This is a genomic window from Methylobacterium sp. E-066, assembly GCF_022829635.1.
Taxonomy (GTDB): domain Bacteria; phylum Pseudomonadota; class Alphaproteobacteria; order Rhizobiales; family Beijerinckiaceae; genus Methylobacterium.
In genome coordinates this window covers 229,500-285,506 of record NZ_JAKSYO010000172.1, presented here as the reverse complement: position 1 = coordinate 285,506, position 56,007 = coordinate 229,500, and the positions used below count along the sequence as shown (strand labels likewise).

The window sequence follows — 56,007 nt, the reverse complement described above, 5'->3', positions numbered from 1 at the left end:
ACCTGGCCCTCCGGCACCGTCAGGTCGATGCCGCGCAGGATCGGAGTGTCGCCGAAGCGCTTTTCGATGGCCTGGAGGGCGATCATGCCCGGGCCTCCAGATAGCCGCCATAGCGTCCGAGCCGCCGCTCCAGCCGGCTCTGGAGCCAGGACAGGGCGGAGCACAGCACGAGGTAGATGAGCGCCGCCTCGACATAGAGGATCAGCGGCTCGTAGGTGACTGCGACGATGCGCTGGGCCGCCTGGAACATCTCCGGCACCGTGATGGCGGCGGCGAGCGAGGTATCCTTCACCAGGGCGATGAAGGTGTTGGACAGGGACGGCACCGCCACCCGCGCCGCCTGCGGCAGGATCGTGCGGCGCATCGCCTGGGCCGGGGTCATGCCGGTGGCGTAGGCGGCCTCCCACTGCCCCTTCGGGATCGACGCGATCGCGGCGCGCACGATCTCGGACGCGTAGGCGCCGATATTGAGGGTGAAGCCGATCACCGCGGCCGGAAACGCATCGATCAGGATGCCGACGCTCGGCAGGCCGTAGAAGATCACGAACAGCTGGACGAGGAGCGGTGTGCCGCGAAAAATCCAGACATAGGTCCAGGCCAGGGCCGCCAGCGGCCGCGGCCCGAACAGCCGCGTGAGGGCGATCACCAGGGCGAGGCTCAGCCCGAGCACGAAGGCGATCAGCGTCAGCGGTATCGTGAACCGGAGACAGGCTTCGAGCAGCGGCCCGAGCGACTGGAGCATGAGGTCGAGCCAGTGCGGCACGGGACGGTGTTTCCTGCAGGATCGGGCGAGGGTCTATACGGGTTTGCGGCGCGGGCCGCGCGGGATTTTGCCGGCTCTATCGGGGGCGGGCCGATTCCCGCACCGCGTTGCGGACCATCCACGCCTCGGAATGACACCCTGTCCAGGCATGACACGCGCGCGCCCCGCTGCGACCAGCAGAAGCAAGGGCATCCGGATGTGAGGCGGGTCCCCTCTCCCGTGCGGGAGAGGGACAGGGTGAGGGATGCGACCTCTCCGGAAGACCCCGGTCCCTCACCCCGACCCTCTCCCGCACGGGAGAGGGGGCATGTCGCGATCTGCGTGGACCGATATGGGCACGTCGTCACCCCCAGAAGGGGAGGGCGCGTATCTACTGCGAAACGTCCGCCCCGAAATACGTCTGCGCGATCGCCGCGTAGCTGCCGTCCGCCTTGATCTCCGCGAGCGCCTTGTCGATGGCCGCCTTCAGGGCGGGGTTGTTCTTGCGCAGGAGGATGCCGGAGGCGTCCGCGTCGTCCTTCTGGGCGACGATCTTCACCGGCGCGTTCGGCTGCTTCTTGTGGAAGTCGAGGAACGACACGTTGTCGTTGAGGGTGGCATCGGCGCGGCCGGTGACGACCAACTGGATCGACTGGTCGAACCCGTCGGTGCCGACCAGCTCGGCCCCGGCCTCGGTGGCGAGCCGCGCGAAGTTGCTGCTCAGGCTCTGGGCGGACTTCTTGCCCTTCAGGTCGGCGAAAGACTTGATCGCGGTGTTGTCGGCCCGGGTGATCACCACGGCGCGGGAGCGGATATACGGCTCGGAGAAGTCGAACTTCGCCTGGCGCTCCTTGGTGATGCTGACTTGGTTGATCACCACGTCGTAGCGCTTGGCGTCGAGCCCGGCGATCAGGCCGTCCCACTTGCCCTCGACGAACTGCGGCGTGACACCGAGCTTCTCGGCGACCTTGCGGCCGATCTCCACGTCGAAGCCAACCAGCGCCCCGGAGGCGTCGTGGAAGCTGAACGGCGCGTAGGTCCCCTCGGTGCCGATCCGCAGGGTCTTGGCGGCGCGGATCGCGTCGAGGTCGTCGGCCCGCGCCGGCGCGCCGAGGAGAAGCGCGGCTGCGGCGAAAACGGCCGCGACGGAGGCGGAAACAATACGCATCACGATGAACTCCAGATCGATCGTCTCGAACCTCACCCGGACCGCCTGTTCGGAAGGCCGGGACGACTGGGTCGGGACGGGAAAACGGGGCGGCTCGTCGCCGAGTCGTCACCGACGGCGCCAAACCACGTGTCCTATACCAAGCGTGGCCGTTGGCGCCTACGCCGCCCCGGCGCAGGTCCATCGCCGGAAAGCAAGGTCTTCCAAGATGCTGCGGAATTCTCGCGGATTGGTTCTTCCGGTCCGTGAACCGGCCCGGCATTCGGCGCGGGGCGAACCGGCCCGGCAGCGTGAGTCGCTGATGGGCCAAGACCTTGATCCAAGACTGTTTCCGGCTCCCCGGCTCCACTTCGCGCCTTTGGGATGACAGGGGGGACGGTCGAGCGTCGATCGGGCCTTCAAGCTGTTGGTAAGGAAGAATATTTTCTTCGGGCCGAGATCGGGCTTCTGGCCGGATGTCATCGCAGCGTCGCGAGACCCACATTCGCCGCGGCGAGCGCGACGACGACCACGGCGGCGACGCCGAGGATCGTGGTCTGGATCCAGCGCCGCTGGCGCGCGGCCTCGCCCCCGGCGAGCTGGACCGCCATCTCGATCTTGCCGGGCGAGGCCATCAGCAGAAACGCCGCGGCGACGTTGTGGACCGCCATGAACCACAGGACATCGACGCCCAGCGCGCGGGCGATCGCCGCCTGGGTGGCGGCGAACATGGCGTTGGCGCCGCTGTTGGACCCGGTCACGAAGCCACCCGCCGCCGCCACGAACGGGGCGGCGGCCAGATAGGCCGTCCCGGCCCCGGCCAGCGTCCGGGCCAGGAAGGCGGCCATCCCCGAGACCGCCATCAGCACGCCGAGCCCGATGAACAGGCCGGTGACCGGCGCCACCTGCACCCACGCGGTCCAGGCTTTCCGCAACGGAGGCGCGGGCGGCACGCCGCGCGCGAACCAGGCCGTCGCCACGAACAGCCAGAGTGCCGGAGAGGCGAGATAGCGCCATGCCCCGGACAAGCCGGCAAGCGTCGTGGTGAGCCCGCCGGCGATCAACACGCCCCCGAGCAGCACGCCGTAGGCCTGGACGGCCCGAAGCCCGCTCGCCCCGAGGCTCACGCGCCCCCGCTGCGGTGCCCAGAGGAGGTGAAGCGCGATCACAACCAGCGCCCCGAGCGCTCCGGCCGGCGGTGTCCCGATCACCGCGTTGACCGCCGTCACCGCAAGCGTCAGCACCAGCCCGGAGAGGATGCCCTGCCACACGGCTCGGCCGCGGCCGTCCGGGGCGCTGGCGAGCCAGGCCGCCACGACGCCCGTGACCGCGAAGGGGATGACGCTGAGGCAGGCGGACCGGACGCCGAGCGCCTGGAACGGGATGTCGGCCAGGGTGGCGGCGATCAGCGTCCCCGGCGCCATCGAGCCCCACGGGACCGCGCAGAGGCCGAGCAGCCCGATCACCGCCACCGTGCGGGCCGGCAGGCCGAAGCACGCGAGCAGGGGAATCCCGATGGTGACGCCGATGCCGAAGCCCGTCACCGATTCGGCGAAGGGCGTAATGCCGTGGACCACGAGCAGCACCGCCCCGACCCCGTGCCCCGCTCGTCCGCGGAGCCAATCCGCCAGCGCGGCCTGCGCCCCGGCATGGCGCAGGGTCTCGGACAGGAGCAGGCCGCCGGCGACGATGAGCAGGACTTCCGCCAGGATGGGCAGCCAGTGGATCAGGATGTCCGGTATGGCGGCCGGGGGAATCGGAAAGCCCAGCCCGATCGCCAGGCCGGCGGCGGCGGTGCCGAGCAGGGCGGCGCTCAGGGATCGCAGGCCCAGCGCCAGGGCCAGCAGGACGGTGACGACCGGCAGGGCGCTGAGGAGGGCGGGCAGGAGCAGGGGCATAAACGAGTCGTGGAATTGCAGATCAGCAATTATTTTTGCATATCTGCATGAGTCAAGGGGAGGGCGGGCGTGACCGGCGAGACGCAGGCGCAGGACATCCTGTTCGGCAACGCGGTGCGCACCCGCCGCACCCAGCTCGGCGTCACCCTGGATCAGCTCGCCGAGACCAGCGGCGTCTCCGCCGCCGCCCTGTCGCGGGTCGAGCGCGGCCTGCTCAGCCCGACCCTGCGCAATGCCCTGGCCATCGCCCGCGGCCTGGGCTGCGAGCTCGCGGACCTCGTCGAGCGCCAGCCCGTGGAGATCACGCGCACGGGCGAGAACCTGCGGTTCTTCGACGAGGCGACCGGCATCGAGCGCCTCGCCCTGGCGCGCCCGTCATCCGAGGTCGAGCTGCTGCACTACACGGTGCCGCCCGGCGCCACGTCGAGCCGGTTCGCCGCGCACAAGGCCGGAAGCCGCGAGATCTTTCACATCCTGTCGGGACGCCTGGAGATCCATACGACCCGGGAAGTCATCACCCTGGAGGGCGGCGACACGGCGACGATCCGGGTCGATGTCGAGCACTGGTTCGTGAATGTCGGCCCCGTGGTGAGCAAGCTCATCCTGCTGATCCTGTCGGCGTAAGGCTTGCGCCATCCGTACCGGCGCCGCGCAAACACATCGCGGCTTTTGTCGAGCCCGCGCCGGGACGGGCGTTGATCTCGGATGATCCTTCGGCACAGTGCCGGCGTTTCGCCGATCCGGGGCGGCCGCGTGGCCCCGGAGCGGCCCGGATCGGTCTTTTCCTGTGAGCCGGCGCGCGCGGCCCGCCCCGGTGGAGGATCGCGCATGAGTTCGCCTGCCCAGCCCTACCGGGGCGTCTTCCCGGTCGCCCCCACGGTGTTCGATGCCGCGGGCAACCTCGACCTCGACGGGCAGCGCCGGGCGATCGACTTCATGATCGACGCCGGCAGCCACGGCCTCTGCATCCTGGCCAACTTTTCCGAGCAGTTCGTCCTCACCGACGCCGAGCGCGAGACCGTGATGCACGCGGTGCTCGACCACGTCGCCGGCCGGGTGCCGGTGATCGTGACGACCACGCATTTCGCCACGCAGGTCTGCGCCGAGCGCTCGCGCCGGGCGCAAGAAGCCGGGGCCGCCATGGTGATGGTCATGCCGCCCTATCACGGCGCCACGATCCGGGTGCCGGAGCTCGGCATCTACGACTTCTTCCGCGGCGTCTCGGACGCGATCGCGATCCCGATCATGATCCAGGACGCGCCGGTGGCGGGCACGCCGCTCTCGGCCGCGTTCCTGGCCCGCATGGCCCGGGAGATCGAAAACGTCTCCTACTTCAAGATCGAGACCCCCGGGGCGGCGGGCAAGCTGCGCGAGCTGATCGCGCAGGGCGGCGACGCGGTGGTCGGCCCCTGGGATGGCGAGGAGGCGATCACCCTGATGGCCGATCTCGATGCCGGCGCCACCGGGGCGATGACCGGCGGCGCCTATCCGGACGGCATCCGCCAGATCACCGACGCCTACGCGGCCGGCCGCCGGAGCGAGGCGCTCGACGCCTACGCGCGCTGGCTGCCGCTGATCAACCACGAGAACCGGCAATGCGGGCTGCTCGCCTGCAAGGCGCTGATGGCCGAGGGCGGCATCATCGCCCACGAGACCGCCCGCCTGCCGCTCCAGCCGCTCCATCCCGACACGCGCGCGGCGCTGATCGAGCTGGCGCGGCGGAACGATGCGCTGGTGCTGCGCTGGGGGCGGTGAGGTTTATTTGCTGGGGGCGGGCGGCGGTCTGACAGACGCGCGGTCCTCCCTCGCTGTGAGGCTCACATCGGCGTCAGTGAGACGCGAGGGACTCCCTCTCCCGTGCGGGAGAGGGTTGGGGTGAGGGGACTGGTTCTTCCGGAAAGCGCGCATCCCTCACCCTGTCCCTCTCCCGCACGGGAGAGGGGACCCGCGCTTCATCCGACGATGTGGGGAGCCGGCAGCCCTGCGAGCGAGGCAGAGGGGATCCCCACTCTTACGCCGGAGCTGAAACGCCGCCCTCCGGATCAGTTCGACCGCCCGGCCGAACCCCGCCCCAACACCCCCGACAACCGCCGCACCGCCTCCCGCGCCAGGTCCGGGCTGATGGCGAAGCAGATGCGGACCAGGCCTTCGCCCGCGGGGCCGAAGGCGGTGCCCGGGGCGACGCCGACCTTGGCGTCGCGCAGCAGGCGGTAGGCGAGTTCGAGGCTCGGCTCGTCGCCGGCGATCCGGGGCATGAGGTAGAAGGCGCCGTCCGGCGCCGCCACGGTCACGCCGGGCAGGCGCGCGAGCCCCTCGACCAGGATCGCCCTCGCCTCGGCGCAGCGGTCGACCATGGTGCGGATGAAGCCGTCGCCCTCGTCGAGGGCCGCCACGCAGGCGTGCTGGATGAAGGTCGGGATCGAGGTGGTGCTGTACTGGCCGAGCTTGGCGAAGGTCGGCGCCAGGCCCCGGGGAAAGATCACCCAGCCGGCACGCCAGCCGGTCATCGCCCAGTTCTTCGAGAAGGTGTTGGTCACGATCAGCCGGTCGTCCTCCGTGCAGATCTGCAGGAAGGACGGCGCGATCTGGTTGCCGTAGGTGAAGTGCGCGTAGACCTCGTCCGACAAGATCCACAGGCCGCGCGCGCGGGCGAGGTCGCGCAAGGCCGTCATCTCGGGCAGCGGCATGGTCCAACCCGTCGGGTTCGAGGGCGAGTTGACCATGATCACCCGGGTGCGCGGCGTCAGTGCCGCTTCGATGTCGGCGAGCGGCAGCGTGAAGCGCCCATCCGGCTGGATCCGGTAGGGCACGGTCACCGGCACGCCGCCGGTGATGCGGACCGCCTCGGCCAGGTTCGGCCAGGCCGGGGAGGGGATGATGATCTCGTCGCCCGGCTCCAGCAGGGCCTGGGCCGCCTGCATGATCGCGTTCATGCCGCCGGCCGTGACGGCGAAGCGGTCGGCCGGGACGTCCACGCCCCAGTGCCGGGCATGGTAGGCACTGAGCGCTGCCCGCAGGGCCGGCAGGCCGAGCGAGGTGGTGTAGCGGGTATGCCCGGCCTGCATCGCCCGGTGCGCCGCCTCGACGATGAAGGGCGGCGTCGGCAGGTCGCCCTCGCCGATCCAGAGCTTGACCACGTCCGGGTCGTCCCGGCCGCGATCCGCCACCAGCCCGATCTGGCTCGTCCCGATGCCGCGGATGCGTTCCGAGAGCGCGGCAGCGAGGTCGACGGGCGCGTCGAGGAAGGCGGCGGCAACGGGTTCGGCCATGGGGCGACGGGTCTCGTGGTGTCCGGGGAGCGGCGTGTCGCGCGGCGCGGTGGCCCGAGGGCGGGCACCGTGCTTGCAAGCGCCCGATCGTTCGGGGAATCGCCCCGAACCTGCCGTGTCCGGCCGCGCGCGTCCAGGCCTGCACGCCCGCCGCGACTGTCCTGTGATTATCGACTTTTCAGAAATTTCTGAAATTGCTATAAGCCGAGTCGCAGATCCCGAGCCGGGAGACCCATCGTGCTCGACACCCTCGATCCCCTGATCCTCGCCCGCATCCAGTTCGGCTTCACGGTGGCGTTCCACATCGTGTTCCCGGCCTTCTCGATCGGGCTCGCGAGCTTCCTCGCCGTGCTGGAGGGCCTGTTTCTCGCCACCGGCCGGCAGGTCTTCATGGACCTGTTCAAGTACTGGTTGAAGATCTTCGCCATCGCGTTCGCCATGGGCGTCGTCTCCGGCCTGGTGATGTCCTACCAGTTCGGCACCAACTGGTCGGTCTTCTCCGACAAGACCGGGCCGGTGCTCGGCCCGATGATGGCCTACGAGGTGCTGTCGGCCTTCTTCCTGGAGGCGGGCTTCCTCGGGGTGATGCTGTTCGGCATGAGCAAGGTCGGGCCGCGGCTGCACTTCGCCGCGACCCTGATGGTGGCGTTCGGGACCTTCTTCTCGGCGTTCTGGATCCTGTCGGTGAATTCCTGGATGCAGACGCCGGCGGGCTACGGCACCAACGCCGAGGGCCAGTTCGTGCCGCTGGACTGGTGGGCGATCGTGTTCAACCCGTCCTTCCCGTTCCGCCTCGTCCACATGGTGCTGGCGGCCTACCTGACGACCGCCCTGGTGGTCGGCGCGGTCGGCGCCTGGCACCTGCTGCGCGACCGGGCCAACCCGGCGGCCCGGACGATGTTCTCGATGGCGATGTGGATGGCCGCCCTGGTGGCGCCGGTCCAGATCTTTGCCGGCGACGCGCACGGGCTCAACACCCTCGAGCACCAGCCCGCCAAGGTCATGGCCATGGAGGGCCACTTCCAGAGCCATCCGGACGGCGCGCCGCTGGTGCTGTTCGGCCTGCCCGACCAGGAGGCCGGCACGATCCGCTACGCGGTGGAGATCCCGAAGCTGTCCTCGCTGGTGCTCAAGCACAGCCTGGACGCGCCGCTCGCCGGCCTCGACAGCCTGCCCCGGAAGGACTGGCCGCCGGTGCCGATCGTGTTCTGGTCGTTCCGCATCATGGTCGGGCTCGGCATGCTGATGCTGCTCCTCGGCGCGATCAGCCTGCTCGCCCGCTGGCGCGGGGCGCTCTACCGGTGGCGCCCGCTGCACCGCTTCGCGGTCGCCATGGGCCCGGCCGGCTTCGTGGCGGTGCTCGCCGGCTGGATCACCACCGAGGTCGGGCGCCAGCCCTACACGGTCTACGGCCTGCTGCGGACCGCGCAATCCGCCTCGCCGCTCCACGGCCCGGCGGTGGCCGCCTCGCTCACCGCGTTCGTGGTGATCTATTTTTCCGTCTTCGCCATGGGGGTTCTGTACATCCTGCGCCTGATGGCCCAGCCGCCCCATGAAGGCGAGAGCGGGATCGAGCCCGGCGCGCCGATCCGCACCGCCGGCATCACCCCCGCCCCGTCGGTCGATCCCGACCGCCACCTCCAGCCGGCCGAGTGAGGCAGCAGCCATGGTCTACAGCGTCGATCTCACCGTGATCTGGGCGTTCGTGATCGCCTTCGCGGTCTTCGCCTACATCGTCATGGACGGCTTCGATCTCGGCATCGGCATCCTGTTCCCGGCCCTGCGGCCGGGGCCGGAGCGCGACACCGCGATGAACTCGGTCGCCCCGGTCTGGGACGGCAACGAGACCTGGCTGGTTCTGGGCGGCGGTGGGCTGTTCGCGGCCTTCCCGCTGGCCTACGCGGTGATCCTGCCGGCGCTCTACGCGCCGATCATCGCCATGCTGCTCGGGCTGATTTTTCGCGGCGTCGCCTTCGAGTTCCGCTGGCGCGATCCCGGCCACCGGGCGGCCTGGGATGTGGCCTTCACGGGCGGCTCCGTGGTGGCGGCCCTGGCCCAGGGGATCGCGCTGGGCGCACTGCTCCAGGGCATCGCGGTCGAGGGCCGGGCCTATGCCGGCGGTTGGTGGGACTGGCTGACGCCGTTCAGCCTGCTGGTCGGCGTCAGCCTCGTGGTCGCCTACGCGCTGCTCGGGGCGACCTGGCTGGTGATGCGCACGGAAGGGCTGCTCCAGCTCCAGGCCCGCCGGTTCGCCCAGCGCCTGACCATCGCCACCGTGGCGGCGATCGCGCTGGTCAGCGCCGCGACGCCGTTCCTGCAGGGGCGCTACTTCGAGCGCTGGCTGGCGATGCCGAACGTCCTGGTCTCGGCGCAGGTGCCGCTGCTGGTCGCGCTCGCCGCCGTCGCCCTGTGGCGGACCCTGCGGGGCGGGGGCGAGCGGGCGCCGTTCCTGATCGCGCTCGGCCTGTTCGCCCTGTCGTTCCTGGGGCTCGGGATCAGCATCTTCCCCGACGTGGTGCCGGGGCGGATCACGATCTGGCAGGCCGCCGCCCCCGAGGCGAGCCAGATGTTCATGCTGGTCGGCGCCTCGGTCCTGATCCCGATCATCCTGATCTACACCGCGTATTCCTACTGGGTGTTCCGCGGCAAGGTCGACGCGCACGGGTATCACTGATGGCCCCCGCAACCCCGCTCCCGCTCTGGAAACGCCTCGCCTGGTTCGTGGGCCTCTGGGCCGGGAGCATCCTCGGCCTCGGCGCCGTGGCGACGCTCCTCCGGTTCTGGCTCAAGAGCTGATAAGCCGGCAACACCCCCCCGCATTCCCGAGGGGCCTAAAACCGTTCGACGGATCGCCGCCGTGCACCTGCCTCCCCTGATCCAGACCTTCGTGCTGCATTTCGGCGAGATGGGCTCGCGCTGGGGCATCAACCGGACCGTGGGGCAGATCTACGCCCTGCTGTTCGTGGCCGAGCGGCCGCTCAACGCCGACGAGATCGTGGAGCGTCTGGGTGTCTCGCGCTCCAACGTCAGCATGGGGCTCAAGGAGCTGCAGGCCTGGAACCTCGTGCGGCTCCTGCACGTGCCCGGGGACCGGCGGGACTACTTCGCCACCCCGGAGGACATCTGGCAGATCGTCCGCACCCTGGTCGAGGAGCGCAAGAAGCGCGAGATCGACCCGACCCTGACCCTGCTGCGCGAGTTGCTGATGCAGGACGCCGAGTCCGAGGCGGAGCGCCACGCGCAAGGCCGGCTCCGGGAGATGCACGACCTGTTCGAGCTCTTTGCGGGTTGGTACGCCGACGTGCGCCGCCTCGACACCGAGCGCCTGGTCCAGCTCCTCACCCTCGGCGCCAAGGTCCAGAAGGTGCTGGCGATGAAGGACCGCCTGACCGGCCTGCCGGGCCGGCTCGCGGGGCGTCCGGACAAGGAAGCGTGAGGGGCGGTCTTCCGGTGCTGCGGACGTGACGAACAGGTCGCAGCGCCCAACCCCGTCACCCCGGGGCGCCGCAGGCTCCCTCTCCTGTGCGGGCTATCGGATTCTCACATTTCCGGATGTGGCGCGGGTCCCCTCTCCCGCACGGGCTATCGGATTCACAGATCGAGTTCGGCCCTTTTTGCGCGACGGCCCGTGCTTTGGCTCCAGCCTCGGTGCGGGTATCCCCTCGCCCCGCTTGCGGGGAGAGGGCTTCGGCGACCTCGTCGTCGCCGAAGCGAGGCGGCAGCCGAGGGTGAGGGGGCGGTTCCGGACGCGCGCCTCGTTCTGAACCGCCCCCTCACCGCCGCTCCGGCTTCGCCTGCGCTTCCCGCACGGACGACGAGGTCCGTGCGGGCCTCTCCCCGCAAGCGGGGCGAGGGGACCCGCGCTTCGTCCGCAGATGTGTAAGCAACGTAGCCCGTGCGTTGGATATCCGCCGGTCGGTCGCGACCGCACCGTCATTGCGAGCGTAGCGAAGCAACCCAGGGCGGCACGCGATCCCATAATCGAGCGTGACCGGGATCGCTTCGCTGCACGCGCGATGACAACCTCGCCCCGGACACAGAAACCGCGTCCGGGGCAAAGCGGTGTCGCCTACTTCCCGCCGCCGCCACCCTGGGGCGCGACACGCGAGGGCTGGTTGGCGTTGCCGGCGGCGGCGGAATCGTTGGCGATCGAATCCGCCGGCTGTCCCGTCGGCGAGTAGGTGATGGCGCCCTCGGCACCGGTCGCGTTCGACTGCGATGTCACCACCCCGGGGGCGCCGGGCGGCACGACCACCACGGTGCCGGTCGGGGATTCGATCACCTGGGCGGAGGCCGGTCCGACCAAGCAGGTCGCGATGGCGGCGGCGAAAATCATCTTGGTCATGAAGGTCCCTGTCTCTGTCGAGAGGGAAGCTTCGGTCGTGCACAATTGATCCGTCACGAGCCCGCGACTGCGTCATCGTGGGCGGTGGTCAGTTCACCCGGGTCCAGGTCTGGCGCTTGCAGAACACGCTCATCACGCAGCCCGAGACTTCGAGGGCGTTCGGGCCGGTCAGCCGCAGGGAGCCGGAATAGGTCTTTCCGTCGTTCGGGTTGTAGAGCGAGCCGCTGTAGCCCGATCCATCCGCCTGCCTTGCGTCGAGGATCTGGACGCCGACGACGCTGCGGCCCCGCAAGGCCGGGTCCGGGTTCTTGGCGTCGAGGGCCTTTCCGGGGGCGCTGACGATGGTGCCGCAATAGCCGCCGCCGCAGGGGGCGACCTTCACCCGGGAACTGCCGGTCTCGGTGAGCCAGAGGCCGGCCGGATCGGCGGCCAGGGCCGGGCCGCAGACCGGCATCGAAGCGAGCAAAGCCAAGACCGCGCGACGCATCCTCGTTCCTCCCGAACCGGCCGTTTGAGGCACTCTTACCGCGAAGCTTCGGGCAGCGCACCGCCCAGATAGGTCTCGGCGACCTCGCAGAACGGTTGGCCGGAGCCCGTGGAGAGCACCGCGTCGACCTCGAACAGCGGGTCGTCGGGGCCGGGTGCCGCGGCCTGCGGGAAGGGGCGGACTTCAAGGGTCTGACGGGTCGGCTCCAGCGGGCGCACGACCCGGCCGAAGGGCGTGCGGGTGCCGTCCAGGGTCGCGTTCATCTCGGGCGTCAGGCGCGCCGGGACGTACCAGTTGTCGGCCTCCGACAGAACCCGGTCGCCGCAGGCCAAACGGACCCGGCGGTAGCGCACCGGCTCGTCGGGGCCGATCGCCAGGCGGGCGCGCTGCGCGGCGGTGAGCGGCTTGTCGGCCACGTCCATGCGCCGGGCGACGAGATGCGGGTCGCCGGCGAGCTTGTGGTCGGCGCACCAGCTCTCCAGCGCCAGGGTCGCGCTGTGCGCCGCCAGCACGCGGCTCTGCAGGGACGCGATCAGGGCGGCCTGCGGTTGGGCGGCGGCGGGCCTCATCGGGATCCCCGCCAGCACCGCCGCGAGGCCGAGATGGAGCGCCCAGTCGCGCCGGACCAGGAAGGCCACGCAGCGTCGGACCGCCCGCGGATCAAGCGCGCTGAAGGTGAGCTTTGGCATCGGAACGTCCCGGAACGGCTAATTCGGCACACCGCATCGTCTCGGCCCGAATCCCCCCGGGATGGAGGCGTCCTGTTGTTGTGCGGACGGGCCGGCTCAGCCGAGCCGTCCCCGGCCTCGCGGCAGCCGGTTTATCCAAACCGCGCCGTGGGGTCGAGCCTGCTAGCGCCGCGCCGGGGGCAGGTCGGTGCAGAGGCCGAGCGCGGCCTCGGCGGCGAGTCCGATGGTCTCGCCGAGCGTCGGGTGCGGGTGGATTGTGCGGCCGATATCCGTCGCGTCGGCGCCCATCTCGATGGCGAGCACGATCTCGCCGAGCATGTCGCCCGCGCTCGGGCCGACGATGGCGCCGCCGACGATCCGCTTGGTCTCCGCGTCGAACAGCAACTTGGTCAGGCCGTAATCGGCGCCGTTGGCGATGGCCCGGCCCGAGGCCGCCCAGGGGAAGCGCGCCACCTCGACCGCCCGCCCGGCGGCCTTGGCGGCGGTCTCGGTCAGGCCGGCCCAGGCGATTTCCGGATCGGTATAGGCCACCGAGGGAATCACCGTCGCGTCGAACCCCGCCTTGTGGCCGACAGCCACCTCGGCGGCGACGTGGCCCTGATGCACCGCCTTGTGGGCGAGCATCGGCTGCCCGACGAGATCGCCCACCGCCAGGATGTGGGGCACGCTGGTGCGCATCTGCGCGTCCACCGGCACGAAGCCCCGCTCCACGGCAACGCCCGCCGCGTCGAGGCCCAGAGCGTCGCCGTTCGGCCGCCGGCCGGCCGCCTGGAGCACGAGGTCGTAGATCTGCGGCTCCGCCTCGCCTGCCAGGGTCACGGCGATGCCGTCCGGGGTGGCGGCGGCCGAGACGACCTCGGCGCCGGTGCGGATGCGGTCGAACCGGTGGGCGTTGCGCTTGGTCCAGACCGCCACCAAGTCCCGGTCGACCCCTTCCAGGAGGTTCGGCAGGCGCTCGACCACGTCGACCCGGGCGCCGAGCGCGCTGTAGACCGTCGCCATCTCCAGGCCGATGATGCCGCCGCCGATCACCAGCAGGCGGCGGGGCACGAAGGGCAGCTCCAGCGCCCCCGTGGAATTCACGATCCGCGGGTCGTCGGGCAGCATCGGCAGGCTGACCGGCGATGAGCCCGCCGCCACGATGGCGCTCTTGAACCCGATCGCGCGGCTGCCGCCCGTCTGCAGCGCCACCGAGACCGCGTTCGGCCCGGTGAAGCGCGCGGTACCGCGCACGGTCTCGACCTTGCGCTGGCGCGCCATGTGGCTGAGCCCGTCGGTCAGGCGCCGCACGGTGCCGGCCTTGAACGCCCGCAGCTTGTCGAGATCGACGGTCGGTGCGCCGAAGCTGATCCCGTGGGCGGACAGCCGCCCGGCTTCTTCGGTGACGGCGGCGACGTGGAGCAGTGCCTTCGACGGGATGCAGCCGACATTCAGGCAGACGCCGCCGAGCCTGGCCTCGCGCTCCACCAGGATCACGCGCTGCCCGAGATCGGCGGCCCGGAACGCCGCTGCGTAGCCGCCGGGCCCGCCGCCGATCACCAGCACGTCGCAGGAGTCTTCTGCCGGCGCGTCGGTGGGCGCCGCCACGGGCGCGACCGTTTCCGCTTCGACGGCCACCCGGGCGATCAGCGTTCCGGCCGAGACGGTGTCGCCGAGGCCGACCAGCATCTCGACCAAGCGGCCGGCGACCGGGGCGGGGATGTCGAGGGTCGCCTTGTCGGACTCGACGATGAGCAGGGTCTGGTCGCGGGCGATTGTCTCCCCCGGCGCCACCGGGATCTCGATCACCGGCACGCCGGAAAAGTCGCCGATATCGGGGACGCGGATCTCGCGGGTCTCGGGCATGGCAGCGGCGATCACAGTCTAGGGGGATGGGCGGAAGGCATCGGGGCTGCCAGGGTTTTCCCCTCCCCCTTGCGGGGAGGGGTCAGGGGTGGGGGTGGTGCAGGAGGCACCGTTGCGCCTCTTCCGGCACCACCCCCACCTCCAACTCCTCCCCGCAAGGGGGAGGAGAGAGCGGCGCACCCATCATCGCCGTCACAGCAGCGCCCGGCGCAAATCCGACAGCACCGACGCGATGTGGCCGAGGAAGCGGGCGGCGGCGACGCCGTCCACCACCCGGTGGTCCCAGGACAGGCTGAGCGGCAGGATCAGCCGCGGCTGGAAGGCGTTTCCGTCCCAGACCGCCTCCGTGCGCGAGCGCGCCGCGCCCAGGATCGCGACCTCGGGGGCGTTGATGATCGGGGTGAAGCCGTCGCCGCCGATGCCGCCCAGCGACGACACCGAGAAGCACCCGCCCTGCATGTCCGCGCCCGAGAGGCTGCCGGCCCGGGCCTTGTCGGCGAGCGCCGCCATCTCGGTGGCGATCGCGATCAGGCCCTTGCGGTCGCAGTCGCGTACCACCGGCACCATCAGGCCCTTCGGGGTGTCCACCGCGAAGCCGACATGGACGTAGTCCTTGAGGACGAGGTCGGAGCCCTCCAGGGAGGTGTTGAAGCGCGGATAGGCCCGCAGGGCGAGGGCGGCGGCCTTGATCAGGAAGGCCACCATGGTGACCCGCGCCGGCGGCGTACGCGTTTCCTTATTGAGCCCGACCCGGAACGCCTCGATCTCCGTGACGTCGGCCCGGTCGAAATTGGTCACGTGCGGGATGGTCAGCCAGTTGCGGCTGAGATTGGCTCCGGAGATCGTCTGGATCCGCGACAGGGGCTCCCGCCGCACCGGGCCGAATTTTTCGAAATCCACCTGCGGCCAGGGCGGCAGGCCGGCGCCGATGCCCGAGGGCGCGGCCGGCGCGTGGGCCGGGGCCTGGAGCGCCGCTTTGACGAAGGCGTGCAAATCCTCCCGCAGGATCCGCCCCTTGGGGCCGGTGGCGGGCACCCGGTCGAGGGTGATCCCGAGCTCGCGGGCGAGCTGGCGCACGGACGGGCTGGCGTGGACGTCGCGCTGCGTGATGGGCCGCTGATCGTCGTTGGACGGCTGGGCCGGGGCGCGACGGTCCCCCTCTCCCGTGCGGGAGAGGGCTGGGGTGAGGGATGCGCCGTGTCCGGAGAGGGCTGGTCCCTCACCCTGTCCCTCTCCCGCACGGGAGAGGGGACCCGCGCCCTGTCCGACACCGGCAGCCGGCTCCGGTTGCGGCGCTTCCAGCGCCGGTGCCGCCTCGCCGCCCTCGGCCGGCTCGACCACAAGAATCGGCGTGCCCTCCGAGACCTTCGAGCCCACCGCGACCAGCAATTCCCGCACGGTGCCGGCCACCGGGGAGGGGACCTCCATGGTCGCCTTGTCGGATTCGATGCTGAGGATCAGGTCGTCCACGGCGAGACGGTCGCCCGGCTTCACCAGGAGTTCGATCACCGGCACGTCCCGGTAATCGCCGATATCCGGAAGGGCGATCTGCAGCGCGGCGCTCATCGGGCGGGTTTCCGTGGCTTGTCTGGGGCGGACTGTTTTTGGGGGGCGGAGGTCCGGAGTCGGGCCTTCCGAGGCGTCGTGACTTCCGGTGGATCCCCCACCCACCCCCTCATCCTGAGGTGCTGCGCAGCAGCCTCGAAGGAGGCCTCCAGGGATCGCGCGGCCGGCTGGAGGGCTCCTTCGAGGGCTCCGCTTCGCTCCGCCACCTCAGGATGAGGGCGCGGGTTGGAGTTGCTCGGGTCGGGGGGGCAGCCCCTCAGATCGTCCAGGGCGCCGGCGTGTCCGCGTCGATGCCATAGCGCCGGATCGCCTCGGCGACCGTGGCGCGGGGCACCGTGCCGGCTTCGGCGAGCGCGTGCAGGGCGGCCACCACCACGTGCTGCCGATCCACCTCGAAGAAGCGGCGGAGCGCGTTGCGGGTGTCGCTGCGGCCGAACCCGTCGGTGCCCAGCGTCACGAACCGGGCCCCAACATAGGAGGCGATCAGCTGCGGGTAGGCCCGGACGTAGTCGGTCGCCGCCACGATCGGCGTCGCGCCCGGCAGCAGGGCGGCCACGTGGCTCACCGGCGCCTCGGCCTCCGGGTGCAGCATCGCTTGGCGCTCGGTCTCGCGCGCATCCCGCGCCAACTCGCTGAAGCTGGTGACGCTGAACAGCTCGGCCGCGATCCCCCAATCCTGCGCCAGCAGGCCGGCGGCCGCGATCACCTCGGGCAGGATCGCCCCGGAGCCCAGCAGCCGCACCGCGGCAGGCCCCGAATCCGGCCCCGACAGGCGGTACATCCCCTTCAGGATGCCGGCCTCAGCCCCCTCCGGCATGGAGGGCTGGGCGTAGTTCTCGTTCATGGCGGTGAGGTAGTAGAAGGCGTCCTCGCCCTCTTCCATCATCGCCCGGGCGCCGCGATCGACGATCACCGCCACCTCGTAGGCGAAGGCCGGATCGTAGGCCCGGCAGTTCGGGATCCCGGCGGCCGCGAGGTGGCTCGAGCCGTCTTGGTGCTGCAGGCCCTCGCCGCCCAGCGTGGTGCGGCCCGCCGTGGCACCGATTAGAAAACCGCGCGCGCGCTGGTCGGCCGCCGCCCAGATCAGGTCGCCGACCCGCTGGAAGCCGAACATCGAGTAGTAGATGTAGAACGGCAGCATCGACAGGCCGTGGACGCTGTAGGCGGTGGCCGCCGCGGTCCAGGACGAGATCGCCCCGGCCTCGGTGATGCCTTCCTCCAGGAGCTGACCGTCGCGCGCCTCGCGGTAGTAGAGCATCGAGCCGGCATCCTCCGGCTCGTAGAGCTGCCCCTCGGGGGCGTAGATCCCGACCTGCCGGAACAGGTTGGCCATGCCGAAGGTGCGCGCTTCGTCGGCGACGATCGGGACGACGCGCGGCCCGAGATCCTTGTGCTTCAGCAGGTTGCCGAAGAGCCGGACCACCGCGGTGGTGGTCGACATCTCCTTGCCGGCCGCCTCCAGGGCGAAACCCGCATAGGTCGAGAGCGGCGGCACCGTCACGGTCGGCGCGGTGCGGCGGCGGGCCGGCAGGACGCCCCCCAGCATCTCGCGGCGCTCGCGCAGGTAGCGCATCTCCGCGCCGTCCTCGGCCGGTTTGTAGAAGGCCAGGCCCTCCACCTGCGCGTCGGAGAGCGGCAGGGCGAAGCGGTCCCGGAAGGCGCGCAACGCATCCACGTCGAGCTTCTTGGCCTGGTGGGCGGTCATGCGCGATTCGCCCGCGCCGCCCATGCCGTAGCCCTTCTTGGTCTTGGCCAGGATCACCGTCGGCCGCCCCTTGGTGGCCTTGGCGGCGGCGAAGGCCGCGTAGAGCTTGCGGAAATCGTGGCCGCCGCGCTTCAGCTTGTCCACGTCGGCATCCGACATGTGGGCGACGAGTTCGCGGACCTCCTCGTCCTCCCCGAAGAAATGCGCGAGGTTGTAGGCGCCGTCCTTGGCGCCGAGCGTCTGGTACTTGCCGTCCACGGTGTCGGCGAAGCGGCGCAGCAGGGCGTGGTTGGTGTCACGAGCAAAAATCCCGTCCCACTCGGAGCCCCACAGCACCTTGATGACGTTCCAGCCCGCCCCGCGGAACAGGCTCTCCAGCTCCTGGATGATCTGGCCGTTGCCGCGCACCGGGCCGTCCAGCCGCTGCAGGTTGCAGTTGATCACGAAGGTGAGGTTGTCGAGCTTCTCCCGCGCAGCCAGCGCGAGGCCGCCGATCGATTCCGGCTCGTCCATCTCGCCGTCGCCGAACACGCCCCAGACGTGCCGGGCGGAGGTGTCGGCCAGGCCGCGATGGCCGAGATAGCGCATGAACCGCGCCTGGTAGACCGCGTGGATCGGGCCGATGCCCATCGAGCCGGTGGGGACCTGCCAGAAATCCGGCATCAGCCAGGGATGCGGATAGGAGCATAGGCCGTCGCCGGCGATCTCCTGGCGGTAATGCTTCAGCTGCTCCTCGGAGAGCCGCCCCTCCAGGAAGGCGCGGGCGTAGACGCCCGGCGCCGAGTGCGGCTGGAAGTAGACGAGGTCGCCATCCGGGCCGCCCTTGAAGAAGTGGTTGAACCCGACCTCGAACAGCTCCGCCGCCGAGGCGTAGCTCGCCACGTGCCCGCCGAGCTCGCCGTAGGCCATGTTGGCGCGCACCACCATGGCGAGCGCGTTCCAGCGCATGATCGAGGTCAGGCGCTCCTCGATGTCGAGATCGCCCGGGTAGCGCGGCTGCTTCTCCAGGGGAACCGTGTTCCGATACGGCGAGTAGGGCAGGGCCTCGTCGAGGATGCCGATCTCCTTCGAGCGCCGCTCCAGCCGGTCGAGGATGAACCGCGCCCGGGCCGCGCCCTCCGTGCGGAACAGCGATTCGAGGGCGGCCAGCCAATCCTGCGTCTCGGCCGGATCGTGATCGACCTCGGCGGACCGCGCGATCGTCGTCCTCGGCGGTATGGCGTTCATCGGCGCGGCTCCCAGCTTTTGATCGGAGCATACGGATTGCCGCGCGGGGCGACATGCCGAATTTTTGTTATCGAGGGCGGATGATTGGCATGTTTTGCCGGATATGCGGTTGAGGATGGTCGATCGTACCGCCGTTGGTGCCGAGGCATCGACCGGCCTCCGATGCGACGTCCGGTTAAATCCTCCCTTGCCGTCATTGCGAGCGCAGCGAAGCAACCCAGGGAACCGCTACGGCCTGCGAACGCTCGCCGCACTGGGTTGCTTCGCTGCGCTCGCAATGACGGTGGGTGCATGCCGAAACGGGCGCCCACATCGATGGCCGCCGCCAAAACTTTCCTGCCGTCCCGCGATCGGCGGCATGCTATGCCCACGGCAAACCGGAGAACAAAAAAATGGTCTCCCGACCGGCTCATCTCGACGCCGCCAGCCTGCGCATCCTCGAACGCCTGCAACAGGACAGCGAGATCAGCATCGCCGACCTCGCCGAGCAGGTCGGGCTCTCGACCTCCCCGTGCTGGCGCCGGGTCAACGACCTGAAGGAGGCCGGGATCATCCGGGGCTGCGTCGCGGTGGTGGATCCGATGAGCCTCGGGCTCGCCGTGAACGTCTTCGTCCACGTCTCCCTGGAGAAGCAGACCCAGGCCGCCCTCCAGGCCTTCGACGAGGCGGTTCGCAGCCGCCCCGAGGTGATGGAATGCTACCTGATGAGCGGCGAGGCCGACTACATGCTGCGGGTGGTGGTGGAGGATCTCGGCCAGTACCAGCGTCTGGTGCTCGACCACCTCACCCGCATTCCGGGGGTGGCCAACATCCGCTCGAGCTTCGCGCTCGGCCAAGTGAAGTACACGACCGCCCTGCCGCTCGGGCACCTGACCCGGTGAGCCGGTCGGTCGCTGGATCAGGAGTTTCAGAGTTTCCCAGCGGCGCCGGCCGGGACCGGCCGCGTCACGCTGAAGGAAGAATGGTGGAGCCTAACGGGATCGAACCGATGACCTCTTCCATGCCATGGAAGCGCTCTCCCAGCTGAGCTAAGGCCCCACTTGTCCGCCGCGGTTTGGGTCCCGCGGGGTCTCGCCGACCGGCTGGCGTCCGGCGAGGCCGGTTCTATAGGCGGCTCTCGCGGCGGACTCAACCCCTTTTTTGCGGGTTCTTCGCGGAAATGCCCACCCCTCTCGGACTCGTCGCGGGCTCTTCGCGGGGTGGGCGCAAACGGGGCTCAGCTTTCTTCGTCGGATTCGATATCGCCGTCGATCAGGTCGGAGACGTCGTCGCCGGAATCCTCCTCCTCGAGGAAGGTTTCATCCGCGGCCGAATCCCCGTCCTCGGCGGTGTCGTCCTCGGGCGTCGGATCCGCCTCGTCCTCCGGGGCCTCGACCTCGTCCAGCGAGACGAGGTCCGGAGCCTTCTCGTCCGTGTCATCCTCGTCCTCGGCCTCGGCAGGCCCCCGCGCCAGGGCCGGCGCCGCGACGCGGCTCGTCGCCGCCTGGTAGACCGCACCGCATTTCGGGCAGGCGGCGGGATCGCGGGCGAGGTCGTAGAACTTCGCACCGCAACTCATGCATTGGCGCTTCAGGCCAAGTTCGGGTCGGGCCACGGGCGGGCACCTCGTCGTCTCTGCTGTTGTCGGAAGACGGGCGCGTTAGTCGGGGCCTCGACCCCTGTCAATCGAGGCGCAGACCCCCGTTTCACGAGGGCGGCCGACCGGGTGCGATGGATGACGCGGGCCGGTACGCGTGTTAACCGCGCCGCCAGTTCACGGTCCGATTGCAGCGCCGCGGCGCCCCCGCGCGACGCGCCGGATCCCGGCCCACCCCAATTTCCCGAACGGACGCCCCGTGTCGCACGATTCGCCTCCCCAGCCTCTCACCGCCGCACCGGGCACGCCGCTCACCGGGCGCCTGCGTCCGCCGGGCGACAAGTCGATCTCCCACCGGGCCATGATCCTGGGGCTGCTGAGCCTGGGCGAGACCCGGGTCGAAGGCCTGCTCGAGGGCGACGACGTGCTGCGCACCGCCGCCGCCGCGAAGGCACTCGGCGCCGGAATCGAGCGCCTCGGCGAGGGGCGCTGGGTGGTGCGCGGCGTCGGCATCGGCGGCCTCACCGACCCGACCGAGGTTCTGGATTTCGGCAATGCCGGCACCGGCTCGCGGCTGATGATGGGCGTCGTCGGCGGCCAGCCCGTCACCGCGACCTTCGACGGTGACGCCTCCCTGCGCTCGCGCCCCATGCGCCGGATCCTCGACCCGCTCACCCGCATGGGCGCGCAGGTCCTGTCCGAAGCCGAGGGCGGGCGCGTGCCGCTGACCCTGCGCGGCCTGAACGAGGCGATTCCGATCACCTACGAGACGCCCGCCGCCTCGGCGCAGATCAAGTCCGCGGTGCTGCTCGCCGGCCTCAACGCCCCCGGCACCACCACGGTGATCGAGGCGGCCGCCACCCGCGACCACACCGAGCGGATGCTGCGCCTGTTCGGCGCGGAGGTTCGCGTCGAGCCGCACGGGCCGGGCGGCCACGGCCGCAAGGTGTCGCTTACCGGACAGCCGACCCTACGTGGCACCGACGTGGTCGTGCCGGCCGATCCGTCCTCGGCGGCGTTCCCCCTGGTGGCGGCGCTGATCGTGCCCGGCTCCGACGTGGTGATTGAGGGGGTGATGATGAACCCGCTGCGGACCGGGCTGATCACCACCCTGCTGGAGATGGGCGCGCAGATCGAGCGCGTGGCCGAGCGGGAGGAGGGCGGCGAGACCGTCGCCGACCTGCGCGTGCGCGCGAGCCGCCTCACAGGCGTCGACGTCCCGGCCGAGCGGGCGCCCGCGATGATCGACGAGTACCCGGTGCTGGCGGTGGCGGCGAGCTTCGCCGAAGGCCGCACCCGGATGAACGGCCTGCACGAATTGCGGGTGAAGGAATCGGACCGCCTCGCGGCCGTGGCGGCGGGGCTCGCCGCCAACGGCGTTCGCCACAGCGTGGAGGGCGACGACCTCGTGGTCGAGGGCGACGGCACGGCCGCGCCCGGCGGCGGCACGGTGGCGACCCATCTCGATCACCGGATCGCCATGGCGTTCCTGGTGATGGGGCTCGCCACGAAGGCCCCCGTCACGGTGGACGATGGCGCGATGATTGCCACGAGCTTCCCGAGCTTCCTGCCATCCATGCAGGCCCTCGGCGGCCGGATCGGGACCTAGCATCATGCCGCTCGTCATCGCGATCGACGGCCCGGCCGCTTCGGGCAAGGGGACCCTGGCCAAGCGGCTCGCCGTCCATTACGGCCTGCCGCATCTCGACACGGGGCTCCTCTACCGCGCGGTGGCGCTGGCGCTGATCGATGCCGGCCTGTCCCTCGACGATCCCGAGGCCGCGTCCCGGGCCGCGCACGCCCTCGACGCCGGCAGGCTGGACGATCCGCGCCTGCGCGCGCGCGCCATGGGCGAGGCCGCCTCGCGGATTTCGGCGGTGCCGGAGGTCCGCGCCGCCCTGCTGGCCTGGCAGCGGCGCTTCGCGGCCGATCCCAAGGGCGCCGTCCTGGACGGACGCGATATCGGCACGGTGGTCTGCCCGGACGCCAGCGTGAAGCTCTACATCACCGCCTCGTCCGAGGAGCGCGCCCGCCGCCGCCACCTGGAGCTCGCCGGCCGCGGCGAGGCCGCGACCTTCGCGGCGATCCTGGCCGACATCGAGGCCCGCGACGCCCGCGACGCCTCCCGGGCCGCCGCACCGTTGCGCATGGCCGACGACGCGGTCCGGCTCGACACCACGACCCTCGACCCGGACGCCGCCTTCGCCGAGGCAAAGGGCGTGGTCGAGCGCGCCCGCGGCGACGGGGCATAGCGCCACCCACAACCCCGTGTTGACCCCCCGGCCCCGCTCACCTATTGCGAACGCGCCGTCCCCGCGCGGCCGCCGCAGGGCGGTCCCGGACGCGAGCGCGTAGCTCAGCTGGTAGAGCAACGGACTTTTAATCTGTAGGTCCTGGGTTCGAGTCCCAGCGCGCTCACCATTATTTTCAACCACTTGCTAGGATGCCCGGCGTTGAGACTATCTCACCGGGTAACATCCTGGGTAACAGATCGCCGCAGTGTGAATATCGCCGGGTGGTTATTCGAAGCGCTGGTCCAAACACCGCGAATCAAACAAGGTGGCCGCCAGCCGTTTTACGCACGTCGGGAGCTTCGATTATGAGTAAAGTCGTCGAGCCATTTAACATCCAGATGAATGCCATCGACGATAAAGGATATAAATCGATTAAAAATATAACCTGGAACAATATTCCCGGTTTTGCGATACTGACCGGTAAGAACGGGTCTGGAAAAACCCAATTACTTGAAATTTTGTCGTATTATTTCAGCAAAAGCTTTCTGCCCGGAGTCGGATTGCCAGTTCGGGTGCAGACATCCGGCGGGTCATACAGTGCTGGTGATGTAGCTTACATTCCAAGCGTAGGAAGATTTAGCGATGGGCCGGCAATTTCGCTAACTTCAATGGCACAGCAGAGGCAAAATCTTGTAAATCTTGCAATGATGAGTGTGAATGGTCAGCAGTTCTATGAGCCTAATCAAGCTGCTGCTAGCAGCAAAGCTTTAGAACTGTTCAAGGGCCGAAACCCTCAAAGCATGACGCCCGAGCAAGTTGACGAGCTACTAAGTGATAATTTTGATTGGATCCTAAACAATTTGGATGCCACTTCTGTTATTGGATTTGTTTTTTATAACTATAGACTTCGTTCGCTTGAAGCTATGGAGCGCGAAACACCTGGGTTGGATCGCGCAGGTAATTCGTTAGGGCCAGCGCCGTGGGATGTCGTCAACGAAGCTCTTAAGACCGCCGGATTTCCATACGAAGTGATTTCACCAAAAGATGTTTCAATAACTCGCGATTATAAGTTTAAATTGAAAGATCGATTTGACGGCAATACGATTGAAGTGACGGATTTGTCGTCAGGCGAAAAGGTGATAATTCAGCTAGTTCTTTGGCTTTACGGCTCTAATAAAGACGGAATCTTTCCGAAGCTTTTATTGCTTGATGAGCCAGACGCTCATCTGCATCCATCCATGATATTGCAGTTTATGGATGTTATAGATGAGGTACTTGTCAAAAAACATGGCATTCGGGTCATAATGAGTTCTCATTCGCCATCTACGGTCGCATTGGCCCCAGATGGTTCTGTCTTTCAACTAGAACGGGGCAATAATGAAATTACAGAAGTATCTTCGAGGTCAGATATTATCTCAATTTTGACTGCCGGCCTCGTCACAGTCTCGAAATCATCTAAGTTTGTTTTTGTCGAAGACGAAGATGATGTAAATTTTTATGAAGCGGTTCGTGATATTTTGTCAAATTATGGTCCTAGTCGCGATCCGATGGCAATAAAACCCACTCCATCCATTGTTTTTATGCCTGCTTCACTTGGATCTGGTAAGAAAAAGGTTTCTGGAGGGGCAACCGTTGTTCCGCAGTGGACAGCTAAATTCGGTCAAGAGCCGTTGAAAGGTATGTTTTTAGGGGTGATCGATAGGGATGTTAATAACGTTGCTTCCGATCAAATTTTTGTAATCGGCCGATATAGCTTTGAAAATTATATGTTGGACCCGCTGAATATCTACAGTCTGCTCTTAGAAAACAATACTGCGCCCTCGATCCCCGGCATCTCTATCACATCTGGAGATGAGCATTTGTTGCGGATGCAGTCGAAAGATGATTTGCAAAAAATTACAGATACTATTGTCAATTTGATCGAAGCTGGGGAAGCTTCCCTACAGTCAACCAAAAAGATCACGGTTAATTATACTTTTGGTCAATCGATAGATGTACCCGATTGGGTCATAAATCGGCAAGGGCATGATCTCTTGCCTATAGCGCAAAGGACCTTCGGGGGGCAAACTTAGTCAACCCACCAAGGTTGCTTAGAGCGCTTCGTAGGGCCCGTCTTATTCCGGTGGAGCTTGCCGGACTGTTTGCTCAGCTTCAGGCCCACTGATTCGACGACCAGACGCCTGTATGCTTCGACGCTAAGAGCTATAGCGGGCGTTTTCCCGAATCCCGGTGTCACCCGCCAGTCAGCAGGGCGGGCGATTTCATCGTCAGCAATTCGCTACAGGCGCGCCAAGGCCAAGCGCCATGTCCCTGGCCTCGTACGCGGCACCCACGAAGCCGAGGCGCCAGAAATGCACCTCGGACTCGTCCGGCAGCTCGTCGGCCGGTCCTTGCCGTAGGGCGCAGAGGCCGGACTCGGCCATGACGTGCACCGCGGCATCTATCTCGTCCACCGATTTACCGAAGACACCGTGCCGGATTGGGTCGGCTGAGAATGGTTCCAGCCGCCCAAGCCTTCACACACAAAACAACACCACGGCGGTCCGCTCCTTCCGCCAGATCAGCTTCACGGCGTAGCGCATGTCGGAATTGGCCAGCACGAGGTCGAAGGCCGTCTCCAGCGTGACCACGTGTGAACCCAGGAATTCCAGCATCGCGCCGCCGTCGGAGAGATTCTGGACCCGGCAGGGGAACCGCGACCCGTCCGGGTGCTGGGCGTAGGCCAGAAGCGCCGTCACTGTTCGGGCGCTGGCGCGTCGCTCAACGAAGCCGATCGGAGGCCGGGCGTTGCGGGGCATGGCCGAATGACCCTGGCGATATCGGCCAAGACGGCGCGATGTCAGTAAAATTGCGCCGAAAACGCTAATGATAGATTGATCAAATCTATATTTGTAGGAAAATAAAGTATGGGCCGACGGTTCTGAGGCTATGACCGGAACGGTCGCGTGCCGGGAGTCGCGTGCCGGGAGCAGCATGGCCCACACGCTCCGTCCCGCCGATGATGAGCCGCGAATCCTACCGACGCTCGTCGTCGCGCAACGGCGGTCCCTTGCCGGCCTTGATGAACCGCCCGACGAACAGCCCGACCGGAATCGACAGCAGAAACCAGTTCCGCAGGAATCGCAGCGACTTCGACACGGGTCGCTCTCCTTTTCTCGCTCGGGGACTCATCAGAGCACGGCAGGCCGTGGGATCCAAACGCGCGGTTCGAGTGCCGGCTCCCATCCAGCCGCGTGGGTCATGGCTTTCCCGGCGCCGACCGGTCAGGCTGGGCGCATAGCCCTGACCGACTTTTGGCCTGCACCGGACATTCGGAGACGATCATGTGCATTCGCCTCGGCCTCACGATCCCGATCGGTCTCGTCCTGGCCGGCATGCCGGCTGCCGTCTGTGCCGAGGCGCCCGGCCAGCCGCCGGCCCTCGCGCCGCCGCTCGCCTGGCCGCCGGGCTTCTCTCGCGATGTCCAGGGCAGCGGCCTGCCCGGCCTCGATGGCGGCCGCGCCTTCCTGTGGAACCGGCCGCCGGGCTTCGACCCGGTCTCGACCCTGCGGGTCGATCGGCACATCCCGGACGGAACGGGCGAGCCCGGTCACACCTACAAGGCGCTCTGGGCGCTCGGCTCCACGGGGCCGCACAATGCCGGCTACGAGTGGACGATCACGGGGGAACTGCACAATCGCAGCCTCGCCAGCACGGGGGCGCAGAACGTCGCCGTCAACGGCACGATCTTCAAGGAGGCCAACGGGATCGGGCCGGTCGGGCCGTCCTGGGCGGGCAATTTCAACTGCGTGGACATGACCGACGAGGCCGATCCGGTCGCCTCCTGCATCGGCGCCGAGATCGACGTCTCGGCGCAATCGCCGACGACGGACCGCAATCGCCAGCGGGTCGGCTTGCAGATCTCCACCGGCGGGGTGCCGGGCGCCCATACCGGTTACGGCATCCTGATGGGCAACCTCACCGGTTCGGTCACCGACCGGGGCGTCTCGTTCCAGGGGGAGGGGACCTACGGCATCGGGATCGACACGGCGGCCGGCCGGTTCACCGGCGTGCCGATCCTGCTGGGATCAGGCCAATCGATCGCGCTCGACGGAAACCGCGAGGGGAGTTTTGGGCGCACCCTCGGCTTCGACGGGCAGGACCTGGTCTACGGGACGGCAAACGGGCCGGTATTCCGGGTGAGCGATGCGGGCCAGCTTCAGGCGGCGTCGGTCCGGGAGGCGCGACCGAATCCGCCGCACAGCAGCCGGGAGGCCTGCACGCCCGGCGACCACGCCTGGGACGCGGCGTTCGAGTATCGCTGCGTCGCCCCGGACCGTTGGAAGCGCGCGGCTCTCAGCGACTGGTGAGCGCGGCTCTCACGCCCTGCGGAACGGCAGGATCGCCACAAAGGCCGCGAGGGCGGCGCCGATCACACGCAGGAGCGCGGAGCCCGGGCTGTCGGGCGAGACGACGATCCACTCGAACAGCATCGCGCCCGACAACAGCAGCAGCACCGAGACGAGGAGCGTCTCGCCCGACAGCGCGGATGGCTTGGCCTTCATGGTCGTTCCCCCGGAGCGCGTTTCTTATTCGCTTGCCCCGGGGTGTTAGCGGATCGGTGACCGTAATGCGAACCGGTCTCACCGATCGAAGATGCGCACCACCGCGCGGGTCGCCGGATCCACGACCACGACCTTGTCGCCGGGCGCTACGAAATAGCCGTAGCGGCGCAGGCGCGGGTTCGGCGCATCCGTGAAGGGGGCGAGACGCACGTCCTCCGGCACGATGGTGCCGGGCCGCAGCGGGATCGAGCCGACGATCGGGCCGGGGCCGACCGGACGGCTCACGATGTAGTCGCGCACCACGACCTCGTCATCCGGGCCGAAATCATCGGGTTCGACGATCACGCCCTGCGCGAAGGCGGTGCCGGTGAACAGCGCGGCAAGCCCGAGGGCTGCGGCGAGACTTGCGCGTGTCGACATGGCAGGCTCCGTGACGGTCGGGATCGGCTGAAACACCGCCCGTCCCGCATGTGTTCCCGGCACCTCGCCGCCCGATCTCAGCGCCCCGATCTCAGCGCCCGACCTGAGCCGCCTCGGCCAAAGGCACTGGCGACCAGCGGGTGATCTGCACGTAGCCGTCCAGTGCCGCGATCACCACGTGCCGGCGGTGGCGATGCACCACCGTCCCCGGCGTGTGCCCATGGCGCTCGCGCCAGCCCTGCGCCTCGGCCACGTAGACCCGCGCATCGCCCAGCCGGGCGATCGTCTCGACGGTGCCGAAAGCCCGGACCCGGCGCAGGATCGGCTCCACCTCCTGCCGGAAATCGAGGGTCCGGTCGGCATCGGTCGCTCGGGGCCAGTAGGAGCCGTCGCCCTGCGGCTCGGCGCGGCGCCAGCGGGCGGGCAGCTCCTTGCCGAGCGGTCCGCTGGCGAGCCGCCGAGCCGCCATCTGGCACTTGGCCAGCACGGTCTCGTGGGACTCGATGGCCTCAAGGCTGAAGATGTCCTGGGCCAGGATATCGCCGGTGTCGAAGCCATCGGCGAGCACGTGGGCGGTGACCCCCCAGGTCTCGTAACGGTCGAGCACCGCCCGGAACAGCGGATAGGGCCCGCGCCCGGTCGGTAGCGGGGAGGGGTGGATGTTCAAACCGTAGGCGGCGCGGCCACGCCAGCCCTTCACCAGCCAGGGATAGCCAGCCACCACGAGCGCCCAATCCTTGCCATGCTCGGCCTGCAGGGCCTCGATGTCGCGCTCGCGGATGCGCGACAGCTGGATCGGCAGCCGCATCGAACGGGCGCGGGCGACCAGCACGTCGTTGTGGTCGTAGATCCCGTCGCAGGGCCGGGTGAACAGTTTGATCGGCCTCCAGCCGGCCTCGACCAGGCCCTCGAACACGCCGCCCAGGAAGTCGATGCCGGCGAACGCGAACTTCATGCTTGCCGCCTGCGACCTTGTGAACGTGGAGCGGGGCGGCCTGCCGCCTGCCCGGGGGCGCCGCCGGCCTTACTTTGTCCGGAGCAGGTTGGGTAGCAAGAGGACCGCACGTGCGACAGGTTCTGATCTACGGCGGAACGGGTGGCATCGGCCTCGCCACCGCCCGGGCGTTGCGGGCCCGTGGCTATGCCCTCCATCTCGCGGCCCGGGACGGCGAGCGCCTGTCGCGTGCGGCCGAAGAACTCGGCGAGACGACGGTCACGGCGGGCGATGTCGGCGATCCGGATTTCTTCGCCGCCGCCAGTGAGGCGGCCGGGCCTGCGCTCGCCGGCTTGGTCTACGCGGTCGGCACGATCAACCTGCGGCCGCTCGGGCGCCTGACCCGGGCCGACGCGGAAAACGACTTCCGCATCAACGCGCTCGGCGCCTTCTCGGCGGTCCAGGCCGCGGCCGGCGCACTGAAGGCCGGCGCCGGGGAGGCGGGCGCCGGGATCGTGCTGTTCTCGACGGTGGCCGTCGCGCAGGGTTTCCCCGCGCACGCCTCGGTGGCGATGGCCAAGGGCGCCGTCGAGGGGCTCGGCCTGTCGCTCGCGGCCGAACTCGCCCCGCAGATCCGCGTCAACGTGGTCGCGCCGTCGCTGACGCGGACGCCGCTCGCCGCCGCCATCACCGGCAACGAGACCTTGGCCCAGGGGATCGCCGCGATGCACGCCCTGCAGCGGCTCGGCCGCCCGGAGGATGTCGGGGCGCTCGCGGCCTTCCTGGTCTCCGATGAGGCGGGCTGGATCACCGGCCAGGTGATCGGCGTCGATGGCGGCCGCGCGACCTTGCGCACCAAGGGCTGACGGGTGCCGGCGCAATCCGCATCGCGCACCGGACGCACGCTCCGGTTCGTCCTCGGCGATCAGCTGAACCGGCGGGTGTCGAGCCTGACCGATCTCGACCCCGCGCAGGATGTCGTCCTGATCGTCGAGGTGCGGGACGAGGCGACCTATGTCCGCCATCACAAGCAGAAGATCGCCTTCCTGTTCGCCGCCATGCGCCATTTCGCGGCCGAGCTGGAGGCCGAAGGAATCACGGTCGACTACGTCCGCCTGACCAATCCCGGCAACACCGGCAGCTTCACCGGCGAACTGGAACGCGCGGTGGCGCGCCATGCGCCCGCGCGGGTCGTCGTCACCGAGCCCGGCGAGTGGCGGGTCTGGGAGATGATGCAGGACTGGCGCGAGACGCTGCCCGTGCCGGTGGAGGTCCGCGCGGACAATCGCTTCCTGTGTCCGCGCGAGGATTTCGCCCGTTGGGCCGAGGGCCGCCACCACCTGCGGATGGAGACGTTCTATCGCGGCATGCGCCGTCGGACCGGCCTGCTGATGGACGGTGGCGAGCCCGTCGGCGGCCGCTGGAACTTCGACCCCGACAACCGGAAACGCCTCCCCAAGGGACATCGGCTGCCGGACCGGATCGGCTTTCAGCCGGACGCGACCACCCGGGAGGCGATCGCGCTCGTCGAGCGGGAGTTCGCCGACCATTTCGGCGACCTGGCGACCTTCTCCTGGCCGGTGACCAGGGTCGATGCGCTCGCGGCCCTCAAGCATTTCATCGCTGAATGCCTGCCGACCTTCGGCGATTATCAGGACGCCATGAAGGCGGGTGCGCCGTTCCTCTACCACGCGCTGCTCTCGCCGCCGCTCAACGCCGGCCTCCTAACCGCCGAGGAAGTCTGCTGGGCCGCCGAGCGGGCCTACCGGGACGGATTGGCGCCGCTCAACTGCGTCGAGGGGTTCATCCGGCAGATCCTCGGCTGGCGGGAATATGTCCGCGGCGTCTACTGGGCGCGGATGCCCGAATACCGCGAGACCAACGCGCTGGGCGCGAACCGGGACCTGCCCTGGTTCTACTGGTCGGGCGCGACAAAGCTCAACTGCATCGCCAACGTGGTCGCGGAGACCCGGGCCCACGCCTACGCCCACCACATCCAGCGCCTGATGGTGACCGGCAATTTCGCGCTGATCGCCGGCCTGGACCCGGCGCAGGTGGAGGAATGGTATCTGATCGTGTTCGCCGACGCCTACGAATGGGTCGAACTGCCCAACGTCCACGGCATGGTGCTGTGGGCCGACGGGGGCGTGATGGGCTCGAAGCCCTACGCGGCCTCGGGCGCCTATATCGACCGGATGTCGGATTACTGCGCCACCTGCGCGTACGACGTGAAGGTCAAGGCGGGGCCGGATGCCTGCCCGTTCAACTACCTCTACTGGAACTTTTTGATCGAGAACGAAGACAGGCTGGCGGGCAACCCGCGCATGGCGATGCCGTTTCGAACACTTCGCGGGATGGGGGACGCGCGCCGGACCGAGATTCGGCAGGATGCGGCCCGCTTCCTGGAATCTCTCACGGCCGAACCCGTTCACCAGGGCGACCAGACTGCCAAGGCCACGTAAGGGGATGCGCGTCGCCGGCCCGACTCGGTCTGGAGACCGCCGGAGACACGAAAACTGTAGCGGGCGATGGCGAAATCGGTCGCGTGCAGACCGAGATTCCATTTCCGGTAGCCGGTCTCGTCGCCGTAGACGCTGAGTTCCGGCCCGAGATAGGTGTCCCAGCTCCGATAGCCCCAGGCCAGCCGCGTCCACAGGCTGCTGCGCGTCGAGCCCAGGATGGCGGTCGCCTGGAGGAGCGTGTTCTCGGTCGGGCGTGCCCAGATCTCGCCGTGCAGGCGCAGGCCATACGCGGCCGGCGAGGCGGCCAGGGCGCGCGGGTCGGCCAGCATCTCGATCGAACCTTCGGGACCCGCGAAGATGGCCGCCACGCCCCAGTCGAAGAACCATTGATAGCCGAGCACCGCCGCCGCGCTGAACGTATAGCGCGTGCGCGGGAGGCCGAAGTCGCCGCGTTCTCGCTGCCGACCGCTGCCGACGCTCGCCAGCACGGTGAAGCCGTCGTGGTCGAGGGAGCCCAGCCCGAGCTTGGCCCCGACGGTGAGAAATGTCGCGGCGCCCGCATCGAGGCTGCCGAACAACAGCGTGTCGATCTCGCCGCTGCATGCCGGAGACTCTTGTATGAGGAGCGCCGAGGCCGCCAGAGCAGCTATACGCGTCCGCTTGCAGCTTTTCCTGGCGGTCCGGCGCTTGCGCACGAAACGGTCCCCGATGGCGAGTCCGTAAACCTCGTGTTAATTGACGTAGAGTGCAGCGCAATTCACCACAGGTCCACCAGAAAGATATTTGGGGTTGCGCGAGAAAGTCGGCTGAGAGGTTCCAGTCGCAGAAAATTGTGCTTCCGATGACGTAGGATTTACTTCAAGTCAGATCGACCCGACCTCAGGTGTGAATCCTTCGGTTCGGATCCGGTATGGGATCGCGCGGACGCCCCGCGCTTGGCCTGCCGGGTGATCTCGGCTAGAGCCCGCGCCAGGACAGCGAAGGTTGGCGGATCCTTGACTGCCGGTGCACGAACGTCAGACGTCCTCACTGTGCTGGCGAGCCAGGAGGGGGAGCGCCTCACCGTGGGCGACATCGTCGCGGTCCTGCGGGACCGCGCCTTCGCATTGCTCGTCGTGCTGCTCGGCTTGCCGAACTGCCTGCCGATGCCGCCGCCGATCCCGCTGATCTGCGGTCTGCTGCTGCTGCTCGTGGCGGTTCAGATCGCGGCGGGGATGTCGGCGCCGTGGCTGCCGCGGATCCTGCTCGGCCGCTCGATCGCGCTCACCGATGTACGGCGCGCCGTCACCCGGGCGGTTCCGATCTTGCGGCGGCTGGAGCGCTGGTCGCGCCCCCGGGTCAGCGTGTTCGAAACCGCGCTGGGCATGCGCGGCATGGGGATCGCCCTGTTGGCGCTGGCGCTGGCGCTGATCGTGGCCGCGCCGATCGTCGGGCAGATCCCTCTGGGGCTCGCCGTCTGTCTCGTGGGCCTCGGCCTCGTCGAGCGCGACGGCCTCGTCGTGATGGGCGGGTTGGTGATCGGCCTGTTCGGCGTCGCCATCAATGCCGGCTTCGCCTACGCGGTCATCGCCGGGATCGCGGGTCTCCTGAACCTGTGACGCGCACGGATCAGAGCCGATAACGGATCTGGTCGGTCCAGAAGCGCTCGAGCCGGCCGAGAGCCGTGTTCAACCGGCCGAAATCGTCGTCCGAGATGCCCCCGATCGGCGCGATCGTGCGAGCATGCTTGTCGTAGAGCCCCTGGATGATCTCGTGGACCTGCCGACCCTTGTCGGTGAGGCTGATCCGGACCGAGCGGCGGTCCGTCTTCGACCGGGCGTGGTGCAGGTAGCCGGCCTCGACCAGCTTCTTGACGTTGTAGGAGACGTTGGAGCCGAGATAATAGCCCTTCGTCCGCAGCTCGCTCGCGGTCAGCTCCTTGTCGCCGATATTGTACAGGAGCAGCGCCTGGACGCTGTTGACGTCTTCGCGGCCGCGCCGCTCGAACTCGTCCTTGATCACGTCGAGGAGCCGGCGGTGAAGCCGCTCGACCAAGTGGAGCGCCTCCAGGTACGAGCCCTTGGCGGACGGGACTTCTTCCGGGGTCTCGTTCTTCGCGACTCGGGCGCTCTGGGTCTTCATCGTCTGCCTCACCGTCTGATGCCGCGGCTTCCGTTCGATGCGGTGCCGCTGATGATGGCTAAGCTATGGGTCGGGAATGAAAGGCGATTTAAGCGACAGGATGAATTCCCGATTTACTCTTCGCGGTAAAGACAAACTGAAGCGAAGATCAGAACGGTTCGTTCACCGTGCTTCCTGCGCGGCCATCCAGGACAGCAGGAAGTACATCAGCACGACCGTCAGGCCGAATACGAGCAGCGGCACCGGCATCGGTACAAGTTGCGGGGTCAACACCGCTAAAGTCATCGCGGATGTGACGGCCAGCAACCAGATCACGCCGCCCCAGGCGCTCGTCAGCCACAGGCCGATCGCCGCCGACGCATCCACCACGGCGAAGTAGACGATCGCCGCCTGCCGGCCGAACGGCTCGATCTCGAAGGGACGCGTTCCGGGGAGCACGTCGAGGATCGTGGCCCAGGACCCGATGCTCTTGATCAGCCAGAACAGCGCCGTGACCCGCATGAACCAGACGAGCACCGTGTCCCAGGTGCCGGGGGCCGGCCCTTGCGCGCGCTCGATCCGATCGGTCGGCGCGTCGCCCGGACGAGACCCCTTGCGCCGGATCGGGAAGGAGCCGGGCACTACGGTGCGCTCGCGGGTGGAATGGGCCGGTGCATCGTCGGGAGGCCGGGTTCATGGTGGGGGATGGCCCGGGTTGAAGCGGTTCCGGTGCCCTACGTCAACGGTTTGATTTCGCCGCGCCCGGCCACTGTGCTAGTCCGGCGTCCCCAGCGCCGATGCGCCGCGCGATCCTCGCTTCACCGCGCGCACGATACCGAAGCCGCATGTCAGACATCTTGCCCGAGCCGCGTCCCATCGCCCTGGAGGCCGCTCGTGAGAGCGCCCGGCCGGAGGGGCTGAAGATCACCCAGCGTCCGCGCCGCAACCGCAAGGCGGATTGGTCGCGCCGGCTGGTCCGCGAGAACACGCTCACCGTCGATGACCTGATCTGGCCGATGTTCGTGATCGACGGTGAGCGCCGGCGCGAGCCGATCGCGTCGATGCCGGGGGTCGAGCGGCTCTCCGTCGACGAGATCGTGCGCGACGCCGAGCGGGCCGCGCGGCTGGGGATCCCGGCGGTTTCGTTTTTCCCCTACACCGAGGTCGAGCTGCGTGATCCGACGGGCTCGGAGGCGCTCAACGCCCACAATCTCGTCTGTCGGGCGGTGCGCGCCGTGAAGCGAGCGGTCCCTGAGGTCGGCATCATGACCGACGTGGCGCTCGATCCCTATACCAGCCATGGCCACGATGGCTTGATGAAGGACGGCGCCATCCTGAACGACGAGACCGTGGCGGTTCTGGTGGAGCAGAGCCTGATCCAGGCCGAGGCCGGCACCGACATCATTGCCCCCTCGGACATGATGGACGGGCGCGTCGGCGCGATCCGGGCCGGGCTCGACAAGGCCGGCTTCCTCGACGTGCAGATCATGGCCTACGCGGCCAAGTATGCCAGCGCGTTCTACGGGCCGTTCCGCGACGCGATCGGCACCAAGGCTGCGCTCGTGGGCGACAAGCGCACCTACCAAATGGATCCGGGCAATTCCGCCGAGGCCCTGCGCGAGGTCCGCCTCGACCTGGAGGAGGGCGCGGATTCGGTGATGGTCAAGCCGGGGCTGCCCTATCTCGACATCATCCGCCGGGTGCGGGACGAGTTCCAGGTGCCGACCTTCGCGTATCAGGTGTCGGGCGAGTACGCGATGATCGAGGCCGCCGCCCGCAACGGCTGGCTCGACGGCGACCGCGCCATGGTCGAGGCCCTCCTCTCCTTCAAGCGCGCCGGCGCCGACGGGATCCTGACCTATCATGCGCCTCGGGTCGCCGAGCGCCTGCGCAACGCCTCGTGAGGCACCGGCGCCGCTGGCTCCTCGGGGCGGCGGTGGTGGCGGGTTTCCTTGGGGGGCTCGCCGCCTGCCAGGATACCCTGCGGCGGGAGCGGGTCGCGACGTGCCGCCGCGCCCTCCCGGCGGTCGCGCCCCAGCCCGGCATCCGGTTGTTGCGGGCGGCCCCCGGGCCGGCGGCCGATACGGTCCGGGTCGATTACGCCGAGGGCAACCGGCAGCATTGGCTGACCTGCCGTTTCGACGCCGGAGCGACCCTCATCGCCCTGGCCACCGAGGGCACCAGCCTGTCGGGATCCTCGCTCTACCTGCTGAAGCGCTTCTACCTCGACACGCCGGATGCCGAGGCCGACGATCCCGCCGAGCGTTGAACCCGATCCGGACGGCTCTTGCGGCCGGTGCAGGGCGCACCCACCTTTTTCTCCGCAGCCTCGCTTGCAGGACGCGACACCATGCAGAACCCTCAACCCGGCTACGCCGAGCGCTTCGAGACCCCCGGTTACACGGCCTCGTTGCCCATTCCGTTCGTTCGCGCGAGCCTGGGCGCCCGCACGGTCGCGTACCTCCTCGACATCCTGTTCATCTTCGGCTTCACCGCCCTGCTGACGCTGGTGATCACGGTGATCGGCGTGGTGACGTTCGGGCTCGGCTGGACCCTGTTCGCGGTCCTGCCGGCGAGCGGCATCATCTACAGCGCGATCACGGTCGGCGGCGCCAGGCAGAGCACGATCGGGCAGCGGCTGATGGGTCTGCGCGTCGTCGCTCCCGAGCGGGGCGGGCCGGTCGATTTCATTACGGCCGCCGTCCACGCTCTGCTGTTCTACGTCGCGGTCTCGACCTTCCTGCTCTGGTTCCTCGACATCGCCTTCGGGCTGATGCGATCGGATCGCCGGCTGGGTCACGACCTGTTGCTCGGATTGGCCGTGGTTCACGCCCGCTGAAGTGCCGAAGCCGCGGCGAAATTCTCGTTCGGCAGCCGGTCGGGGGCATTGAGCCCGGCCGCGCTGCCTGTACACTGATTTGCCGGCGCCGCGAGGACCACCCGGTGCAGGGCCAAGACCGAGCGTGACGAGCCACCCGCGCGACACTCCGCAATTCTACCTCACCGCCCCCTCGCCGTGCCCGTACCTCCCGGGCCAGGAGGAGCGGAAGGTGTTCACCCATTTGGTCGGGCGCCGCGCCCGCGACCTCAACGAGATCCTGACCCAGGGCGGGTTCCGGCGCTCCCAGACCATCGCCTATCGGCCGGCCTGCGAGACCTGCCGGGCCTGCATCTCGGTGCGCGTGGTGGTCGACGATTTTGAGCCGAGCGCCAGCCAGAGGCGGATTCTGGCGCGCAGCGACGACTGGATCGGCACGCCCGAGCCGAACCGGCCGGCTTCCGAGCAATACGCCCTGTTCCGCCGCTATCTCGACGCCCGCCACGGCGATGGCGGCATGGTCGACATGACGGTGCTCGACTACGCCATGATGATCGAGGACAGCCACGTCGACACGCATCTCGTGTCGTACCGGCGGCGCGGCCCCGACACGGCGATCACCGGGCGCGGCTTCGGGCCGCCGCTTGCCTTCTGCCTGACCGACGTTCTCGCGGACGGGCTGTCGATGGTCTACTCGTTCTACGATCCTGAGGAGGCCGGGCGCTCGCCCGGCACGTTCATGATCCTCGACCATATCCGCCGGGCCCGCCGGCTCGGGTTGCCGTATCTCTACCTCGGCTACTGGGTCGAGGGCTCGCGCAAGATGGATTACAAGTCCCGCTTCCGCCCGCAGGAGCGCCTCATGGGCCCGGGCTGGGTCCGGGTCCCCTGAGAGGCGCGTCCCAATCGCGTCGTCCAAGCCTGCGCGAACCGCATTGAGCGGCCGGGCCGGCGCATGCTACCGGCCACGCACGCAGTCCCGACCGTGCCGAGGCCCCCATGATCCCCCGTTACAGCCGCCCGACGATGACGGCGATCTGGTCGCCCGAGAGCCGCTTCAAGATCTGGTTCGAGATCGAGGCCCATGCCACCACCGCGCTGGCCGAGATCGGCGTCGTGCCGAAGGCGGCAGCCGAGACCATCTGGGCCAAGGGCAAGGACGCGGTGTTCGATGTCGCCCGCATCGACGCGATCGAAGCGGTGACGAAGCACGACGTCATCGCGTTCCTGACCCATCTCGCCGAGATCGTCGGTCCGGAGGCCCGCTTCGTCCACCAGGGCATGACCTCCTCGGACGTGCTGGATACCTGCCTCAACGTGCAGCTGGTGCGCGCCGCCGACATCCTGATCGCCGATGTCGACGCACTGCTGGCGGCCCTCAAGAGCCGGGCGCTGGAGCACAAGCTCACGCCCACCATCGGCCGCTCGCACGGCATCCATGCCGAGCCGGTGACCTTCGGGCTCAAGCTCGCGCAGGCCTATGCCGAGTTCGAGCGCAACCGGCGCCGCCTCGTCGCGGCGCGCGAAGAGGTGGCGACCTGCGCGATCTCCGGCGCGGTCGGCACCTTCGCCAATATCGATCCTCGGGTGGAGCAGTACGTCGCCGAGAAGATGGGCCTGACGGCGGAGCCGGTCTCCACCCAGGTCATCCCGCGCGATCGCCATGCGATGTTCTTCGCGACGCTGGGTGTCGTCGCCTCGTCCCTAGAGCGCCTGGCCATCGAGATCCGCCACCTCCAGCGCACGGAGGTCTTGGAGGCGGAAGAGTTCTTCTCCGAGGGCCAGAAGGGCTCCTCGGCCATGCCGCACAAGCGCAACCCGGTGCTGACCGAGAACATCACCGGTCTCGCCCGGATGGTTCGCGGCTACGTCGTCCCGGCCCTGGAGAACGTCGCGCTCTGGCACGAGCGCGACATCTCCCACTCCTCCGTGGAGCGGATGATCGGCCCCGACGCCACCGTGACTCTCGACTTCGCGCTGGCCCGCATGACCGGCGTCATCGAGAAGCTGCTGATCTACCCGGCCAACATGCAGAAGAACCTCGACCGCTTGGGCGGCTTGGTCCATTCGCAGCGGGTGCTCTTGGCCCTCACCCAGGCCGGCGTGTCCCGGGAGGATTCCTACCGGCTGGTCCAGCGCAACGCGATGCCGGTCTGGCGCGGCGAGGGCGATTTCCTGGCCCTGCTGAAGGCGGATGCCGACGTGACGGCGGCGCTCTCCCCCGAGCAGATCGAGGAATGCTTCGACCTCGGCTACCACTTCAAGCATGTCGACACGATCTTCTCGCGGGTGTTCGGCGCAGTCTGAGCGCACCGGGCAGACCTGACTCGTGCTATGAGTTCACGATGTCCGATTCCTTCGCACTCCCTGCACCGGGCGACTTGGAGAGATACGAGCGGGTCCTGCCGGGCTCTGCCGAGCGTATCGTGGCGCTGGCTGAGCAAAAGTCGGAGCGGGATCTTTGGGTCCAGAAGCTTCTGGCACGCGAGGAGCGCCTCACACGGCTGCTGTCCTATGGTTCGCTGCTGATCGGCGTCTCCGGCGCATGCGTCGGTTTTGCCGCGTTCTTCGCGAAGGTCTTCGAACACTGAGATGGCGCTGAGGCCGCCAAAGCCGTCGAGCGGCGTCTGGCCGGATCTCGGCGTGGTCACGGAACTCGAAGCTGTCGTGCCGGGTAGCGGCGCGCGCTTCTTGGATGCGTACTTTCGCGCTTTGGAGACGGATGACGACGAACGGCGGGCTCGGCTCCGAACAATGGTGGCCGACGCTTCTCACGCGCGGATCTATCGTCACCTGTGCCTGTTTCTCGGCACGGCTCTCGCTTCCGGAGCAATCGCGCTCGGCGCATATGCCGTAGCGCAAGGCACCAACGTCTACGCCATTGCCGCCTTGGTGACACCGATCTCGGGATTGGCTGGCGTGTTCGTTTGGGGCGCGCAGCGGCCGAGTGTTGTCAGCCGGGTGAGCGAGCCCGAAAACCTTTCGGTTGGTCCCCGAGAGGCCCGACCCAAAGCACCCACTGAACTTTCAAAGCAAGAGACGGATAGAGAGCCGACACCATGTCCCGCATCGTCTACCTCAACGGCGCATTCCTCCCCTTCGAGGAGGCGCGCGTGCCGATCATGGACCGCGGCTTCCTGTTCGCGGACGGGATCTACGAGGTCTCGGCGATCATCGACGGCAAGCTCGTCGACAACGCCGCGCATCTCGCCCGCCTGGATCGCTCGCTCGGCGAGATCGGCATCCGCAACCCGCACGATGCGGCCGGATGGGAGAAGTTGCAGACCGAACTCGTCGCGCGCAACGGCGTCACCGAGGGGCTGGTCTATATGCAGGTGACCCGCGGCGTGGCCGAGCGCGACTTCGCCTTCCCGAAGGCCGGGACCGAGCCGACCGTGGTGATGTTCACGCAGGCCAAGACCGTGCTGGCCAACCCGCTCGCGGAATCCGGCGCCCGGGTGATCACCGTTGAGGATCTCCGCTGGAAGCGCCGGGACATCAAGTCGGTGGCGCTTCTGGCGCAGGTGCTCGCCAAGCAGCAGGCCGCCGAGGCCGGCGTCGCCGAGGCCTGGATGGTCGAGGACGGGGCCGTGACCGAGGGCTCGTCCTCCACCGCCTTCATCGTCAGCCGTGACCGCGTGCTCGTTACGCGGCCGCTCTCGACGGCGCTTCTGCCCGGCATCACCCGGGCCTCCGTGCTGAAGCTCGCCGCCGAGGCCGACCTGCGCGTCGAGGAGCGGTTGATCTCGGTGGCCGAGGCCTACGAGGCCCAGGAGGCATTCTACACCAGCGCCTCGGCCTTCGTGATGCCGGTGGTCGAGATCGACGGCCGGTCGATCGGCGAGGGGCGTCCCGGTCCGCTGACCCGGCGCCTGCGCGAACTCTACATCGCGGCCGCCCGACAGGGCTGAGGCGGACCCATCGGGCCGTAAACAGGAACGGATCCGGCACCCGGCTGTTGCTCTCGGAACACGTTTTCCGAGAGGGGAGACCAATCTTGTCGAAAAGAATCCTGCTTGCCGCGGTCGCGGCGGCCCTGTTTGCGGTCCCCGCCTATGCCCAGAACCCGGACGCGCCGTTGAAGGGCCGCGACACCGATCCGGCCCTGCCGCCGTCCACCCAGACTCCGCCGGATCGTGTCCGTCCGAGCGCCGACGCGCCGCCCAAGGACCAGTCGCTGAGCGACAAGCTTCAGAAGAACGACGGTGTGATCAAGCCGTCGGATACCGGGACGACGGGGACCGTCATGAAGCCCGACGAATCCGGTTCGATGCCGGTGATCAAGCCGCAGGAACTGCCCGGCCGGAGCCCCGGCACCGAAGCGAAATAGGCGCTGTTCCCGAAGCAGGCCGGCTGCCATGTGGCGGCCTTGCTTGATTTCGCCGCCCGGATCGCGGAAACGGCAGAGGACGTACGCAGCCCGCACCCGTGGGCTGCTCCGTCCCGGTTTCCGTCGCGGGTAAGCAGGCAGGCATGGCCAACGTCGTCGTTGTAGGCGCCCAGTGGGGCGACGAGGGCAAGGGCAAGATCGTCGACTGGCTCTCCGAGCAGGCCGACATCGTCGTCCGCTTCCAGGGCGGCCACAATGCCGGCCATACGCTGGTCATCGACGGGGTGACCTACAAGCTCGCGCTGCTGCCCTCGGGTGTCGTGCGCGGCGGCAAGCTCTCCGTGATCGGCAACGGCGTCGTGGTCGATCCCTGGCACCTCGTCGACGAGATCGAGCGGATCAAGGCGCAGGGCGTCGAGGTCTCGCCGAAATCCCTGCGGATTGCCGACAACGCCACGCTGATCCTCCCGCTTCACCGCGAATTGGATCACTTCCGCGAGACCGCCAATGCGGGCCTCAAGATCGGCACCACCAAGCGTGGGATCGGGCCGGCCTACGAGGACAAGGTCGGCCGCCGCGCCATCCGGGTTGTCGATCTCGCCGATATCGACGCGCTGCCGGCCAAGATCGAGCGGGTGCTGACCCACCACAATGCGCTCCGGCGCGGTCTCGGCATCGAAGAGGTGAATGCCGAGGCGCTGCTCGCCGAGCTCACCGCGATCGCCCCCAAGATCCTGCCCTTCGCCGACACGGTCTGGTCGCTCCTCGACGACCAGCGCCGGGCCGGCAAGCGCATCCTGTTCGAGGGCGCGCAGGGTGCGCTGCTCGACGTCGACCACGGCACCTATCCCTTCGTCACCTCCTCCAACATCGTGGCCGCCCAGGCGGCGACGGGCTCGGGCCTCGGCCCGGGAGCGATCGGCTACGTGCTCGGCATCGCCAAGGCCTACACCACCCGGGTCGGCGAAGGGCCGTTCCCCACCGAGCTGCACGACGAGATCGGCGAGACCATCGGTGCCCGTGGGCGCGAGTTCGGCGTCAACACGGGTCGCAAGCGCCGCTGCGGCTGGTTCGACGCGGTCCTCGTGCGCCAGACGGTGCGGACCTCCGGCATCCACGGCATCGCGCTGACCAAGCTCGACATCCTCGACGGGTTCGAGGAGATCCGCGTCTGCACCGCCTACAAGCTGGACGGGCAGACGATCGACCATCTGCCGGCGAGCCAGGCGGCTCAGGCTCGGGTCGAGCCGGTCTACGAGACCATCCCGGGCTGGTCCGAGACGACCGCGGGTGCCCGCTCCTGGGCGGATCTGCCGGCGCAGGCGATCAAGTATGTCCGCCGGATCGAGGAGCTGATCGGGGCGCCGGTGGCGCTGCTGTCGACCTCCCCGGAGCGCGACGACACGATCCTGATGCACAACCCCTTCGAGGATTGAGGCTCCGCGCCCTATCCCGTTGATGACGCATCTTTTCTGCTGTTCAGCCTGTATCCAGCCCGCGTCCGCTTGATCTAGAACCAGCTTACGGCGGGGCGGCGGTCCCTGTGACGGACCGCCCCGTACCCTATCGGAGGAACCGGCTCGCGGATGCCGATCCGCGCGGCGGGCACACAACATCACCGGCCGATGGCCGTGACCGACCATCGGGGGCGGGAGCGGCCATCGGTCCTCGGCCTTCGACCGGCCTCGCCGGACGGCGGCCGGAGGGGCGGACCAGGGCAGCATGGCCGATTACTACCCGCTTCTGGCACGCGCCCTCGATGCGCTGCCCGACCGATCTCCGGCCTTGCGCAAGGCGGTCTATGACCGTGCGCGAAACGCCCTGATCAGCCAGCTCCGCTCGCTGGATCCGCCCCTGTCGGAAGCCGATATCGATCTCGAGCGCCGGGCGCTCGACACGGCGATCGAGCGGCTCGAAGTCGATCACGGCGGCCTGCCGGCACCGGCCAACGACGCCGTTGTGGTCCCGGATCCGAGCCCGCCGCCCGCCGCGGCACCGGAAGTCCCGGAGCCGTCGCCGCCGGAACCGGCCGTTCCCGAGCCCGTGAAGGCTCCGGAGCCGGTCCTTCCGGCCGCCATACCGCCCTTCGCGCGCGTCATTCCCAGGGCAGAGCCAGAGCCGCGCGAAGCGCCGATCGCGATCTCGTCGCCGCGATCCGGGCCGGGCCCGTCGGCCGCGCCCGAAGAGCCGCAGCCCGTGCCCGAGCCGCCGGCATCGCCCGAAGATCCGGATCTCGGGGCTTCCTTGGGCGATGCCGGCAATGGCCGCCAGCGTCCGCGCATCGAGGTGGTGCCGCCGCGGTCCGGGCGTTCCCACATCCTGAGGAACGCCTTCGTCGGCGGCGTGCTGGCGGTGGTGATCGGGTTGATCGCCGTAGCGGCCTTCATGCTCCGCGACCGGCCCCAGAACCTGCCGTCGAACGGCACCGAGACAGCGGACTCACAGCAGACCGACACCGAGACCAAGTTCGGTGACCGGGTCGGCGGCGAGGCGACCCCGGCGCCGCGGGCCGCGGCACGGCAGGACACCGGCGCACCGGCGCGGGCCGCGCCGTCGCCGGCTCAGCCGAACCTCTCCGTTGCCCAGCGGGCCGAGCTGATCGAGGAGGCCACGGGCTCCGACAACGCGCAGCCGACGAAGACCAACGGCCGGGTGACGTGGCGGCTCGACACCGTGAACGGCGAACAGGGCCAGCCGCTCCAGAATGCCGTGGTCGCGACCGTGACGATCCCGGATGCCGGGCAGACATTGGTGATGACCATCCAGCGCAACCTCGACGCGACGCTGCCGGCCTCGCACACGGTGAGCCTCGTCTTCAGTCAGACGGGTGACGTCGCGCGGACGGTGCAGGATGTCGGCCTGCTCCAGGCCAAGGACGACGAGAATGGCCGTGGCTCCCCGCTCTCCGGCCTGCCGGTCCGGGTTCGGGACAACCTGTTCTTGATCGGTCTGTCGTCGCTTCAGAACGACGTCGATCGCAACACCGACCTGCTGCTCCACCGCAACTGGTTCGATCTCGCCGTGCGCTACACCTCGGGCAAGCGGGCGGTGCTCACCTTCGAGAAGGGGAGCGCCGGCGCCCAGGTGCTGCAGAACGCCTTCGACGCCTGGCAGTAGCGCAAAATCCGGCATGCCTTCTCGCGCGCCGGCTCTGCCGATCAGTGCGCCTCGATGCCGGTGCGGGGCAGCTCGCGGTTGGCGATGTTACGCTTGACCGCTTCCTGCACCTTCTCGAAGGCGCGAACCTCGATCTGCCGGACGCGCTCGCGGGAGACGCCGAACTCGCCGGACAGATCCTCCAGCGTGATCGGATCCTCCGCGAGCCGCCGCGCCTCGAAGATGCGCCGCTCCCGCGGGTTGAGCACGCCGAGCGCGTCGCGCAGGGCCGAGAGGCGGTTCTGCCCCTCCTGCTCGCGCGCCAGCACGGTCTCCTGGCTCGGGGCGTTGTCGACCAGCCAGTCCTGCCACTCGCCCTCGCCCTCCTCGCGCAGGGGCGCGTTGAGCGACGTGTCGCCGGACAGGCGCCGGTTCATGTCGATCACGTCCTGCTCGGGCACGCCGAGGCGGGTGGCGATCTGCTTGACCTGATCGGGGCGCAGGTCGCCCTCGTCCAGCGCCGAGATCTTGCCCTTGGCCTTGCGCAGGTTGAAGAACAGCTTCTTCTGGTTGGCGGTGGTACCCATCTTCACGAGGGACCACGAGCGCAGGATGTATTCCTGGATCGCCGCCTTGATCCACCACATCGCGTAGGTCGCCAGCCGAAAACCCTTGTCGGGATCGAAGCGCTTGACCGCCTGCATCAGGCCGACATTGCCCTCGGACACGACCTCGCCGATCGGCAGGCCGTAGCCGCGATAGCCCATGGCGATCTTGGCCACGAGACGCAGGTGCGAGGTCACGAGCCGATGCGCGGCCTCACGGTCGCCAGCATCCCGCCAGCTCTTGGCCAGCGTGAACTCTTCCGTCGGCTCCAGCATCGGGAACTTGCGGATCTCGTCGAGGTAGCGCGACAGGCCACCTTCATTGGCGAGCACGGGCAGCGTACCGGCCATGGCATTCTCCTGGACTCTTGTCCCCCTGACGGGCGGACGCGACGGGCAACAGTGCCGTCCACTCGGGCCGCTCTTGAGCCGACCCTCCCGGCCACCCATCTCTTACGGGTGACCCGGATGGACCGGTAGCGGTTGATGACTCCCCCGTCAGCATCAACGCGCGACCGGCTGAATGGTCGTACCATGTCACGATGTGACGCGGTCCGGCGTGATCTTTCGCACGCGGCATAGACTCGGTTTCTTATCACGGTCTCTAATCGCGTTCTCTTGGCTCATTCCCTTGGCTCAAGCTTTCGCGAGGGCCTCCACGAGCGCGGCGATGTCGGGCGGGATCGGGCTCTCGAATCGGAGCGTCTCGCCGGTGCGCGGGTGGCTGAAGCCCAGCAGTTCCGCGTGCAAGGCTTGCCGTCCGAGGGCCGTGAGCGCGTCGCGCGCCTCCGGCGACAGCCGCGCCGCCTTGGTGCGGAACGCGCCGCCATAGACCGGGTCGCCCAGGAGCGGATGGCCGCGATGGGCGAGGTGGACGCGGATCTGATGGGTTCGTCCCGTCTCCAGCCGGCATCGCACGAGGGCGACCTCCGGATAGGTTTCGGCGACCGTGTAATGCGTCACGGCGTGCCGCCCGGACTCGTCGGAGACCACGGCGATCTTCTCCCGGTTGTGGCGCGAGCGGGCCAGGCTCGCCTGAATCGTCCCTGCGCGCGGATGCGGCACGCCCCAGACCAGGGCCGCATAGGCTCGCTCCAGCGGCCCGGTGCGGCCGTGATCGGCGAACTGCGCCGTCAGCCCGTGATGAGCCGCGTCGTTCTTGGCGACCACGATCAGGCCGCTCGTGTCCTTGTCGAGGCGATGGACGATGCCGGGCCGGCGCACGCCGCCGATCCCGGACAGGCTCGCCCCGCAATGGGCGATCAGCGCGTTGACCAGGGTCCCGCTCTCGTGGCCCGGCGCCGGATGCACCACCAGGCCCGCCGGCTTGTCGATCACGACGAGGTCGTCGTCCTCGTAGGCGATCGCCAGGTCCACGGCCTCGGCCGCCGGTTCCGCATCTGCCGGCGGGGGCACCTCCAGGACGATCTGGGCGCCGGCCGCGACCTTCGCGGACGGATCGCGCACCGGGATGCCATCCCGGCTTACCCGCCCGTCGCGCACCAGATCCTGCAGCCGCGCCCGGGACAGATCCGGAAACAGGGCCACCAGGGCCCGATCGAGCCGGATCCCCCCCTCTACGACGATCCCGGCCCGTTCCTCGTCGATCCCGTCCACCGCAATCCCTCTCCGCGCCCCGTCCGCACCGATCGATACGGAATCTGTCGAGAAGGCCCTTGCTCCCCCGGCGGGGCGTGGCTATAGCACCCGGGCGCCGCCGGAAAGCTCCCATCGTCTAGCGGTCTAGGACGTCGCCCTCTCACGGCGAAAACAGGGGTTCGATTCCCCTTGGGAGCGCCACCGGCGCAAGTTTCATCAATTTTGTGAACGACCTGGCGGATGTGGCACCCGAGCTGCCTTCGCGGTGGGAGCACGCTGCCGCTCGGCGTGGCGTTCCCACGTGCTGTCTGCGAACTCCCTGCGGGGCTCACCGCTATCCGGGCGCAGGGCAGTGACCGCGCGGGGTCATCGTGACACTCACGCATCCGGCGGCCCTTCCGTGACGCGGATCGGCCGGAACGATCGCCGGGCGACCTCGGCTTCGACCCAGCTGCGCGCCGCTTCTGCATCCGCGTGGTCGGTGAAGGCCGCGGGCCGGGGCGGCCATTCGGATCCGGATTGGACGACGTACCCGCGCATGCCGTTGGAACACGGCCCGACATAGCCGAACACCTTGCCGAACGCGTCCATAAGGTCGGTGCAATGGACCGGCCCCTCTTGCCAGTGGAGGTCAGGCATCGCCTGCGTCCCTTGCAGCGATCAGCAGTGTCGATCGTAGCATTTCCCGGACATCCCCCGAAAAGACCTGATCGCAGTCCGGTGCTGCATCGATGCTGCTTATGTTCTGCGGGCGGAAGGCCCCGCCGTGGTGAACGGGGTCGCCTTCACGATCCGGTAATAGCCTCGCCGAACCGACGGCGAACCTCCGTGAGGACCGGAATCATCGCCGGACCGTAGAGCTCCTTGAACGGCTCGTAGCTGGCCACGAATTGCGCAGCCTCCATGGGGCTGAGCATGTCGTCCACCAGCTTGCTCTGCACGATCCACGCAAGCGAGGCACCCTCGGCTGGCGCCTCGATCAGAAACCGTTCTGCGATCTCGCCGACGATGTAATCCGGCTGGTAGCGCTCGATCATCTCGTAGTCGAAGCTTACGGAATGCACGAACATGACTTCGCGAACGTGCAGGGCGATGCCGTAGCAGAGATACAGATTCGCGAAAGAATCGCCGAAGACCAGAAGCCGGTGGTGCGCGCCATGAGGATTGACGATCCGCGTCACGCACCCCCGGTTATTGAGACCGTTGGTGGTCACGTCCAGCGGCGGCGAGTTCGCGATCACGCGTTCGCTCAGCGCCGGGCGAGCCTCATCCGGTTCGTAGAGATCGAAGCTGTCGACGGGCCTCATCGACCATGTCGGCCGGAAGGCGTCCGCGTCCAAACCCATTGCGCGAACGATCTCGGTCGACGCCTCGTAGCCTCCGTAGGCCGACGTGTGGCTATCACCCGGGTGATAGAGGTCTTCGGCAGTCTGTTGCCTGACGTGATCGGAGAAGACGTAATGAGCCCAGCCTACCTGAGCCAGAAACGTCGCAAATCTGTCCGAGACTACCTGGAGGTTGTCGGGCAGATATTTCTGATAGAGGCAAGTCTTCTCCGGCATGATGAAGGTCTTTGTCCGTGAACCATAACGAGATGTTCTGGACCGCAGGACATTCGACCATTGATGGCTGACGCTGCCGGATGCGCGGATCAGGCCCACCATTTGCGACAGAGAAAAATTGTTGCCGTCGCCCAGAAATCGCCAACCCGCGTGGGCGATCAGAACGCGGGGGAAGTTGTGCGGCGGTGGATCAAGCGATGGCATCGTTCCTACCTAGATGGCGTGTGCCGAATGCGCCACCAACCGCGGCACCGCTTTCAGGCCCCTGCACTGCTGGCGGCTGACGGGAAAACTTTATGAAAATAGGCAATCGTCGCCTTAAATCCCGTCGAAGATGCGTTTTTGAAAGCAAGAATTTTAAATTACGACTCAATACTATATCATAACCTTCAATACGATAGTAATTCTGGCGAATAAATATAGTAGTATCTTTTTACGGACTCAAATTTGACTCAGCGATAATCATAAAACCATTAACAAGACGAAAAAACGCCATAAAATATGTCTAAATAACTTTCAGCATAACTGTTCATCCTAGAACTTAGCAATTTGATCGGAAGATATCGCGTAAACCAGCCGCGGCGGCTTTCTCAATCGAAGTCGCCGACCGGAATGAATAATAGAGGAGCATCGAAGTAGTGTACGTCATCATGGATGAGCGGCCGATGGTGACCGATGGGTACGTCGCCAGCTTCAGCAGAGAAGGCGTTTCGGCCGTCGGATTACGGGCAACCGATTTCAAGGGCTGGCTTCAGACGGCTCGGGAGCCGGATCTGGACGCCGTCCAGGGCTTCCTCCTCGGCGATTGCGAGCAGCGCCCGGCTCTGCCGGAGCTCATCCAGAAGCGGTCCCGGGCGCCGATCATCGCCATGATCGAGACCCGCTGCCTGACGGAAACCCTCGATCTCTTCACGGCCGGCATCGACGATGTCGTCCGCAAGCCGGTCCACGTACGTGAGATCATGGCCCGGACCGAATCCGTCTGGCGGCGCTCGCAGCGCTCGACCGCCAAGGCGGTGATGGATCGGACCGCGCGGCTGAAGGTGTATTTCGACGGCCGCGACCCCGACATCGATGGGGAGACGATCGCCTTGCCGCGGCGCGAGCGTCAGATTCTCGAGCTCCTGATCCGCAATCGCGGACGCAGGCTGACCAAGGAGCAGGTCTTCAACGCGGTCTACGGCGCCTTCTCCAGCGATGTCGATGAGAGCGTCGTCGAAAGCCACATCAGCAAGCTTCGCAAGAAGCTCCGGGAGAAGCTGAGCTTCGACCCGATCGAAGTCCGACGCTACCTTGGATACGCCTTCGTAAGTTGATCATCCGTGGCCGGATTCTTCGCCGGGCGGAATCCCGCCGCGAGAGGGGAGGGGCATCAATTCGACCCAAGCTATTGACTGCTCAGGATCGGTAACGGCTCCAAATCCTTGACGCGACGCGCGCTTGCGCCGCACCGGTATCCACTTCGGCGGCGACGGCTTCAGGAGCGCCCTTCTCTCGCCGATCGAACGATGGTCCGGTCGACCAACCTAACGGCTCTCGCTACTCGATCAGCTCGTCGGCCTTCGCCAGCAGCGATGGCGTGATCGACAGCCCCAGGGCCGCGGCGGTTTGGAGATTGATCACGGTCAAGAACCGTTCGCTCGCCTGCACCGGCAGGTCGCCGACCGCCGCTCCCCTCAGGATCCGGTCGATATAGCCGGCGGCTTGCTGGACGTCCCGGGCCACGCTGGTCGTGTAGGCGGCAAGACCACCGAGGCGGACCTGGGCTGCGTAGGCGTAGACCGCGGGCAGACGGTGCTGGGCGGCGAGATCGATGATCTGGCGGCTGTAGACGCCGGTCACCGCGTCCGGCAGCACGATCAGGCCGCCATGGGGCTCGTCGGCGAGGGTGGAGATCACGCGCTCGATCTCGGCGACGTCGTGCACGCCGCTGGCTTCGGAGCGGATGTTCAACAGCGGCCCGATCCGCGCGAGTTCAGCGGCATAGCCGGCAAAGCGCGCGCGGTAATCGGGGTTGATGATGGCGCGGGCCCGCGTGACCCCGGGGCTGAGTTCCTTCAGGAGCTGCAGCCACTTGCCGACGAAGGTGTAGTCGAAATTCGTGACGCCGGTGAGGTTGCCGCCGGGTCGCGCCAGGCTGGTGACCAGACCGCCGCCGACGGGATCCTGCACCTGAATGAATACCACCGGTATGGTCGAGGTCGCCTGTTGAAAGGCTGTCGTCCCGACGACGCCCTGGGCGAAAACCAGGTCGGGTCTGCTCGCCAGGAGTTCGTCGGCCTGACGGCGCATCTTTTCACTGTCGCCGTCGCCATGCCGCAGATCGACCGTCAGGTTCTGTCCCCAGATCCAGCCGAGCTTCTGCAGGCTGTCCTTGAGGGTCTCGACGATGACGGGCACGTCCGGATGGGTCTCCCCATAGACCAGGAGGACGCCGAGCCGGCGCCGCGGCGGGGTCTGATCACATCCGGTCGTCGGCCAAACGGCCGCGCCGCCGAGGCTCGCGAGGATGTCGCGACGCCTCAAGCGGCTATTGGGGGGACGGGACATCCCGAAGGGCCCTCGACCGGCGTGGCAAGCAATCGGCAGTGTCGGCGATCAGAGCCGATGGGTCGAGAGCGCAGGTACCCTCAACGGACCTCGATGCGCGTTCCCGAGGCCCCATTGAGCAGGCGTTTGAGATGGAACGCCGCCAACGCGTCGTCCGGCCGTAACCCGACCAGAGCCGCGAAGGCCGGCATGGCGCCGGCTTCGCCGGCCTCCAGCTTGGCGAAGGCGTCGAGGTAGCGGTCGAGCATCGCCGCATCGTACTCGGCCTCGGTCAGCGGCTCGAAGGCGCGTAATGCTCCCTGCTTCCCGCGCAGGACGAGGTCGCCCACGGGCCGCCCGCGGAACTGCTCCGCCCGGATCACCACGCTCTGGCTGACGCAGATCCGGGTGCCGAACGCCTTGTTGGCATTCTCCAGGCGGGCGGAGGTGTTGATGGTGTCGCCGTAGGCCGTGTAGTCGAAATACCGGCCGCCCCCGAAATTTCCGACGATGGCCGGCCCGGCATGAACGCCGATCCGCGTCGCGCCGATCTCGATCCCCCGCTCCCGCCAGCGCAGGCGGAAAGCCTCGGAGGCCGTGTCGAGGGCCAGCGCGCAATCGACGGCCCGCGCCGCATGGTCCGGCTGGTCGCCCGGAGCCCCGAACAGGACATGGATCGCGTCGCCGACGATCTTGGCAACGGTGCCCTCGTGCGCGAAGACGAGATCGGTCATCACGGCGAAATAGCCGTTCAGGATCTCGGCGAGCTGGGTCGGGTCCAGGCTCTCCACCAAGCTGGTGAAGCCGGCGATGTCGGTGAACAGGGAGGCCACCTCGCGCCGCGCGCCGCCGAGTTCCAATCCCGACGCGTCGCCCGCCAGGCGTTCGGCGAGATTGGGCGAGAAGTACCGCGCCAGGGAGGCGTGGGCGCGCTCGGCCAGTGCCTGCCGCTGCCGGCCCTCGCGCAGGATCCCGACATGGCGGAGCGTCCGCGCGATCGTGGTCTCGAGGTCGGTGAAATCGATCGGTTTCGTGAGGAAGTCGAAGGCCCCGCGGTTCATGGCGGTGCGGATATTGGCCATGTCGCCGTAGGCCGAGACGATGATGGTCGAGGGCCTGTCGTCGGATTCCTGGAGCTTGGCGAGCAGCGTCAGCCCATCCATGCCGGGCATGTTGATGTCCGACACGACCATGTCGACGTCGCGATTCTCGGCCAGGAGATCCAGGGCCTCGTGACCGTCATGCGCGAACAGGAAGGTCACCTGCCCATCCCGGATCTGGCGTCGGAATTTCTGGGTGATCAACGCCTCGAGATCCGGCTCGTCGTCGACGACAAGGATCTTCGCGGGCGGCACGTCGGGGATCATGCCGGCCCCGCGGCGGAGCCCAGGCGGCTTTCGATCTCGGCCCGCAGCAGGTCGAAGTCGATCGGCTTGGTGATCAGGCCCGCCGCGCCCCCGGTCAGCGCCTTCTCGCGGGTTTCGGCGTCGCCATAGGCCGTGATCATGATCACCGGGACATCGGGGCGTGCGGCCCGCACCAGCGGCAGGAGCTCCAAACCGGTCATGCCCGGCATGTTGATGTCGGAGAACATCAGGATCAGGCTCGCCCCGTCCGACGCGTTTACGCAGGCCAGGGCCTCGGGGGCGGAATGCGCGAACTCCATCGCGAACCGCCCGGCGCGGAGCTCGCGGCGGAATTGCTGCCGGAACAGGTCGGTGACGTCGGGCTCATCGTCCACGACGAGGATGAGGACGTTCATGGTTCGCTCTTGGCTTGGGCGATGATCGGCTGGGCATGCGTCGCGCCGTTGCGGGGCAGCGTGATCGTGAATTCGGTGAACTGGCCGGGCTCGGTGGCGACATCGATCGAGCCGCCATGCTGCTTGACCAGGATATCATGGCTCAGGGACAGGCCGAGACCCGTCCCTTCTCCGGCCGGCTTGGTGGTGAAGAACGGGTCGAACATCTTGGCCTTGACGCTGTCCGGGATGCCGGTGCCGTTGTCCCGCACGCGGATCTCGATGCTGTCGCCACGATTGCGGGTGGTCACCGACAGGGTCGGCGCGTAGTCCGGCTCGGTTCGCTCAGTCTTCCTTTTCTCGGTGGCGTAGAACCCGTTCGACATCAAGTTCAGGAGAACGCGGGTCAATTCCTGCGGGTAGACATCCGCCGTGCCGGCTGCCGGATCCAGGTCGCGGACCAGGGTGATGTTGAAGCTCGGCTGCGCCGCCCGGGCACCGTGATAGGCCAGGTTCAGGCTCTCATCGACCAGGGCGTTGATCTCGACGGGACGATGCTCGCCGGACCCGGAACGCGAGTGCAGCAGCATGTTCTTAATGATCGAATCGGCGCGCTTGCCGTGCTGCACGACCTTGCCGAGATTGCCCTTCAACAGGTCGGCGATCTCATCGACCTCCGCGCGGATCTTCGGATCGAGGCTCGCGGGCTCGAGCACCTCCTGCAACTCGTCGACCAGCTCGCTCGACAGGGAGGCGAAGTTGTTCACGAAGTTGAGGGGGTTCTTGATCTCGTGCGCGATCCCGGCCGTGAGCTGCCCCAGGGAGGCGAGCTTCTCGGACTGGACCAGGCGGCTCTGCGCCTTCTGGAGGTCGTCCAGGGACTTGTTCAGGTCGCGGGTCCGTTCCTCGACCTTGGCCTCCAGAGTCTCGTAGGATTCCTGGACGCGGCTCGCCATCAGGTTGAAGCGGTGCGCGAGCGTCTCGATCTCGTCGCCGGTGCGGATCACGATGCGCTCCGAGAGGTCGCCGGCACCGAAGCGCTCCGCGCCGTCTTCGAGCTGGCGGATCGGCACGACCATGCGGTGGGCCAGGAAGGTCCCGGCGACGGTCGCAAGCATCACGCCGAGGCCCATCAGCGACAAGGTCTGGACCACCGAGGCATAGAGCGGCGCCATCGCTTCACCGAGAGGCCGCTGCACGAACACGATCCAGTCGACCCGCGGGATGGTGGCATGGGCCGCGAGCACGGAACCGCCGTCCAGCGCGGTGGTGATCTCATAATCCGTCGCGTCCGGATGGGCGCCGGACCGGCGGGCCGAAAGCGCGGCTGCCACTTCCGGCAGGGTCGACAGGTCGGTGTCGCGCAGGACGAGACTGAGATCCGGGTGGGCGATCAGCCGTCCGGTCGCCGTCACCACGAACGCATAGCCGCCCGAACCATCGTGGATGGCACTGACCACGTCCCAGATCAGCTTCAGGTTGACCTCGGCCACGGTCACGCCCGGGTCGCGCCCGGCATGGGCCACCGACACGGTCATGTACGGCTCCGATCCCCGCCGGAAATAGACCGGGCCGAACCAGACCTTGTCGGCGATCGCCCGGGTGAAGCGCGGCGCGGTGGAGAAATCCTTGCCGCTGCCGACGACGTCCGGTTCGAGGCGCGAGACCCGCAGCTGTTCCTTGCCGCTCGGATCGAGATAGGCGACCTCCGTGATGGCGGGCGCCTGCCGCAGCAGCCGGATGAAGTCGTAGCGCTGCTGCTCCGGGGAGATGCGGCGCCACTCGGCCCGGGTCGTCCAGCCGATCTGGCTCTCGATCTCGGAGATGAAGGACTCGACCCGCTCCGCGGCCGCGTGCGCCTTCTCGCGCTGGACCTCGATGGCGGTCCGCTTGGCGTCGCCGTAGTTGAGGAACAGGTCGACGGCGCCGTTGATGAGCAGGACCAGCGTCACGAGGCCTACGAAGGCGACGGCGAACTTTCCCGCGAGCGGAAGGCGAAACCGCTCGGCCGGGATGGTCCGGTCCGAGGCAGCCGAGACCGTAGCGGTCGCCGTCATTCGACGATCTCGTCCGCTTGGGCGAGCAGCGCCGATGAGATCGTCAGTCCCAGGGCCTGCGCCGTCTTCAGGTTGACGATGAAGTCGAACTTCGTCGGCGCCTGCACCGGAAGCGCTGCCGGTTTCTCGCCATGGAGGATGCGATCCACGTAGGAGGCTGCGCGACGGACCGCGTCGGCTGGGTCGGGGCCGTACGACATCAGGCCGCCGCGATGCGCGAAGCGGCGGATCGCGAACACCGTCGGAACGCGATGCTCGGCCGTCAGGGCGACGATGCGGTCGCCGTTCGCTTCGCTGAAGGTGCCGGGGGCCACGATCAGCCCCGCATCTCCCCGCTGGCCGAGGGCGGCGATGACCGGGTCGATCGCGTCTGCGGCGCTGACCATGACCACCGCGGTCTCCAAGCCGAGGGCGGTCCCGGTGGTCCCGAGCGCCTCCGTGTAAAAATTGCCGCGCCGCACTTCGGTGTTCGCGTTGGAGAGCAGCGTGACGTGGCGGAGCGTCGGTGCCGCTTCCTTGAGCGCCGCCAGCCATTTCCCCGCCAGCGACGCCTCGTACAGGGTGAAGCCCGTGATGTTGCCGCCGGGTCTCTGCCGGCTCGCGACATAACCGGACCCGACCGGGTCGGAGGCGCCGACGAAGATGATCGGGATCGTCTTTGTCAGCGCGGACACCGCGGAGAGCTGCGCATTGAGGAACGCGAAGATCACCTGCGGATTCGCCTTTACGATCTCGGCCGCCAGCGCACGGGTGCGCTCGACATCCGCGCCGCCCCAGCGATCATCGACCTGCAGGTTCGTTTGGCCGTGCTCCCCCAGGGCCGACCGGAAGGCGCGCGCCAGCGAGCGACCCTCGGCGCCGCCGTCCACGAATGGCCAGAGCGCCGCCACCCGAGCCTGCTCCTGCGCCCGTGGCGCCAGCGGCCAGCCCGCCACGGCGCACGACAGCCCGGCAATGATGGTCCGCCGCCTCATCCGATCACCGCGCCGGTTTTTTTCGTCATCGCGCCTCGCCGCGCAGACCGGGCCGCGCGCCCGCACCGATCCGGCGTTCGGATCCGGAGCTTAGTGCAAGCTCGACCAGGGCACCACGGCGGACCCGTGGACGCGGTTATCAGAATGCCAGACGGAATCCCCCGACGATGTTGCGTGGCGCACCCGCGAACACGGACCCGGTGGTGGCCGCCAGCACCCCGGCGCCGTTCTGGAGGCCGGTCGCCCCGCTGATCGAGTTGGCGAGGTTCTGGGCCGAGGCGACGTAGGTCGTGTCGAACAGGTTGCGCACTTCCAGGTAGAGGTTCAGCCGCTTCGCGTAGCCGCCGGTCAGCTCCGTGGCGTAGTGGACGTTGGCGTTGACGATCGCGTAGCCCGGGGCCTTCAACAGGTTGGCGTTGTCGATGTCAAAATCGCCCTGCACCACGGTCTCGACGAAGGCCCCGAGCCCGGCGAGCGGCCCGGTGGGCACATCGTAGCCGACGCGCGCCAGGAGCTGATGGGCCGGCACGCCGGGGATCCGGTTGCCCGCCCGGTCGAACAGGCGGGTGAGGCTGCCGGCGCTCAGCTGCTCGGTGTAGCGCGTGTAGATCTGGTCATCGAACGTGTAGGCCAGGACCCCGCGCCAGCCCGGCGCGAAGGCCCAGTCGGCCCCGACTTCGAGGCCCCGGTGCTCGGAGGCCGGCGCGTTGAACGTGTAGGCCAGGAGCCCCGCACCCGGCGATTGCGAGACCAGCTCGTTGCGGAAGAACTCGTAGAAGCCGGTCACGCTGAGGCGCAGGGTCTCGGTCGGGCTCCAATCCGCCCCGAGGTCGAAGCCGAGATTCTTCTGGGTCTGAAGCTGGGTGTTGTTGCCGGGCAGCCCCGCCGGGGTGACGAACAGGTTGCCCGCCGCCGGCGTGGTGTAGCCGGTCGCGACCCGGCCGCGGAACGCCCAGGCGTCGTCCGGCCGGTAGACCAGGGCGAGTTCGGGGGCGACGTTGAGGAAATTGCGGTCGGCATTCGCCACCGTCCGGGTCGTGCCAGCGGCCGCGTAGCTGCAGGCGAGGTTGCGCCCGGTGATGGCGGTGCTCTCGGCGCTGATGCCCAAAACGCCGGTCCAGCTTTCGGACAGGGCGAGTTCGAGCCGCGCCCGGCCGCCGAGATTGGACTGTGCCGCATCCTGAACGCCGATCAGCGCCCCGAGGCGAGACGCGCCGAACGGCGTCAGGTTGTAGGTCGGCGTGTGGATGTCGATCGTGTTGTAGGCGAGCGCCACGTAGCCCACCGCCGGCAGGCCGAACAGGTCGCCGCGCCGGGTCACGTCGGTGAGGAAATTCCAGGCCGGGAACGAGCCGAGATACGCATTCGTGTACACGGGCTGGTTGAAGTTGCGCTCGTCGAAGCCGAGCTGCGTGCGCCAGGTGGTGAACGCGTCGATGTCGTGTTCCCAGCGCGCCGCCACGATGGTCCGCCGGTCCTTGCGCCCGAACCCGCCCTCGTCCGCGG

Annotated in this window: 56 protein-coding genes and 3 tRNA genes (2 of these 59 running past the window's edge); 27 read left to right on the top strand and 32 right to left on the bottom strand. The window is 68.1% G+C overall.

Features of this window, described 5'->3' with window-relative positions; translation table 11 throughout:
- The 4 genes from MKL20_RS25005 to MKL20_RS24990 form a co-directional block, all read right to left on the bottom strand.
- Positions 1-86: the start of an amino acid ABC transporter ATP-binding protein gene (locus MKL20_RS25005; RefSeq protein WP_244038925.1), read on the bottom strand. The gene continues 670 nt to the left of window position 1, outside the view; 86 of the gene's 756 nt are visible here — the first part of the coding sequence; it begins with the start codon at positions 84-86; its stop codon lies off the left edge, out of view.
- Entirely contained in the window at positions 83-763 is a 681-nt protein-coding gene (locus MKL20_RS25000; RefSeq protein ID WP_243967653.1) for an amino acid ABC transporter permease, read from the bottom strand. Before MKL20_RS25000 ends, MKL20_RS25005 begins: the two co-directional genes overlap by 4 nt.
- A gap of 370 nt (positions 764-1,133) precedes the next feature.
- Positions 1,134-1,910 carry an amino acid ABC transporter substrate-binding protein gene (locus tag MKL20_RS24995; RefSeq protein WP_244038976.1) on the bottom strand — a complete coding sequence of 259 codons (777 nt, stop codon included), beginning with the start codon at positions 1,908-1,910 and terminating at the stop codon, positions 1,134-1,136.
- A gap of 458 nt (positions 1,911-2,368) precedes the next feature.
- Positions 2,369-3,787, bottom strand: coding sequence for an L-lactate permease (locus MKL20_RS24990; protein ID WP_244038924.1), 1,419 nt, complete (start codon positions 3,785-3,787; stop codon positions 2,369-2,371).
- 69 nt (positions 3,788-3,856) lie between these two features.
- Here MKL20_RS24990 and MKL20_RS24985 point away from each other — a divergent pair, with 69 nt between their 5' ends.
- Together MKL20_RS24985 and MKL20_RS24980 are read left to right on the top strand one after the other, a co-directional pair.
- The gene (locus MKL20_RS24985; RefSeq protein WP_244038923.1) at positions 3,857-4,411 is read left to right on the top strand and encodes a helix-turn-helix domain-containing protein; all 555 of its coding nucleotides are present in this window, start codon (positions 3,857-3,859) and stop codon (positions 4,409-4,411) included.
- 204 nt (positions 4,412-4,615) lie between these two features.
- Complete coding sequence (locus MKL20_RS24980) at positions 4,616-5,542, top strand: dihydrodipicolinate synthase family protein (RefSeq protein ID WP_244038922.1); 927 nt, start codon at positions 4,616-4,618, stop codon at positions 5,540-5,542.
- Between the two features lie 287 nt (positions 5,543-5,829).
- Here MKL20_RS24980 and MKL20_RS24975 read toward each other — a convergent pair whose 3' ends face one another.
- Complete coding sequence (locus MKL20_RS24975) at positions 5,830-7,056, bottom strand: pyridoxal phosphate-dependent aminotransferase (RefSeq protein WP_244038921.1); 1,227 nt, start codon at positions 7,054-7,056, stop codon at positions 5,830-5,832.
- Between the two features lie 237 nt (positions 7,057-7,293).
- Between MKL20_RS24975 and MKL20_RS24970 the strand changes: the two genes are divergently transcribed.
- The 4 genes from MKL20_RS24970 to MKL20_RS24955 all read left to right on the top strand — a co-directional run bounded on the left by MKL20_RS24970 (position 7,294) and on the right by MKL20_RS24955 (position 10,492).
- The gene (locus MKL20_RS24970) at positions 7,294-8,712 is read left to right on the top strand and encodes a cytochrome ubiquinol oxidase subunit I (RefSeq protein ID WP_244038920.1); all 1,419 of its coding nucleotides are present in this window, start codon (positions 7,294-7,296) and stop codon (positions 8,710-8,712) included.
- A gap of 10 nt (positions 8,713-8,722) precedes the next feature.
- A complete protein-coding gene (cydB, locus tag MKL20_RS24965) occupies positions 8,723-9,730 on the top strand; it encodes a cytochrome d ubiquinol oxidase subunit II (RefSeq protein WP_243962529.1) in 1,008 nt (335 codons plus the stop codon).
- Positions 9,730-9,852 carry a DUF2474 family protein gene (locus MKL20_RS24960; protein WP_147856215.1) on the top strand — a complete coding sequence of 41 codons (123 nt, stop codon included), beginning with the start codon at positions 9,730-9,732 and terminating at the stop codon, positions 9,850-9,852. Before cydB ends, MKL20_RS24960 begins: the two co-directional genes overlap by 1 nt.
- A gap of 61 nt (positions 9,853-9,913) precedes the next feature.
- Positions 9,914-10,492 carry a GbsR/MarR family transcriptional regulator gene (locus MKL20_RS24955; RefSeq protein WP_244038919.1) on the top strand — a complete coding sequence of 193 codons (579 nt, stop codon included), beginning with the start codon at positions 9,914-9,916 and terminating at the stop codon, positions 10,490-10,492.
- A 633-nt stretch (positions 10,493-11,125) separates the two neighbouring features.
- On the opposite strand, the gene MKL20_RS24950 is transcribed toward MKL20_RS24955, so the two are convergent.
- The 6 genes from MKL20_RS24950 to mdeB all read right to left on the bottom strand — a co-directional run bounded on the left by MKL20_RS24950 (position 11,126) and on the right by mdeB (position 18,920).
- Positions 11,126-11,401: a hypothetical protein gene (locus tag MKL20_RS24950; protein ID WP_244038918.1), complete on the bottom strand. Its 276-nt coding sequence runs from the start codon at positions 11,399-11,401 to the stop codon at positions 11,126-11,128.
- A gap of 88 nt (positions 11,402-11,489) precedes the next feature.
- Positions 11,490-11,888, bottom strand: a complete 399-nt coding sequence (locus MKL20_RS24945) for a DUF2147 domain-containing protein (RefSeq protein ID WP_243972875.1) — start codon at positions 11,886-11,888, stop codon at positions 11,490-11,492.
- Positions 11,889-11,923: 35 nt separating this feature from the next.
- The gene (locus tag MKL20_RS24940) at positions 11,924-12,457 is read right to left on the bottom strand and encodes a hypothetical protein (protein ID WP_244038975.1); all 534 of its coding nucleotides are present in this window, start codon (positions 12,455-12,457) and stop codon (positions 11,924-11,926) included.
- A gap of 282 nt (positions 12,458-12,739) precedes the next feature.
- Positions 12,740-14,422 (bottom strand): dihydrolipoyl dehydrogenase, encoded by a 1,683-nt coding sequence (gene lpdA, locus MKL20_RS24935; protein WP_244038917.1) that lies wholly within the window; start codon positions 14,420-14,422, stop codon positions 12,740-12,742.
- Positions 14,423-14,614: 192 nt separating this feature from the next.
- Positions 14,615-15,988 carry a 2-oxo acid dehydrogenase subunit E2 gene (locus tag MKL20_RS24930; RefSeq protein WP_244038916.1) on the bottom strand — a complete coding sequence of 458 codons (1,374 nt, stop codon included), beginning with the start codon at positions 15,986-15,988 and terminating at the stop codon, positions 14,615-14,617.
- 256 nt (positions 15,989-16,244) lie between these two features.
- A complete protein-coding gene (gene mdeB, locus MKL20_RS24925; RefSeq protein WP_244038915.1) occupies positions 16,245-18,920 on the bottom strand; it encodes an alpha-ketoglutarate dehydrogenase in 2,676 nt (891 codons plus the stop codon).
- A 392-nt stretch (positions 18,921-19,312) separates the two neighbouring features.
- Between mdeB and MKL20_RS24920 the strand changes: the two genes are divergently transcribed.
- Positions 19,313-19,801, top strand: a complete 489-nt coding sequence (locus tag MKL20_RS24920; protein WP_007564896.1) for an Lrp/AsnC family transcriptional regulator — start codon at positions 19,313-19,315, stop codon at positions 19,799-19,801.
- A gap of 81 nt (positions 19,802-19,882) precedes the next feature.
- Here MKL20_RS24920 and MKL20_RS24915 read toward each other — a convergent pair.
- Positions 19,883-19,958, bottom strand: a tRNA-Ala gene (locus tag MKL20_RS24915).
- A gap of 178 nt (positions 19,959-20,136) precedes the next feature.
- Positions 20,137-20,514: a TIGR02300 family protein gene (locus MKL20_RS24910; protein ID WP_313902753.1), complete on the bottom strand. Its 378-nt coding sequence runs from the start codon at positions 20,512-20,514 to the stop codon at positions 20,137-20,139.
- A gap of 241 nt (positions 20,515-20,755) precedes the next feature.
- Here MKL20_RS24910 and aroA point away from each other — a divergent pair, with 241 nt between their 5' ends.
- The 4 genes from aroA (at position 20,756) to MKL20_RS24890 (ending at position 24,802) form a co-directional block, all read left to right on the top strand.
- Complete coding sequence (gene aroA / locus MKL20_RS24905) at positions 20,756-22,105, top strand: 3-phosphoshikimate 1-carboxyvinyltransferase (RefSeq protein WP_244038913.1); 1,350 nt, start codon at positions 20,756-20,758, stop codon at positions 22,103-22,105.
- A 4-nt stretch (positions 22,106-22,109) separates the two neighbouring features.
- Entirely contained in the window at positions 22,110-22,748 is a 639-nt protein-coding gene (gene cmk, locus MKL20_RS24900) for a (d)CMP kinase (RefSeq protein ID WP_244038912.1), read from the top strand.
- A 93-nt stretch (positions 22,749-22,841) separates the two neighbouring features.
- Positions 22,842-22,917 (top strand) — tRNA-Lys (locus MKL20_RS24895).
- Between the two features lie 178 nt (positions 22,918-23,095).
- The gene (locus tag MKL20_RS24890; RefSeq protein ID WP_244038911.1) at positions 23,096-24,802 is read left to right on the top strand and encodes an AAA family ATPase; all 1,707 of its coding nucleotides are present in this window, start codon (positions 23,096-23,098) and stop codon (positions 24,800-24,802) included.
- Positions 24,803-24,997: 195 nt separating this feature from the next.
- Here MKL20_RS24890 and MKL20_RS24885 read toward each other — a convergent pair whose 3' ends face one another.
- From MKL20_RS24885 to MKL20_RS33085, 3 genes are all read right to left on the bottom strand, one after another.
- A complete protein-coding gene (locus MKL20_RS24885; RefSeq protein ID WP_244038910.1) occupies positions 24,998-25,183 on the bottom strand; it encodes a hypothetical protein in 186 nt (61 codons plus the stop codon).
- A gap of 63 nt (positions 25,184-25,246) precedes the next feature.
- The gene (locus MKL20_RS24880) at positions 25,247-25,528 is read right to left on the bottom strand and encodes a PilZ domain-containing protein (protein ID WP_244038909.1); all 282 of its coding nucleotides are present in this window, start codon (positions 25,526-25,528) and stop codon (positions 25,247-25,249) included.
- Between the two features lie 217 nt (positions 25,529-25,745).
- On the bottom strand, positions 25,746-25,868 hold the full coding sequence (locus MKL20_RS33085) for a hypothetical protein (RefSeq protein ID WP_279594957.1): 123 nt from the start codon (positions 25,866-25,868) through the stop codon (positions 25,746-25,748).
- Between the two features lie 185 nt (positions 25,869-26,053).
- Between MKL20_RS33085 and MKL20_RS24875 the strand changes: the two genes are divergently transcribed.
- On the top strand, positions 26,054-27,079 hold the full coding sequence (locus MKL20_RS24875; RefSeq protein WP_244038908.1) for a hypothetical protein: 1,026 nt from the start codon (positions 26,054-26,056) through the stop codon (positions 27,077-27,079).
- A 9-nt stretch (positions 27,080-27,088) separates the two neighbouring features.
- Here MKL20_RS24875 and MKL20_RS24870 read toward each other — a convergent pair whose 3' ends face one another.
- From MKL20_RS24870 to MKL20_RS24860, 3 genes are all read right to left on the bottom strand, one after another.
- The gene (locus MKL20_RS24870) at positions 27,089-27,274 is read right to left on the bottom strand and encodes a hypothetical protein (RefSeq protein ID WP_243965177.1); all 186 of its coding nucleotides are present in this window, start codon (positions 27,272-27,274) and stop codon (positions 27,089-27,091) included.
- 78 nt (positions 27,275-27,352) lie between these two features.
- Positions 27,353-27,694 (bottom strand): hypothetical protein, encoded by a 342-nt coding sequence (locus tag MKL20_RS24865; protein WP_244038907.1) that lies wholly within the window; start codon positions 27,692-27,694, stop codon positions 27,353-27,355.
- Positions 27,695-27,785: 91 nt separating this feature from the next.
- Positions 27,786-28,649 (bottom strand): formyltransferase family protein, encoded by an 864-nt coding sequence (locus MKL20_RS24860; RefSeq protein WP_244038906.1) that lies wholly within the window; start codon positions 28,647-28,649, stop codon positions 27,786-27,788.
- 110 nt (positions 28,650-28,759) lie between these two features.
- Between MKL20_RS24860 and MKL20_RS24855 the strand changes: the two genes are divergently transcribed.
- Both MKL20_RS24855 and MKL20_RS24850 read left to right on the top strand, forming a co-directional pair.
- Positions 28,760-29,494, top strand: coding sequence for an SDR family NAD(P)-dependent oxidoreductase (locus MKL20_RS24855; RefSeq protein ID WP_244038905.1), 735 nt, complete (start codon positions 28,760-28,762; stop codon positions 29,492-29,494).
- Positions 29,495-29,497: 3 nt separating this feature from the next.
- Positions 29,498-31,090, top strand: coding sequence for a cryptochrome/photolyase family protein (locus MKL20_RS24850; protein ID WP_244038904.1), 1,593 nt, complete (start codon positions 29,498-29,500; stop codon positions 31,088-31,090).
- On the opposite strand, the gene bcsS is transcribed toward MKL20_RS24850, so the two are convergent.
- Positions 31,057-31,668 carry a cellulose biosynthesis protein BcsS gene (gene bcsS / locus MKL20_RS24845; RefSeq protein ID WP_244038903.1) on the bottom strand — a complete coding sequence of 204 codons (612 nt, stop codon included), beginning with the start codon at positions 31,666-31,668 and terminating at the stop codon, positions 31,057-31,059. The two genes, MKL20_RS24850 and bcsS, sit on opposite strands and share 34 nt — an antisense overlap.
- Positions 31,669-32,085: 417 nt before the next feature.
- Here bcsS and MKL20_RS24840 point away from each other — a divergent pair, with 417 nt between their 5' ends.
- Complete coding sequence (locus MKL20_RS24840) at positions 32,086-32,688, top strand: exopolysaccharide biosynthesis protein (protein ID WP_279594956.1); 603 nt, start codon at positions 32,086-32,088, stop codon at positions 32,686-32,688.
- A 10-nt stretch (positions 32,689-32,698) separates the two neighbouring features.
- On the opposite strand, the gene ldtR is transcribed toward MKL20_RS24840, so the two are convergent.
- Both ldtR and MKL20_RS24830 read right to left on the bottom strand, forming a co-directional pair.
- The gene (gene ldtR / locus MKL20_RS24835; RefSeq protein ID WP_244038902.1) at positions 32,699-33,211 is read right to left on the bottom strand and encodes a transcriptional regulator LdtR; all 513 of its coding nucleotides are present in this window, start codon (positions 33,209-33,211) and stop codon (positions 32,699-32,701) included.
- Between the two features lie 162 nt (positions 33,212-33,373).
- Complete coding sequence (locus MKL20_RS24830) at positions 33,374-33,832, bottom strand: DUF6163 family protein (RefSeq protein WP_243965161.1); 459 nt, start codon at positions 33,830-33,832, stop codon at positions 33,374-33,376.
- A gap of 203 nt (positions 33,833-34,035) precedes the next feature.
- Between MKL20_RS24830 and hemB the strand changes: the two genes are divergently transcribed.
- The 10 genes from hemB to MKL20_RS24780 all read left to right on the top strand — a co-directional run bounded on the left by hemB (position 34,036) and on the right by MKL20_RS24780 (position 43,455).
- Positions 34,036-35,094, top strand: a complete 1,059-nt coding sequence (gene hemB, locus MKL20_RS24825) for a porphobilinogen synthase (protein WP_243965156.1) — start codon at positions 34,036-34,038, stop codon at positions 35,092-35,094.
- Positions 35,091-35,459 carry a hypothetical protein gene (locus MKL20_RS24820; RefSeq protein ID WP_243965153.1) on the top strand — a complete coding sequence of 123 codons (369 nt, stop codon included), beginning with the start codon at positions 35,091-35,093 and terminating at the stop codon, positions 35,457-35,459. Before hemB ends, MKL20_RS24820 begins: the two co-directional genes overlap by 4 nt.
- An 81-nt stretch (positions 35,460-35,540) precedes the next feature.
- Complete coding sequence (locus MKL20_RS24815; protein WP_243965152.1) at positions 35,541-36,029, top strand: RDD family protein; 489 nt, start codon at positions 35,541-35,543, stop codon at positions 36,027-36,029.
- 124 nt (positions 36,030-36,153) lie between these two features.
- Complete coding sequence (locus MKL20_RS24810) at positions 36,154-36,900, top strand: arginyltransferase (RefSeq protein WP_244038901.1); 747 nt, start codon at positions 36,154-36,156, stop codon at positions 36,898-36,900.
- A 107-nt stretch (positions 36,901-37,007) separates the two neighbouring features.
- A complete protein-coding gene (purB, locus tag MKL20_RS24805; protein WP_244038900.1) occupies positions 37,008-38,315 on the top strand; it encodes an adenylosuccinate lyase in 1,308 nt (435 codons plus the stop codon).
- Between the two features lie 38 nt (positions 38,316-38,353).
- Positions 38,354-38,599: a DUF2335 domain-containing protein gene (locus tag MKL20_RS24800; protein ID WP_244038899.1), complete on the top strand. Its 246-nt coding sequence runs from the start codon at positions 38,354-38,356 to the stop codon at positions 38,597-38,599.
- Between the two features lie 468 nt (positions 38,600-39,067).
- A complete protein-coding gene (locus MKL20_RS24795; RefSeq protein WP_244038898.1) occupies positions 39,068-39,919 on the top strand; it encodes a D-amino-acid transaminase in 852 nt (283 codons plus the stop codon).
- Between the two features lie 86 nt (positions 39,920-40,005).
- Entirely contained in the window at positions 40,006-40,338 is a 333-nt protein-coding gene (locus tag MKL20_RS24790) for a hypothetical protein (protein WP_243965136.1), read from the top strand.
- A 143-nt stretch (positions 40,339-40,481) separates the two neighbouring features.
- Positions 40,482-41,774 carry an adenylosuccinate synthase gene (locus MKL20_RS24785; protein WP_092042676.1) on the top strand — a complete coding sequence of 431 codons (1,293 nt, stop codon included), beginning with the start codon at positions 40,482-40,484 and terminating at the stop codon, positions 41,772-41,774.
- 286 nt (positions 41,775-42,060) lie between these two features.
- The gene (locus MKL20_RS24780; RefSeq protein ID WP_244038897.1) at positions 42,061-43,455 is read left to right on the top strand and encodes a histidine kinase; all 1,395 of its coding nucleotides are present in this window, start codon (positions 42,061-42,063) and stop codon (positions 43,453-43,455) included.
- 41 nt (positions 43,456-43,496) lie between these two features.
- Here MKL20_RS24780 and rpoH read toward each other — a convergent pair whose 3' ends face one another.
- Positions 43,497-44,390, bottom strand: coding sequence for an RNA polymerase sigma factor RpoH (gene rpoH / locus MKL20_RS24775; protein ID WP_007565114.1), 894 nt, complete (start codon positions 44,388-44,390; stop codon positions 43,497-43,499).
- Positions 44,391-44,675: 285 nt separating this feature from the next.
- Positions 44,676-45,656, bottom strand: a complete 981-nt coding sequence (locus tag MKL20_RS24770) for an RluA family pseudouridine synthase (protein WP_244038896.1) — start codon at positions 45,654-45,656, stop codon at positions 44,676-44,678.
- Positions 45,657-45,763: 107 nt separating this feature from the next.
- Between MKL20_RS24770 and MKL20_RS24765 the strand changes: the two genes are divergently transcribed.
- Positions 45,764-45,839 (top strand) — tRNA-Glu (locus MKL20_RS24765).
- Between the two features lie 177 nt (positions 45,840-46,016).
- On the opposite strand, the gene MKL20_RS24760 is transcribed toward MKL20_RS24765, so the two are convergent.
- Both MKL20_RS24760 and MKL20_RS24755 read right to left on the bottom strand, forming a co-directional pair.
- Positions 46,017-46,277 carry a hypothetical protein gene (locus tag MKL20_RS24760; protein ID WP_244038895.1) on the bottom strand — a complete coding sequence of 87 codons (261 nt, stop codon included), beginning with the start codon at positions 46,275-46,277 and terminating at the stop codon, positions 46,017-46,019.
- A gap of 146 nt (positions 46,278-46,423) precedes the next feature.
- Positions 46,424-47,404, bottom strand: coding sequence for a hypothetical protein (locus tag MKL20_RS24755; RefSeq protein ID WP_244038894.1), 981 nt, complete (start codon positions 47,402-47,404; stop codon positions 46,424-46,426).
- A gap of 434 nt (positions 47,405-47,838) precedes the next feature.
- On the opposite strand from MKL20_RS24755, the gene MKL20_RS24750 reads away from it, so the two are divergent.
- Positions 47,839-48,516 carry a response regulator transcription factor gene (locus MKL20_RS24750; RefSeq protein ID WP_244038893.1) on the top strand — a complete coding sequence of 226 codons (678 nt, stop codon included), beginning with the start codon at positions 47,839-47,841 and terminating at the stop codon, positions 48,514-48,516.
- 223 nt (positions 48,517-48,739) lie between these two features.
- On the opposite strand, the gene MKL20_RS24745 is transcribed toward MKL20_RS24750, so the two are convergent.
- The 6 genes from MKL20_RS24745 to MKL20_RS24720 all read right to left on the bottom strand — a co-directional run.
- Entirely contained in the window at positions 48,740-49,726 is a 987-nt protein-coding gene (locus MKL20_RS24745) for an ABC transporter substrate-binding protein (protein WP_244038892.1), read from the bottom strand.
- A gap of 104 nt (positions 49,727-49,830) precedes the next feature.
- A complete protein-coding gene (locus tag MKL20_RS24740; RefSeq protein ID WP_244038891.1) occupies positions 49,831-51,096 on the bottom strand; it encodes an adenylate/guanylate cyclase domain-containing protein in 1,266 nt (421 codons plus the stop codon).
- Complete coding sequence (locus tag MKL20_RS24735) at positions 51,093-51,491, bottom strand: response regulator (protein WP_243965118.1); 399 nt, start codon at positions 51,489-51,491, stop codon at positions 51,093-51,095. The genes MKL20_RS24740 and MKL20_RS24735 overlap by 4 nt, the downstream gene beginning before the upstream one ends.
- Entirely contained in the window at positions 51,488-53,527 is a 2,040-nt protein-coding gene (locus MKL20_RS24730) for an ATP-binding protein (RefSeq protein WP_244038890.1), read from the bottom strand. Before MKL20_RS24730 ends, MKL20_RS24735 begins: the two co-directional genes overlap by 4 nt.
- Complete coding sequence (locus MKL20_RS24725) at positions 53,524-54,501, bottom strand: ABC transporter substrate-binding protein (RefSeq protein WP_244038889.1); 978 nt, start codon at positions 54,499-54,501, stop codon at positions 53,524-53,526. The genes MKL20_RS24730 and MKL20_RS24725 overlap by 4 nt, the downstream gene beginning before the upstream one ends.
- Before the next feature lie 139 nt (positions 54,502-54,640).
- Positions 54,641-56,007, bottom strand: the 3' portion of a protein-coding gene (locus tag MKL20_RS24720) for a TonB-dependent receptor family protein (RefSeq protein ID WP_244038888.1). Its footprint extends 946 nt past the window's final position; the window shows 1,367 of its 2,313 coding nt (coding positions 947-2,313); its start codon lies off the right edge, out of view; it ends in the stop codon at positions 54,641-54,643.

Bases quoted from the DNA above. Each gene is read 5' to 3' on its own strand.
- MKL20_RS24995 (WP_244038976.1), bottom strand. From the start codon at position 1,910: ATGCGTATTGTTTCCGCCTCCGTCGCGGCCGTTTTCGCCGCAGCCGCG.
- MKL20_RS24990 (WP_244038924.1), bottom strand. From the start codon at position 3,787: ATGCCCCTGCTCCTGCCCGCCCTCCTCAGCGCCCTGCCGGTCGTCACC.
- MKL20_RS24980 (WP_244038922.1), top strand. From the start codon at position 4,616: ATGAGTTCGCCTGCCCAGCCCTACCGGGGCGTCTTCCCGGTCGCCCCC.
- MKL20_RS24975 (WP_244038921.1), bottom strand. From the start codon at position 7,056: ATGGCCGAACCCGTTGCCGCCGCCTTCCTCGACGCGCCCGTCGACCTC.
- cydB (WP_243962529.1), top strand. From the start codon at position 8,723: ATGGTCTACAGCGTCGATCTCACCGTGATCTGGGCGTTCGTGATCGCC.
- MKL20_RS24960 (WP_147856215.1), top strand. From the start codon at position 9,730: ATGGCCCCCGCAACCCCGCTCCCGCTCTGGAAACGCCTCGCCTGGTTC.
- MKL20_RS24950 (WP_244038918.1), bottom strand. From the start codon at position 11,401: ATGACCAAGATGATTTTCGCCGCCGCCATCGCGACCTGCTTGGTCGGA.
- MKL20_RS24945 (WP_243972875.1), bottom strand. From the start codon at position 11,888: ATGCGTCGCGCGGTCTTGGCTTTGCTCGCTTCGATGCCGGTCTGCGGC.
- MKL20_RS24940 (WP_244038975.1), bottom strand. From the start codon at position 12,457: ATGAGGCCCGCCGCCGCCCAACCGCAGGCCGCCCTGATCGCGTCCCTG.
- lpdA (WP_244038917.1), bottom strand. From the start codon at position 14,422: ATGCCCGAGACCCGCGAGATCCGCGTCCCCGATATCGGCGACTTTTCC.
- MKL20_RS24930 (WP_244038916.1), bottom strand. From the start codon at position 15,988: ATGAGCGCCGCGCTGCAGATCGCCCTTCCGGATATCGGCGATTACCGG.
- mdeB (WP_244038915.1), bottom strand. From the start codon at position 18,920: ATGAACGCCATACCGCCGAGGACGACGATCGCGCGGTCCGCCGAGGTC.
- MKL20_RS24920 (WP_007564896.1), top strand. From the start codon at position 19,313: ATGGTCTCCCGACCGGCTCATCTCGACGCCGCCAGCCTGCGCATCCTC.
- cmk (WP_244038912.1), top strand. From the start codon at position 22,110: ATGCCGCTCGTCATCGCGATCGACGGCCCGGCCGCTTCGGGCAAGGGG.
- MKL20_RS24890 (WP_244038911.1), top strand. From the start codon at position 23,096: ATGAGTAAAGTCGTCGAGCCATTTAACATCCAGATGAATGCCATCGAC.
- MKL20_RS24880 (WP_244038909.1), bottom strand. From the start codon at position 25,528: ATGCCCCGCAACGCCCGGCCTCCGATCGGCTTCGTTGAGCGACGCGCC.
- MKL20_RS24875 (WP_244038908.1), top strand. From the start codon at position 26,054: ATGTGCATTCGCCTCGGCCTCACGATCCCGATCGGTCTCGTCCTGGCC.
- MKL20_RS24870 (WP_243965177.1), bottom strand. From the start codon at position 27,274: ATGAAGGCCAAGCCATCCGCGCTGTCGGGCGAGACGCTCCTCGTCTCG.
- MKL20_RS24865 (WP_244038907.1), bottom strand. From the start codon at position 27,694: ATGTCGACACGCGCAAGTCTCGCCGCAGCCCTCGGGCTTGCCGCGCTG.
- MKL20_RS24860 (WP_244038906.1), bottom strand. From the start codon at position 28,649: ATGAAGTTCGCGTTCGCCGGCATCGACTTCCTGGGCGGCGTGTTCGAG.
- ldtR (WP_244038902.1), bottom strand. From the start codon at position 33,211: ATGAAGACCCAGAGCGCCCGAGTCGCGAAGAACGAGACCCCGGAAGAA.
- hemB (WP_243965156.1), top strand. From the start codon at position 34,036: ATGTCAGACATCTTGCCCGAGCCGCGTCCCATCGCCCTGGAGGCCGCT.
- MKL20_RS24815 (WP_243965152.1), top strand. From the start codon at position 35,541: ATGCAGAACCCTCAACCCGGCTACGCCGAGCGCTTCGAGACCCCCGGT.
- purB (WP_244038900.1), top strand. From the start codon at position 37,008: ATGATCCCCCGTTACAGCCGCCCGACGATGACGGCGATCTGGTCGCCC.
- MKL20_RS24800 (WP_244038899.1), top strand. From the start codon at position 38,354: ATGTCCGATTCCTTCGCACTCCCTGCACCGGGCGACTTGGAGAGATAC.
- MKL20_RS24795 (WP_244038898.1), top strand. From the start codon at position 39,068: ATGTCCCGCATCGTCTACCTCAACGGCGCATTCCTCCCCTTCGAGGAG.
- MKL20_RS24785 (WP_092042676.1), top strand. From the start codon at position 40,482: ATGGCCAACGTCGTCGTTGTAGGCGCCCAGTGGGGCGACGAGGGCAAG.
- MKL20_RS24780 (WP_244038897.1), top strand. From the start codon at position 42,061: ATGGCCGATTACTACCCGCTTCTGGCACGCGCCCTCGATGCGCTGCCC.
- rpoH (WP_007565114.1), bottom strand. From the start codon at position 44,390: ATGGCCGGTACGCTGCCCGTGCTCGCCAATGAAGGTGGCCTGTCGCGC.
- MKL20_RS24760 (WP_244038895.1), bottom strand. From the start codon at position 46,277: ATGCCTGACCTCCACTGGCAAGAGGGGCCGGTCCATTGCACCGACCTT.
- MKL20_RS24755 (WP_244038894.1), bottom strand. From the start codon at position 47,404: ATGCCATCGCTTGATCCACCGCCGCACAACTTCCCCCGCGTTCTGATC.
- MKL20_RS24740 (WP_244038891.1), bottom strand. From the start codon at position 51,096: ATGATCCCCGACGTGCCGCCCGCGAAGATCCTTGTCGTCGACGACGAG.
- MKL20_RS24735 (WP_243965118.1), bottom strand. From the start codon at position 51,491: ATGAACGTCCTCATCCTCGTCGTGGACGATGAGCCCGACGTCACCGAC.
- MKL20_RS24730 (WP_244038890.1), bottom strand. From the start codon at position 53,527: ATGACGGCGACCGCTACGGTCTCGGCTGCCTCGGACCGGACCATCCCG.
- MKL20_RS24725 (WP_244038889.1), bottom strand. From the start codon at position 54,501: ATGAGGCGGCGGACCATCATTGCCGGGCTGTCGTGCGCCGTGGCGGGC.